Origin of the sequence: Streptomyces sp. NPDC004126, assembly GCF_050275515.1 — a bacterium.
Taxonomy (GTDB): Bacteria; Actinomycetota; Actinomycetes; order Streptomycetales; family Streptomycetaceae; genus Streptomyces.
Map to the genome: position 1 here is coordinate 1 of NZ_JBNNPF010000033.1, position 57,336 is coordinate 57,336.

General features: G+C 73.9%; 47 protein-coding genes and 1 pseudogene (1 of these 48 only partly in view). 24 read left to right on the plus strand and 24 right to left on the minus strand.

Translation table 11 applies throughout. The features are described 5' to 3' along the window. Window positions 1-217 precede the first annotated feature (217 nt). Together ACQKM2_RS27045 and ACQKM2_RS27050 are read left to right on the plus strand one after the other, a co-directional pair. Window positions 218-3,337 (plus strand): non-ribosomal peptide synthetase, encoded by a 3,120-nt coding sequence (locus ACQKM2_RS27045; protein ID WP_427714259.1) that lies wholly within the window; start codon window positions 218-220, stop codon window positions 3,335-3,337. A gap of 5 nt (window positions 3,338-3,342) precedes the next feature. Further along, window positions 3,343-4,299, plus strand: a complete 957-nt coding sequence (locus ACQKM2_RS27050; protein ID WP_427714261.1) for an ornithine carbamoyltransferase — start codon at window positions 3,343-3,345, stop codon at window positions 4,297-4,299. Between the two features lie 77 nt (window positions 4,300-4,376). On the opposite strand, the gene ACQKM2_RS27055 is transcribed toward ACQKM2_RS27050, so the two are convergent. Continuing rightward, complete coding sequence (locus ACQKM2_RS27055; RefSeq protein WP_427714264.1) at window positions 4,377-5,363, minus strand: TauD/TfdA family dioxygenase; 987 nt, start codon at window positions 5,361-5,363, stop codon at window positions 4,377-4,379. Between the two features lie 395 nt (window positions 5,364-5,758). Here ACQKM2_RS27055 and ACQKM2_RS27060 point away from each other — a divergent pair, with 395 nt between their 5' ends. From ACQKM2_RS27060 to ACQKM2_RS27110, 11 genes and pseudogenes are all read left to right on the plus strand, one after another. Beyond that, window positions 5,759-6,982, plus strand: coding sequence for a methyltransferase domain-containing protein (locus tag ACQKM2_RS27060; RefSeq protein WP_427714266.1), 1,224 nt, complete (start codon window positions 5,759-5,761; stop codon window positions 6,980-6,982). Window positions 6,983-7,028: 46 nt separating this feature from the next. Further along, on the plus strand, window positions 7,029-7,901 hold the full coding sequence (gene rfbA, locus ACQKM2_RS27065) for a glucose-1-phosphate thymidylyltransferase RfbA (protein WP_427714269.1): 873 nt from the start codon (window positions 7,029-7,031) through the stop codon (window positions 7,899-7,901). A gap of 76 nt (window positions 7,902-7,977) precedes the next feature. Next, on the plus strand, window positions 7,978-9,180 hold the full coding sequence (locus ACQKM2_RS27070; RefSeq protein WP_427714272.1) for an AMP-binding protein: 1,203 nt from the start codon (window positions 7,978-7,980) through the stop codon (window positions 9,178-9,180). Further along, window positions 9,177-10,694, plus strand: coding sequence for an HAL/PAL/TAL family ammonia-lyase (locus tag ACQKM2_RS27075; RefSeq protein ID WP_427714275.1), 1,518 nt, complete (start codon window positions 9,177-9,179; stop codon window positions 10,692-10,694). The genes ACQKM2_RS27070 and ACQKM2_RS27075 overlap by 4 nt, the downstream gene beginning before the upstream one ends. Before the next feature lie 151 nt (window positions 10,695-10,845). After that, complete coding sequence (locus tag ACQKM2_RS27080) at window positions 10,846-11,805, plus strand: LLM class F420-dependent oxidoreductase (protein ID WP_427714276.1); 960 nt, start codon at window positions 10,846-10,848, stop codon at window positions 11,803-11,805. A gap of 4 nt (window positions 11,806-11,809) precedes the next feature. Further along, entirely contained in the window at window positions 11,810-12,547 is a 738-nt protein-coding gene (locus ACQKM2_RS27085; protein ID WP_427714278.1) for a 4'-phosphopantetheinyl transferase family protein, read from the plus strand. A 74-nt stretch (window positions 12,548-12,621) separates the two neighbouring features. Next, window positions 12,622-13,608: a dTDP-glucose 4,6-dehydratase gene (rfbB, locus tag ACQKM2_RS27090; RefSeq protein ID WP_427714280.1), complete on the plus strand. Its 987-nt coding sequence runs from the start codon at window positions 12,622-12,624 to the stop codon at window positions 13,606-13,608. Beyond that, complete coding sequence (rfbD, locus tag ACQKM2_RS27095; protein WP_427714282.1) at window positions 13,605-14,576, plus strand: dTDP-4-dehydrorhamnose reductase; 972 nt, start codon at window positions 13,605-13,607, stop codon at window positions 14,574-14,576. Before rfbB ends, rfbD begins: the two co-directional genes overlap by 4 nt. Beyond that, a pseudogene (locus tag ACQKM2_RS27100) lies at window positions 14,558-15,025 on the plus strand (dTDP-4-dehydrorhamnose 3,5-epimerase family protein); the annotation flags it as partial. The gene rfbD and the pseudogene ACQKM2_RS27100, both read left to right, overlap by 19 nt. Before the next feature lie 132 nt (window positions 15,026-15,157). Further along, window positions 15,158-16,303: a macrolide family glycosyltransferase gene (locus ACQKM2_RS27105; RefSeq protein ID WP_427714442.1), complete on the plus strand. Its 1,146-nt coding sequence runs from the start codon at window positions 15,158-15,160 to the stop codon at window positions 16,301-16,303. A gap of 301 nt (window positions 16,304-16,604) precedes the next feature. Continuing rightward, the gene (locus ACQKM2_RS27110; RefSeq protein ID WP_427714285.1) at window positions 16,605-17,390 is read left to right on the plus strand and encodes an AfsR/SARP family transcriptional regulator; all 786 of its coding nucleotides are present in this window, start codon (window positions 16,605-16,607) and stop codon (window positions 17,388-17,390) included. A 27-nt stretch (window positions 17,391-17,417) separates the two neighbouring features. Here the strand turns inward: ACQKM2_RS27110 and ACQKM2_RS27115 are convergent, their stop codons facing one another. After that, a complete protein-coding gene (locus tag ACQKM2_RS27115) occupies window positions 17,418-19,205 on the minus strand; it encodes a phosphatidylglycerol lysyltransferase domain-containing protein (RefSeq protein ID WP_427714288.1) in 1,788 nt (595 codons plus the stop codon). A gap of 259 nt (window positions 19,206-19,464) precedes the next feature. Here ACQKM2_RS27115 and ACQKM2_RS27120 point away from each other — a divergent pair, with 259 nt between their 5' ends. The 4 genes from ACQKM2_RS27120 (at window position 19,465) to ACQKM2_RS27135 (ending at window position 26,069) form a co-directional block, all read left to right on the plus strand. Beyond that, complete coding sequence (locus ACQKM2_RS27120) at window positions 19,465-23,346, plus strand: amino acid adenylation domain-containing protein (protein ID WP_427714290.1); 3,882 nt, start codon at window positions 19,465-19,467, stop codon at window positions 23,344-23,346. A 1-nt stretch (window position 23,347) separates the two neighbouring features. Further along, on the plus strand, window positions 23,348-24,088 hold the full coding sequence (locus tag ACQKM2_RS27125; protein ID WP_427714292.1) for an SDR family NAD(P)-dependent oxidoreductase: 741 nt from the start codon (window positions 23,348-23,350) through the stop codon (window positions 24,086-24,088). Between the two features lie 62 nt (window positions 24,089-24,150). Then, on the plus strand, window positions 24,151-24,963 hold the full coding sequence (locus ACQKM2_RS27130; RefSeq protein ID WP_427714294.1) for a phytanoyl-CoA dioxygenase family protein: 813 nt from the start codon (window positions 24,151-24,153) through the stop codon (window positions 24,961-24,963). Beyond that, window positions 24,960-26,069 (plus strand): zinc-binding dehydrogenase, encoded by a 1,110-nt coding sequence (locus ACQKM2_RS27135; protein WP_427714297.1) that lies wholly within the window; start codon window positions 24,960-24,962, stop codon window positions 26,067-26,069. Before ACQKM2_RS27130 ends, ACQKM2_RS27135 begins: the two co-directional genes overlap by 4 nt. 78 nt (window positions 26,070-26,147) lie before the next feature. Here the strand turns inward: ACQKM2_RS27135 and ACQKM2_RS27140 are convergent, their stop codons facing one another. The 7 genes from ACQKM2_RS27140 to ACQKM2_RS27170 form a co-directional block, all read right to left on the minus strand. Continuing rightward, window positions 26,148-27,779, minus strand: coding sequence for a class I adenylate-forming enzyme family protein (locus ACQKM2_RS27140; RefSeq protein WP_427714299.1), 1,632 nt, complete (start codon window positions 27,777-27,779; stop codon window positions 26,148-26,150). 76 nt (window positions 27,780-27,855) lie between these two features. After that, window positions 27,856-29,637 carry a condensation domain-containing protein gene (locus ACQKM2_RS27145; RefSeq protein WP_427714302.1) on the minus strand — a complete coding sequence of 594 codons (1,782 nt, stop codon included), beginning with the start codon at window positions 29,635-29,637 and terminating at the stop codon, window positions 27,856-27,858. Further along, window positions 29,634-30,602, minus strand: coding sequence for an aromatase/cyclase (locus ACQKM2_RS27150; protein WP_427714303.1), 969 nt, complete (start codon window positions 30,600-30,602; stop codon window positions 29,634-29,636). Before ACQKM2_RS27150 ends, ACQKM2_RS27145 begins: the two co-directional genes overlap by 4 nt. A gap of 121 nt (window positions 30,603-30,723) precedes the next feature. Then, window positions 30,724-32,334 (minus strand): class I adenylate-forming enzyme family protein, encoded by a 1,611-nt coding sequence (locus ACQKM2_RS27155; RefSeq protein WP_427714305.1) that lies wholly within the window; start codon window positions 32,332-32,334, stop codon window positions 30,724-30,726. Window positions 32,335-32,525: 191 nt separating this feature from the next. Beyond that, window positions 32,526-33,785 carry a ketosynthase chain-length factor gene (locus tag ACQKM2_RS27160; protein WP_427714308.1) on the minus strand — a complete coding sequence of 420 codons (1,260 nt, stop codon included), beginning with the start codon at window positions 33,783-33,785 and terminating at the stop codon, window positions 32,526-32,528. Next, window positions 33,782-35,053, minus strand: coding sequence for a beta-ketoacyl-[acyl-carrier-protein] synthase family protein (locus tag ACQKM2_RS27165; protein ID WP_427714311.1), 1,272 nt, complete (start codon window positions 35,051-35,053; stop codon window positions 33,782-33,784). Before ACQKM2_RS27165 ends, ACQKM2_RS27160 begins: the two co-directional genes overlap by 4 nt. After that, window positions 35,050-36,243 (minus strand): DegT/DnrJ/EryC1/StrS family aminotransferase, encoded by a 1,194-nt coding sequence (locus tag ACQKM2_RS27170; protein WP_427714314.1) that lies wholly within the window; start codon window positions 36,241-36,243, stop codon window positions 35,050-35,052. Before ACQKM2_RS27170 ends, ACQKM2_RS27165 begins: the two co-directional genes overlap by 4 nt. Before the next feature lie 174 nt (window positions 36,244-36,417). Between ACQKM2_RS27170 and fabG the strand changes: the two genes are divergently transcribed. Continuing rightward, the gene (fabG, locus tag ACQKM2_RS27175) at window positions 36,418-37,215 is read left to right on the plus strand and encodes a 3-oxoacyl-ACP reductase FabG (protein ID WP_427714317.1); all 798 of its coding nucleotides are present in this window, start codon (window positions 36,418-36,420) and stop codon (window positions 37,213-37,215) included. A 27-nt stretch (window positions 37,216-37,242) separates the two neighbouring features. On the opposite strand, the gene ACQKM2_RS27180 is transcribed toward fabG, so the two are convergent. The 3 genes from ACQKM2_RS27180 to ACQKM2_RS27190 all read right to left on the minus strand — a co-directional run bounded on the left by ACQKM2_RS27180 (window position 37,243) and on the right by ACQKM2_RS27190 (window position 39,954). After that, window positions 37,243-38,028, minus strand: coding sequence for an AfsR/SARP family transcriptional regulator (locus ACQKM2_RS27180; RefSeq protein ID WP_427714320.1), 786 nt, complete (start codon window positions 38,026-38,028; stop codon window positions 37,243-37,245). 199 nt (window positions 38,029-38,227) lie between these two features. After that, window positions 38,228-39,172: an aromatase/cyclase gene (locus ACQKM2_RS27185; RefSeq protein ID WP_427714322.1), complete on the minus strand. Its 945-nt coding sequence runs from the start codon at window positions 39,170-39,172 to the stop codon at window positions 38,228-38,230. Between the two features lie 302 nt (window positions 39,173-39,474). Continuing rightward, the gene (locus ACQKM2_RS27190) at window positions 39,475-39,954 is read right to left on the minus strand and encodes a DegT/DnrJ/EryC1/StrS family aminotransferase (RefSeq protein WP_427714325.1); all 480 of its coding nucleotides are present in this window, start codon (window positions 39,952-39,954) and stop codon (window positions 39,475-39,477) included. Window positions 39,955-40,122: 168 nt separating this feature from the next. Between ACQKM2_RS27190 and ACQKM2_RS27195 the strand changes: the two genes are divergently transcribed. The 6 genes from ACQKM2_RS27195 (at window position 40,123) to ACQKM2_RS27220 (ending at window position 45,782) form a co-directional block, all read left to right on the plus strand. After that, window positions 40,123-41,037: an MBL fold metallo-hydrolase gene (locus ACQKM2_RS27195; protein ID WP_427714328.1), complete on the plus strand. Its 915-nt coding sequence runs from the start codon at window positions 40,123-40,125 to the stop codon at window positions 41,035-41,037. 86 nt (window positions 41,038-41,123) lie between these two features. Continuing rightward, entirely contained in the window at window positions 41,124-42,392 is a 1,269-nt protein-coding gene (locus ACQKM2_RS27200) for a beta-ketoacyl-[acyl-carrier-protein] synthase family protein (RefSeq protein ID WP_427714331.1), read from the plus strand. Continuing rightward, window positions 42,389-43,609: a ketosynthase chain-length factor gene (locus tag ACQKM2_RS27205; protein WP_427714333.1), complete on the plus strand. Its 1,221-nt coding sequence runs from the start codon at window positions 42,389-42,391 to the stop codon at window positions 43,607-43,609. The genes ACQKM2_RS27200 and ACQKM2_RS27205 overlap by 4 nt, the downstream gene beginning before the upstream one ends. A 37-nt stretch (window positions 43,610-43,646) precedes the next feature. Then, window positions 43,647-44,105, plus strand: a complete 459-nt coding sequence (locus ACQKM2_RS27210) for a nuclear transport factor 2 family protein (RefSeq protein ID WP_427714335.1) — start codon at window positions 43,647-43,649, stop codon at window positions 44,103-44,105. 108 nt (window positions 44,106-44,213) lie between these two features. Beyond that, on the plus strand, window positions 44,214-45,125 hold the full coding sequence (locus ACQKM2_RS27215) for an NADP-dependent oxidoreductase (protein WP_427714338.1): 912 nt from the start codon (window positions 44,214-44,216) through the stop codon (window positions 45,123-45,125). Window positions 45,126-45,191: 66 nt separating this feature from the next. Continuing rightward, complete coding sequence (locus ACQKM2_RS27220) at window positions 45,192-45,782, plus strand: NADPH-dependent FMN reductase (RefSeq protein ID WP_427714340.1); 591 nt, start codon at window positions 45,192-45,194, stop codon at window positions 45,780-45,782. Window positions 45,783-45,897: 115 nt separating this feature from the next. On the opposite strand, the gene ACQKM2_RS27225 is transcribed toward ACQKM2_RS27220, so the two are convergent. The 12 genes from ACQKM2_RS27225 to ACQKM2_RS27280 all read right to left on the minus strand — a co-directional run. Continuing rightward, a complete protein-coding gene (locus ACQKM2_RS27225) occupies window positions 45,898-49,749 on the minus strand; it encodes an amino acid adenylation domain-containing protein (protein WP_427714342.1) in 3,852 nt (1,283 codons plus the stop codon). A gap of 246 nt (window positions 49,750-49,995) precedes the next feature. After that, window positions 49,996-50,937: a ribose-phosphate diphosphokinase gene (locus ACQKM2_RS27230; protein ID WP_427714444.1), complete on the minus strand. Its 942-nt coding sequence runs from the start codon at window positions 50,935-50,937 to the stop codon at window positions 49,996-49,998. A 14-nt stretch (window positions 50,938-50,951) separates the two neighbouring features. Next, window positions 50,952-51,893: a pseudouridine-5'-phosphate glycosidase gene (locus ACQKM2_RS27235; protein ID WP_427714344.1), complete on the minus strand. Its 942-nt coding sequence runs from the start codon at window positions 51,891-51,893 to the stop codon at window positions 50,952-50,954. Window positions 51,894-51,904: 11 nt separating this feature from the next. Continuing rightward, entirely contained in the window at window positions 51,905-52,138 is a 234-nt protein-coding gene (locus tag ACQKM2_RS27240) for a tautomerase family protein (protein WP_427714345.1), read from the minus strand. A gap of 140 nt (window positions 52,139-52,278) precedes the next feature. Further along, on the minus strand, window positions 52,279-53,220 hold the full coding sequence (locus ACQKM2_RS27245) for an EamA family transporter (RefSeq protein WP_427714348.1): 942 nt from the start codon (window positions 53,218-53,220) through the stop codon (window positions 52,279-52,281). Beyond that, window positions 53,220-53,885 carry a uracil phosphoribosyltransferase gene (gene upp, locus ACQKM2_RS27250; RefSeq protein WP_427714350.1) on the minus strand — a complete coding sequence of 222 codons (666 nt, stop codon included), beginning with the start codon at window positions 53,883-53,885 and terminating at the stop codon, window positions 53,220-53,222. Before upp ends, ACQKM2_RS27245 begins: the two co-directional genes overlap by 1 nt. Window positions 53,886-54,198: 313 nt before the next feature. After that, window positions 54,199-55,146, minus strand: coding sequence for an alpha/beta hydrolase (locus ACQKM2_RS27255; protein WP_427714352.1), 948 nt, complete (start codon window positions 55,144-55,146; stop codon window positions 54,199-54,201). Window positions 55,147-55,157: 11 nt separating this feature from the next. After that, on the minus strand, window positions 55,158-55,334 hold the full coding sequence (locus tag ACQKM2_RS27260) for a hypothetical protein (protein WP_427714354.1): 177 nt from the start codon (window positions 55,332-55,334) through the stop codon (window positions 55,158-55,160). Between the two features lie 7 nt (window positions 55,335-55,341). Further along, the gene (locus ACQKM2_RS27265) at window positions 55,342-55,842 is read right to left on the minus strand and encodes a nuclear transport factor 2 family protein (RefSeq protein ID WP_427714357.1); all 501 of its coding nucleotides are present in this window, start codon (window positions 55,840-55,842) and stop codon (window positions 55,342-55,344) included. 121 nt (window positions 55,843-55,963) lie between these two features. After that, entirely contained in the window at window positions 55,964-56,191 is a 228-nt protein-coding gene (locus ACQKM2_RS27270; protein ID WP_427714359.1) for an acyl-CoA carboxylase subunit epsilon, read from the minus strand. 156 nt (window positions 56,192-56,347) lie between these two features. Beyond that, window positions 56,348-57,295, minus strand: coding sequence for an ACP S-malonyltransferase (locus ACQKM2_RS27275; RefSeq protein ID WP_427714362.1), 948 nt, complete (start codon window positions 57,293-57,295; stop codon window positions 56,348-56,350). Window positions 57,296-57,318: 23 nt separating this feature from the next. Next, window positions 57,319-57,336, minus strand: the end of a protein-coding gene (locus ACQKM2_RS27280) for a 4'-phosphopantetheinyl transferase family protein (protein WP_427714364.1). 807 nt of this gene lie beyond the right edge of the window; 18 of the gene's 825 nt are visible here — the last part of the coding sequence; its start codon lies beyond the right edge, outside the window; it ends in the stop codon at window positions 57,319-57,321.

Sequence of the window (57,336 nt, forward strand, 5' to 3'; positions counted from 1 at the left end):
TTACCCCCCCCCCCCCCACCTACCTCACCAAAATCACGCTTACCCTCTTCCCCTACCTCCCGACCACGCGCCCCCCGGGCGGGGGGGGGGGGGGGGGGCGGGGGGGGGGGCCCCCCCCCCCCCCGGGGAGGGGGCCTTCGAGCCGGTCGCCCCGTTCGCGCTGCTGTCGGATGCCGAGCGGGCCGCGCTGCCCGCCGACGCCGTGGACGCCTATCCGGTGTCGCTCACCCAGGCCGGGATGTTCGTCGAGCTGTTCCGGGACCCGGAGGTCAACCGGTACCACAACGTCACCTCCTTCCGGATCCGCGACGACCGGCCCTTCGACCCCGCGGCCTTCGGCGCCGCCGCCGACCTGGTCGTCGCCCGGCACGAGGTGATGCGGACCTCGTTCGTGCTCGGCCTGCCCGAGCGGCCGCTGCAGATCGTGCACGCCCGCGGGACGATGCCGTACGTCCACGACGACCTGCGGCGGCTGCCGCGGGAGGAGCGGTGGGCGGCGCTGATGGAGTTCGCCCGGGCCGACCGGGCGCGGCTCCTCGAACCCGCGCGGGCACCGCTGATGCGGATGGCGACGCACGTGCTGGACGACGGGGGCTGGTGGCTGTCCATCACCGAGTGCCATCCGGTCATCGAGGGGTGGAGCTACCACTCACAGCTGATGGAGATGCTGGGCGCCTACCGGCGGCTGCGCGACGGTCTGGAGCCCGAGCCGGCCCCGGCCGCGCCGGCGGTCCGCTACGCCGACTTCATCGCGGCCGAACGGCGCTCCCTCACGGGGACGGAGGACCGGGCCTACTGGCACGGGCTGCTCGACGCGCACGAGAAGTTCGAGGTACCGGCCGGGTGGGCGGGAGGCCCGGACGAGCCGGCCGAGCGGTACCGCATCGACCTGCCGCTGCACGGCCTGCGGGCGGGGCTGCAGGCACTCGCCTCGGAGACCGGCGTGCCGTACAAGAGCGTGCTGCACGCCGCGCACGCGAAGGTGCTGGGCCTGCTGACCCGGCAGGACTCCTTCCGCGGGGGCATGGTCGCGGACGCCCGGCCCGAGGTCAGCGGGGCGGACCGGGTGTCCGGCATGTACCTCAACTCGGTGCCGTTCCCGTACCGGCGGGGCGCCCGGACCTGGGGCGAGCTGGCCCGGCGCACCTTCGCCGCCGAGATCGAGCTCTGGCCGCACCGCCGGTTCCCGATGCCTGCCATGCGCCGTCCCGGCGACCCGCACCTGGTCGACGTGCTCTTCCACTACCTGGACTTCCACCAGGTGGACACCGATCTCGTCGACACGGCGGCCACGGTCGACGACAGCCCGAACGAGTTCCCGGTGGTGGTCGGCACGCCGCTGCGCGACCACCTCACCATCGCCTCGGACACCCGGACCCTGCGCCGCGACCGGGCCGACCGGCTCGCCCGGCTCTACCTCGCGGTCCTCTCCGACATGGCGGCCGGGGGCGCGGACGGTGACGCCCGGCGGGGATATCCGCAGGCCACGGAGCCGCTTCCGGCGCCGGCCGGGTCCGAGGTGGCGGGCGCCGCCCCGGAGTTCGGGCACACCCTCGCCGCGTTCGAGGCGCAGGCGGCCCGTACCCCGGGGGCGACGGCCGTCGTCACCACCGGCGCCCGTCTGACCTATGCCGAACTCGACGCGCGGGCCGGGCTGCTGGCCGGCCGGCTGCGCGCGCTGGGCGTCGGGCCGGAGGACCGCGTCGGGGTGCTCCTGGACCGGGGTGCGGACCTGGTGGTGGCGCTGCTCGCCGTCTGGAAGGCCGGGGCGGCCTACGTGCCGGCCGACCCCTGCACTCCGGACGCCCGGCTGCGGTCCCTGTTCGCCGGGGCCGGCTGCCGGCTGGTCGTGACCGAGCCCGCGCACGCCGCCCGCACCGCCCCGTGCACCCCGGTGCTCGCGGCCGGGGGCGCGGGGGACGCCGGGCCGGCCGGGGAGGGCGCCGCGCGGCCCGTTCCGTCGCGGCTCCCCGATCCGGGCGCCCTGGCGTACGTACTGCACACCTCCGGCTCCACCGGGGAGCCCAAGGGCGTCGCGGTCGACCACCGGGCCCTGGCCCACTACCTGCGCTGGGCCGTCGCCGCGTACGCGGGACCGGGTACGGGGCCGGGCGCGCCCTTCTTCACCTCCGTCGGCGCCGACCTCGGCGTCCCGGCCCTGTTCGTCCCCCTGCTGACGGGCCGGACCGTGTACGTGCTGCCGCAGCGGTTCGAGCCGGACGAGTTCCCGAAGCTGCTCGCGCAGTGGGCCCCGTACGCCTTCGCCGGCATGACGCCCGGCCACCTCGCGCTCCTGGAGGCCGGTCTGGACGACGCCCGGCTGGGCTCCCTCGCCGGGCTGCTGGTCTGCGCGGGCGACGCCTACCCGGCCCGGCAGGCCGAGCGGGTCGCGGCCCGCGTCGCGGCGGGCGGCGGGGCGATGCGGCTGGCCGCGGAGTACGGGCCGACCGAGGCGACCGTGGCCGCGGCCGCGCACCGCCCGGCCGGACCCGTCGGCCGGAGCCTGGTGCCGCTGGGCCGCGCCCTGCCGGGGACGACCCTGCGGCTGCTGGACGGGGACATGAACGCGGTGCCCGACGGCATCGTCGGCGAGGTGCACATCGGGGGCCCGGGCCTGGCCCGGGGGTACGAGGGCCGGCCGGGCGCGACGGCCGGGCGCTTCGTGCCCGACCCGTACGGACCGCCCGGCAGCCGGCTGTACCGCACCGGTGACCTGGCCCGGCTGCTGCCCGGCGGGCAGCTGGAGTTCGCCGGGCGTGCCGACCGGCAGCTCAAGCTCGGCGGCCACCGCGTGGAGCCCGCGGAGGTGGAGGCCGTCCTGGGCGCCGACCCGGGGGTGCGCGAGGTCCTCGTGGACGCCGTGCCCGGGCCCGCGGGCGGGCGGCGGCTGACGGCCTGGGTGGTGCCGGCCGAGGAGGCCGAACCGGTGGCGGCGGAGCTGCGCGCCCGGGTGGAGGCGGCACTGCCCGCCCCGTTCGTGCCGTCCTCCTACCGGATCGTGGACGCCCTGCCGCTGACGGCGAACGGCAAGTACGACCGGGCCGCCGCCGCGGCGGCCGGGACCCTGCGCGAGACGACCGTCGTACGGGCCCCGTACGCGGCGCCCGCCACCGCCACCGAGCGGCTGCTGGCCCGGGCGTGGGAGCGGGTGCTCGGGCTCGACCGGGTCGGCGTCCACGACCGCTTCCGCGACCTCGGCGGCGACTCGCTCGCCCTGATCCGGGTGCTGGCCGTCGCCGGGACGGCCGGACTCGTCGTCGATCCGGGCACCGCGCTGCGCCATCCGACCATCGCCGAGCTGGCCCGTGCCCTCGGCCCCACCACGGAAGAGGACTGATGTCCATGGAACGGCGACCCGTCCGCCACCTGATCTCCCTCGACGACCTCACCGACGCCGACCTGCGCCACCTGGTCGAGCGGGGGGCCCGGTTCTCCGCCGGCGGGGCCGGGTCCGAACGGCCGCTCGACGGGGCCGTGACCGGGATCTACTTCGCGAAGACGTCCACCCGCACCCGCACCGCCTTCTCCGCGGGGGCGCTGCGGCTCGGCTCCTCCCTGGTGACCTACGGTCCGGGCGACCTCCAGATCAACACCGGGGAGACCAGCGAGGACACCGGCCGGGTGCTCTCCCGGATGCTGGACGTGCTGGTCGCCCGGACGGCCGGGGACCCGGCGGAGATGCGCGCCTGGGCCGCGCAGTCGCGCATGGCCGTCGTCAACGCCATGAGCGCCGAAGAGCACCCCACGCAGGCGCTGACCGACCTGACGACGATGCTGCGGCACTTCGGGCGGGTGGAGGGCCTGCGGGTGCTCTACCTCGGCGAGGGCAACAACACGGCGGCGGCGCTGGCGCTGGCGCTGACCCGTTACCCGGGCGTGGAGTTCGAGCTGCGCACTCCCCCGGGGTACGGGCTGGCCGCCCCGATCGCGCGGAAGGCCGCCCGGCAGGCCGGGGCGGCGGGCGCGCGCTTCCGTGAGCTGCACACCATGGAGGACCCGGCCGCGGACTTCGACGTCGTGTACACCGCGCGCTGGCAGACGACCGGCACGACGAAGGCGGACCCGGACTGGCGCCGGGTGTTCGCGCCCTTCCAGGTGCGGGAGGAGCTGTGGGAGACCAGCCCGAAGGCGGTGTTCATGCACGACCTGCCGGCGCACCGGGGGGACGAGGTGACGGCGCAGGTCCTCGACGGGCCGCGGAGCATCGCCTTCGACCAGGCCGAGAACAAGATGCACAGTGCGATGGCGGTGCTGGAGTGGTGCCGCGGGGCGGGACCGGCGGACGGGGGCCCGGCCTGATCCGAGGAACGGCCCGGGACCCGGGGGTCACCCCCGGGTCCCGCCGTCCCCGGTCCGGTCCCGGGCCGACCCGCGGCTCAGTCCAGCACGCTCCCGCCGTCCCTGCGGTCGGCGCGGGAGCGGCGGTGGTCCACGACGGCGTAGACGCGGTGCAGCCAGCGGTCCGTGCCGTCGTAGCGGGGCGTGAAGGCCGTACGGCCGTGCACGGCCAGGCGGTTGTCGACGACGGCCAGGTCGCCGGCGGTCAGGGCGAAGCCGCGCGCGGTCGCCTCGAAGGCGGTGCGCAGCTCCTCCAGGGCGCGCTCGGCGGTGTCGTCGAGGGGGTGGGTGCTGTTGAAGTCGACCACCACGTCGTGGTCTTCGGACGCGCCGCGCAGGACCGGGTACGGGGACGGCGGCAGGTCCTGCGGACCGCCGAAGGACGGCGGCGCCTCGGTGACGAAGCGCTCCTGGGACAGCACCTCCAGCGCCTCCCGCGACAGCAGCGGCAGGGCGCGGCGGACGGAGGCGGTGCGCAGCCGGGCGTCGCCGGTCGGGTCGGTGCGCACGCAGAGCAGGCCCACGTAGTCGGGGCGGCTGCGGTGGAAGGCGTTCTCGGTGTGCATCTGGAGGAGGACCGAGCCGGCGTTGCTCTGCTGGCGTTCCCGGCCGGGCACCGGTACGACGTCCTGGACGAGGGCGCCGGACTTCTCGTTGCGGTAGGCGACGATCTCCCCGAGCTGGAGCATGACCATGGCCATCGCGCCGGTGGCGGTGGTCGCGGTGCGCTGTACGGAGCCGGGCAGGGTGGGTGTGGCGGGCAGCCGGTCGGGGACCGGGAGGTTGCGCACGAGGAGCACCGCGTCGGGTCCGGCGTCGTGCCGGAACTCGCGTACGGCGGCCTGGAGCCGCCGGGGGAGCCGGGCGGAGGCGGCTCGGGCGGCGGCGAGCCATTCCCTGCCGTCCACCACTCCGGAGGCGGCCAGGGCGAGTTCTCCGGCCGCGCGCGCGATTTCCTCGCGTTCGCCGTCGGTGATCACCACCGCCGATTCGGCCGGGGCGGGCAGATAACGTATGTCAGTCATTTTCGCTTGCCTTCTCACTGAAGCCGCGTGCGCGGACCTCCAGCGGCCGGCGCGGACTCCTTCGGGATTCGGTCCCGGTCCCGCGATTTCTGCGGATCTCCCCTTGCGGACCGCACGCACGGACGGGGGACCCAGCGAGGATATGCATCAAGGACGCCGGCATGACAGGACGTCCGGCGATTTCATGTACAGGCGGAGCCGGTCCCGGGGAATGCCCGGGGCCGGCTCCTTTTTTGTCCCGCCAGCGAGACACCGGACAACGCCCGCGCTTCCGGCGCGGACTGTTTTTGGGGCAGACTCACCGGGACCTGCTTCGGACGGTGTGCAGAGGCACGCTCCGAAGCTTCTGCATTCCCGTCGTGGCCGGCCGCCGGGTCGGACTTCCAGGAGCGACTATGTCGAGCAACTTCCAATGCCGTATCTGTGCCGCTCCGGTACAGAGTTTCTTCGACTTCGGGCGCCAGCCCCTGTCGGACGCGTTCCTCCCCGTGGACGCGGACCTCGACCAGGAGTTCTTCTTCCGGCTCGACGTCGGCATCTGCGAGTCCTGCACCATGGTGCAGCTGACGGAGGAGGTCCCCCGGGACCGGATGTTCCACGAGGCCTACCCGTACTACTCCTCGGGCTCCTCCTACATGCGGACCCACTTCGAGGACCTCGCCAAGCGCCTGCTGTCCACCGAGCTGACGGCCGAGGACCCGTTCGTCGTCGAGCTGGGCTGCAACGACGGCGTGATGCTCAAGGTGATCGCGGACGCCGGCGTCCGCCACCTGGGCGTGGAGCCGTCGGGCGGCGTCGCGGACGTGGCCGCGGGCAAGGGCGTCCGCGTCCGCAAGTCCTTCTTCGAGGAGTCCGCCGCTCAGGAGATCCTCGCCGAGGACGGCCAGGCGGACGTCATCTATGCCGCGAACACCCTGTGCCACATCCCGTACTCGGTCCTGCCGGGCGTGCGCGCGCTGCTCAAGCCCACCGGCGTCTTCGTCTTCGAGGACCCGTACCTCGGCGACATCGTCGAGCGGACCTCCTTCGACCAGATCTACGACGAGCACTTCTACTTCTTCACCGCGCGGTCGGTGCAGGAGATGGCCCGGCGCAGCGACCTGGAGCTGGTGGACGTCGAGCGCCTCTCGGTGCACGGCGGCGAGGTGCGCTACTTCCTGGCACCGGCCGGCCGGCGCACGCCGTCCGAGGCCGTGGCCGCGCTCATCGCCGAGGAGGAGCAGCGCCGGCTGTCCGACCCGGCGACGCTGCGCGCGTTCGGCGAGAAGGTCCTGAAGATCCGCGAGGACCTGCGCGCGCTGCTGGAGAAGCTGCGCGACGAGGGCAAGTCGGTCGTCGGCTACGGCGCGACCGCCAAGAGCGCCACGGTGACCAACCTCTGCGGCATCGGGCCCGACCTGGTCCCGTTCGTCGTCGACACCACCCCGGCCAAGCAGGGGCGGCTCAGTCCGGGGACGCACATTCCGGTGAAGCCGCCGACCGCCTTCTCCGAGTCCTATCCGGACTACGCGCTCCTCTTCGCGTGGAACCACGCCGAAGAGATCATGGCGAAGGAGCAGGAATTCCGGGACGCCGGCGGCAAGTGGATCCTCTATGTGCCCGACGTGCACATCGTGTGATCCGGGCTTTCCGATCGCCCTCCGACCCTGACGAAAGGGAGGATTCATGAAGGGAATTCTTCTCGCGGGCGGGAGCGGGACGCGTATGTACCCCTCGACGCTCGCGACTTCCAAACAGCTTCTGTCGGTCTACGACAAGCCCATGATCTACCACCCCCTTTCGGTGCTGATGCTGGCCGGAATCAGGGAGATCTTGGTGATCTCACAGCCGACCAGCATTCCCGCACTGCAATCCCTGCTGGGTGACGGTGCACACCTCGGACTCAGCATCACGTACGCGGAGCAGCCGGAACCGCGCGGTATCGCGGAGGCGCTCGTCATCGGTGCGGACCATATCGGCGACGAGTCGTTCGCCCTGATCCTCGGTGACAACATCTTCCACGGCGCCGGATTCCCGCGGCTGCTGCGCGAGGCCCAGGAGAATCTCGACGGGTGCACCGTGTTCGGATATCCGGTGTCGGATCCCGAGCGGTACGGCATCGCCGAGACGGATTCCGACGGGATCCTCGTGTCGCTGGAGGAGAAGCCGCTCAAGCCGCTGTCCGACAACGCGGTGACCGGACTGTACTTCTACTCCCCCGAGGCGGTGGAGATCGCCCGCGGGCTGAAGCCCTCGGCCCGCGGCGAGCTGGAGATCACGGACGTCAACCGGGCGTTCCTGAAGGACGGCCGGGCCCGCCTCATCCGGCTGGGGCGCGGGTTCACCTGGCTGGACGCGGGCACCCACGACTCGCTGCTGGCGGCCAGTCAGTACGTGCAGGTCATCGAGGCCCGGCAGGGCGTCAGGGTGGCGTGCATCGAGGAGATCGCCCTGCGCATGGGCTACATCGACGCGGAGGAGTGCCACCGCCTCGGCGTGCGGATGAAGAGCTCGCAGTACGGCCAGTACCTCATGCAGATAGCCGCGGTGGCCGCCTGACCGCGGCCCGGTTCACTGCCCCGCGTCCCGCCGGTGCGGCGGGACGCGGGCAGGACCTCAGTACAGGGGAGTTCGTGTGGAGTACCGGAAGCTGACCCCGGCGGGCCTGCTGTCCCCCGGAACGGGCGCGCCGGAGGTCGCCGAAGCCGCCTGGCAGGTGTGCTGGAACGAGGTGGCGGACGCCGCCGGCACGGTCCTCGGCGCGCTTCCGGACGCGCTGGAGTTCCACACCTCCGGGAGCACCGGCCCCAGCCGCTGCTGGCGGCGCACCCGCGAGGACGCCTGGCGGGAGGCCGGCATGCTCGCGGAGTTCGTCCGGCGGGACGCTCCGGAGGCGGTGGTCTCCTTCGCGCCGCCGGTCCACGTGTACGGCGCGCTGGCCACGCTGCTGCTGCCGGCCCGGCTGGGCGTGCCGGTCTGGTACCGGCCCGGCTACATCGGCGGGCTGCCGGAGACGGGCGTGCGCCGGGCCGTGGTCGTGGCGACGCCCTGGATCTTCTCCCTGCTGCTGCGGCACATGGACTGGGTCCGGTCCCTGGACCACGTCACCGTCCTGTACAGCAGCGCGATGCTGCCCTCCGACGCCGCGGTGTTCCTGCGCGAGGCCGGGCCCGGGCGGGCGGCGGTCGTGGAGCTGCTGGGCTCCACGGAGACCGGCGGCGTGGCCGTGCGCCGCTGGAGCGGGGGCGAGCCGCCGGCCTGGACCCTCTTCCCCGACGTCGAGTTCGCCGGGGAGACCGGGAGCGGAGACACCGGGAGCGGAGACACCGGGAGCGGGGACACCGGCAGCGGGGACACCGGCAGCGGGGACACCGGCAGCGGCGGCGACGCGGCCGGTACCGCGGTCCCGCTGGTGATCCGCAGTCCCCGCCTGGCCCACCTGCCCGGTGAGCCCGCGCCGCGGGAGTGGTCGACGGGCGACCTCGTCGAACCGGTGGACGCGCGCACCTTCCGGCTGCTGGGCCGCACCGGCCGGCTGGTCAAGATCAACGGGCAGCGGATCAACCTGGACGAGGCCGAGCACACCCTGCGGGCCCGCCTCGACTGCGCCGACCTGGCGCTCGTACCGGTCAACGACCCCATGATCGGCGAGCACGTCGACCTGTACCTGGTGCCCCGGGCCGGGGAACGCCCGGCCGGCGCCGAGCTCGCCGCGGTGCGCGCCGTCCTCGGCGCCCGCCCGCGCAAGACGCATGTGGTGCCCGCCCTCAGCCGGTCCGCGATGGGCAAGTTGCAGCACCTCACGACCTCACACTCACCGACAGGGATACCAACGTGACTCAGACCCCCATCGCGACCGACAGCGGCGACCTCGGCATGCCCGGTCTGGACGCCATCGTCGAGGCCGCCTCCTGGACCGCGAAGCTCGGCCCGCTCACCGACGCGGACGTGGCCCGGATGCACGAGAGCGGAGCCGTGGTCGACGGGTACCTCGCCGAGGGCAAGCCCGTGTACGGGCTGACGCAGGGCTTCGGTCCGCTGGTGACGCACTCGGCCAAGTCCGAGATGGAGCAGGGCAACTCGCTCATCTCGCACCTGGGCACGGCGCAGGGCCGGCCCGTCGACCCCGAAGCCTCGCGGCTGGTCTTCTGGCTGCGGCTGAACAGCATGCGCAAGGGCTTCTCCGCCGTCTCGCCCGAGTTCTGGCAGCAGCTGGCCGACCTGTGGAACGCGGGCTTCACCCCGGTGATCCCCCGCGACGGCACGGTCAGCGCGAGCGGTGACCTCCAGCCGCTGGCCCACGTCGCGCTGGCCTGTGCCGGCCACGGCGAGGCGTGGGTGCGCGACGAGCGGGGCGCCTGGACGGTGCGGCCGGCCGCCGAGGCGCTCGCCGGGCTGAACGCCCAGCCGCTGGTGTGGCCCGTCCGCGAGGCGCTCGCCTTCGTCAACGGGACCGGTGTCGGTCTGGCCGTGTCCATCCTCAACCAGCGTTCCGCGCTGCGGCTCGTGCGGGCCGTCGCGACCCTGACCGCGCGGCTGACGGTCCTCCTCGGGGGCAACTCCGAGCACTACGAGGAGGGCGTCGGCCTGGCGCGCGGCCAGGTCGGGCAGCTGGAGACGGCCCGCTGGATCCGTGCGGACCTGCCGCGGGAGCACCGGCGCGACGAGCGCCGGCCGCTCCAGGAGCCGTACAGCCTGCGCTGCGCGCCGCAGGTGCTCGGCGCCTCGCTGGACCAGCTGCGCGCGGCCGGAGAGTTCCTGCTCCGCGAGGCCAACGGCGTCACCGACAACCCGATCACCTTCGAGGGCCGGGTGCTGCACGCCGGCAACTTCCACGCCATGCCGGTGGGCTTCGCCTCGGAGCAGACCGGGCTGGCGATGCACATGGCCGCCTACCTGGCGGAGCGCCAGCTGGCCCTGGTGGTCAGCCCCACCACCAACGGCGACCTGCCCATCATGCTCACGCCCCGCGCCGGCCGCGGCGCCGGACTGGCCGGTGTGCAGATCAGCGCCACCTCCTTCATCTCCCGGATCCGGCAGCTGGTCACCCCGGCCTCGCTGACGACGCTGCCCACCAACGGCTGGAACCAGGACCACGTGCCCATGGCGCTGAACAGCGCGAACGGCGTCGGCGAGGCCCTGGAGCTGGGCTGGCTCGCCGTCGGCTCGCTCGCCCTGGGCGCCGCCCAGCTGGCGGTGATGACCGGACGTGAGGACACCACCGGGGTGTGGGCCGAACTGGCCGCGATCTCCCCGGCCCTGGAGGCCGACCGTCCGATGGCCGGCGAGGTCCGCGCGGCTGCCGCCCTGCTGCGCGACCACGCGGAGACCCTCCTGCGCGACGCCGCCTGAGGACGCCGGGGGGCGCGCCCCCGCCCCGCCCCCGCACCGGCCCCGCACCGGCCCCGTCCCCCGGCGGGGCCGGTGCGGCCGGGCGCGCCCCCACGGCAGTACCCGGCTCCGTTCCGCCGCACATCCCGCACCTGAGACTGGAGACCACCCGATGACCCGCTGGGGGATCACCCTCCCACTGACCGGCGTGCCCCTGCCGGCGCACCGCGAGCTCGTCGAGCGCCTCCCCGACCTCGGCTACACCGACGTGTGGACGGCCGAGACCTCCGGCAGCGACGCCTTCACCCCGCTGGTGCTGGCCTCGCAGTGGTCCTCGCGGCTGCGCCTGGGCACCGCCGTGGCCCCGGTGTTCACCCGGGGTCCCGCCCTGCTCGCCATGACCGCCTCCGCCCTCGCCGACTGCGCGCCCGGGCGGTTCGCCCTCGGCATCGGGGCGTCCTCGCCGGGCGTGGTGCGGGACTGGAACGGGCTGGAGCACACCCAGCCCTACGGCCGGACCCGCGACACCCTGCGGTTCCTGCGCTCGGCGTTCACGGGGCGGCAGGTCACCGCGCGGTACCCGACCTTCTCGGTGCGCGGGTTCCGGCTGGACCGGCCCCCGGCCACTCCCCCGCCGGTGCTGCTGGCCGCGCTGCGCCCCGGCATGCTGCGGCTCGCCGCCGCCGAGGCGGACGGGGCGATCACCAACTGGCTGGCACCGCACGACGTCCCGAAGGTCCGGGCCGAGGTCGGCGAGGGGACCGAGCTCGTCGCCCCGGTGTTCGTGTGCGTCACGGAGGACGCCCGCGAGGCCCGCCGGCTGGGCCGGATGATGATCAGCAGCTATCTCACCGTCCCCGCCTACCGGGCGTTCCAGGACTGGCTCGGGCGGACGGAGCCGCTCGCCGCGATGCACCGGGCCTGGGACGCCGGCGAGCGGTGGCGCGCCGTGATGGCCGTACCGGACGAGGCCGTGGACGAGCTGATCGTGCACGGCAGCGCCGAGGAGTGCCGGGCCCGGATCCGCGCGTACGCGGAGCACGGGCTGGACACCCCCGTCATCGCGCTGCTGCCTTCGGAGGGGGGCGATCCCGTCGCGCAGGTCGAGGCGCTCGCCCCCGGGCTGGACTGACGGCGTGCTCCCCCTGATCGTTCCGTCCTACGTCCAGGCGGCCGAGTCCTACGGTGACGGGCCGTCGGAGCTGCTGTTCCCCGAGGAGCTGGCGCTGGCGGCCGGGATGGGCGCCCACCGGCGCCGCGAGTTCGCGACCGTGCGGCACTGTGCCCGGCGCGCGGGCCTGCGGATCGGCGTCCCGCCCGGTCCGCTGCTCACCGGTCCGATGGGCGCGCCCCGGTGGCCGCACGGTGTCGTCGGCAGCATGACGCACTGCCACGGGTACCGGGCCGCGGCGCTGGCCCGCACCGGTGACGCGCGTGCCATCGGCATCGACGCCGAACCGCACCGGGCGCTGCCCGACGGGATGCTGGACCGGATCGCGCTGCCGGAGGAGCGCGCGCAGCAGCAGGGGCTGCGCGACCTGGACGGCGGGGTGTGCTGGGACCGGCTGCTGTTCTGCGCCAAGGAAGCCGTGTACAAGGTGTGGTCCCCGCTGACCATGGTCTGGCTGGGCTTCCACGAGGCTTCGGTGAGCATCGCGGAGGCGACCGCCGCACCGGCTCCCGGGACGACGGCCGGCCGGTTCCGCGTACGCCTCCTGAAGACCCCGCCGGACAGTGCGGCAGGCCGGGTGCCGCCGGTCCTGGACGGGCGGTGGATCGCCTCCGGGCGGCTGGTGGTCACCGCGATCGTGGTGCCGGCCGTCGTCCCCGCCCTCGCCGCCGGTGGCGTGCACGGGGACCGCCGCCGCATCTGAATCCTTCGCCGACCCTTCCCACCCTTCACCCCCATCGGCCCGTGCCGGTGCTGACGACAAGGTGCGCATCCTCCATGACGACCCGGATTCTGGTGACCGGGGGAGCCGGATTCATCGGCTCCCACTACGTCCGCACGCTGCTCGGCCCGCAGGGGCCCGGCGACGTGACGGTGACCGTCCTCGACAAGCTCACCTACGCCGGCTGTCCCGCCAACCTCGACGCCGTGCGCGCGCATCCGCGCTTCGAGTTCGTGCACGGCGACGTCTGTGACAAGAAGCTCGTGCGGGACCTCATGGCGGAGCACGACCAGGTGGTGCACTTCGCCGCGGAGTCCCACGTCGACCGTTCCATCGACGGCGGGGACGAGTTCTTCCGCACGAACGTCCTGGGCACCCACACCCTGCTGTCGGCCGCGCACCTGACGGGCGTCGAGCACTTCGTGCAGATCTCCACCGACGAGGTGTACGGCTCCATCGAGGAGGGCTCCTGGCCCGAGTCCCATCCGCTGCGGCCCAGTTCGCCGTACTCGGCGAGCAAGGCGGGCGGGGACCTGGTGGCGCTCTCGTACCACCGCACCCACGGCCTGGACGTGCGGCTCACCCGCTGCTCGAACAACTACGGGCACCACCACTTCCCCGAAAAGGTCATCCCGCTGTTCATCACACAGCTCCTCGACGGCGGCACCGTCCCGCTGTACGGGGACGGCGGCAACGTCCGGGACTGGCTGCACATCGACGACCACGTCCAGGGCATCGAGCTCGTCCGGACCCGGGGACGCGCCGGGGAGACGTACAACATCGGCGGCGGCACCGAGCTGTCGAACCGGGAGCTCACCGAGATGCTGCTGGAGGCCACCGGCAGGTCGTGGGACGAGGCCGTGGAGCACGTCACGGACCGCAAGGGGCACGACCGGCGCTACTCCGTGGACTGCACCAAGATCCGCGAGGAGCTGGGCTACGCCCCCCGCGTGCCGTTCGCCCGGGGTCTCGCCGACACCGTGCAGTGGTACCGCGACAACCGCGACTGGTGGGAGCCGTTGAAGGAACGGGCGGTCCTGTGACGGCACCCGACGCACGGCCCTGGCTGGTGACCGGAGCGGGCGGCATGCTCGCCCGGGACCTCCTCGGCCGGCTGGCGGACGCCGGGATCGGGGCCGTCGCCGCCGACCGGTCCGCGCTGGACGTCGCCGGTGCGGACTCGGTGCGCGCGGCGTTCGACGCGCACCGTCCCGCCCTGGTGATGAACTGTGCGGCCCGGACCGCGGTGGACGCCGCCGAGGAGGACGAGGCGGGGGCGTTCGCGGTCAACGGGACCGGGCCGCGCCTGCTGGCCGGGGCCTGCCGGGCCGCGGGGATCCCGCTCCTGCACGTCTCGACGGACTACGTCTTCGACGGCGCGGGCCGCGACCCGTACCCGGAGGACGCGGCGACCGCACCGCTCAACGCGTACGGGCGCTCCAAGCTGGCCGGCGAGCGGGCGGTCCTGGAACTGCTGCCGGACAGCGGCTACGTGGTACGGACCGCCTGGCTGTACGGCGCGGGCGGGAGCAGCTTCGTCCGCACGGTGATCGGGCTGGAGCGGGAGCGTCCGACGCTGGAGGTGGTCGAGGACCAGTGGGGCCAGCCGACCTGGACGGGCGACCTGGCCCGGCAGCTGGTGGAGCTGGGCCTGCGGGCGCTGGCCGGCACCGCCCCGGCGGGCGTGTACCACGGCAGCAGCGGCGGCCGGACGACGTGGTTCGGCTTCTGCCGGGAGATCTTCCGGCAGATCGGCGCCGATCCGGACCGGGTCCGTCCCACCACCGGCGACCGGTACGCGCGCCCGGCGCCCCGGCCGGCCTGGAGCGTGCTCGGCCACCGGCGCTGGCGGGCGGCGGGCATGGCGCCGATCCGGCACTGGCGGACGGCGCTGGCCGAGGCGCTGCCCGCGATGGGCCACGGCCCGGCAGTACCCCCCGTGACGACGGGCGCGCCGGCCGAACGCGGCGCGCCCGAGAAAGCCGAGATCGCATGCGACCCCTGCGCATAGAAGGTGCCTGGATCCACGAGCCCGAGGTGTTCTCCGACGACCGCGGCAGCTTCCACGAGTGGTTCAGGGGCGACGAGTTCCGCGCGGCCACCGGGCAGGGACTTCCGCTCGCCCAGGCCAACGTGTCCGTGTCCCGGCGCGGCGCCCTGCGCGGCATCCACTTCGCGGAGGTCCCCCCGGGGCAGGCGAAGTACATCACCTGCGTTCGCGGGGCCGTCCTGGACGTGGTCGTCGACGTGCGCAGGGGTTCGCCGACGTTCGGGCAGTGGGAGATGGCCCGGCTGGACGACACCAGCCGCCGGGCGCTGTACCTCTCGGCGGGGCTGGGGCACGGATTCCTCTCGCTCACCGACGACGCGACCGTGGTCTACCTGTGTTCCGAGGGCTACGCGCCGCACCGCGAGCACGGCATCCACCCGCTGGACCCCGGCCTGGCCATCGACTGGCCCGCCGACGTGGTGCCGGTGCTGTCGCCGAAGGACGCGGCGGCGCCCTCGCTGGCCGAGGCGGGCCGGCGCGGTCTGCTGCCCGTGCACCGACCGCGGTCCCGCCCGGCGGGACGGCGGCCCGCGCACGTGGCCATGTTCAGCGTGGCCGCCCACGGGCACGTCAACCCGAGCCTGGAGGTGATCCGCGAACTCGTCGCGCGCGGCCACCGCGTGACCTACGCCGTCCCGGAGTCCTTCGCCGACGTGGTCGCCGCCACGGGTGCCGAGCCGCGCACCTTCACCACCACCCTGCCCGCGCCCGACGCCCGGCAGGCGTGGGAGGGCGGACTCGTCGACCACCTGCGGCTGTTCATGACGGACGCCGGCCGGGCCCTGCCCCAGCTGCGCCGGCTGTACGAGGACGACCGGCCCGACCTGGTCCTGTACGACCCGATGGCGTACGCGGCGCCCGTGCTGGCGGGCCGCTGGGGGGTACCGGCCGTCCAGCTGTCCCCGCACGCCGTCGCCTGGGAGGGCTACGAGGAGGACCTGGCGGCGGGCCGGGTGGGTCCGGCCCACACCTGGCTCGCCAACGACGGGGTGTCCATCGGTCCGGGACGCGTCGCCCGCCGCCCCGAACGCTGCATCGCGCTGGTCTCGGAGCTCCTCCAGCCGCACGCGGACCGGGTCGACCGTTCCGTGTACGCGTTCACCGGCCCCAGCCGGGGCGGCGGCGGCCGGCCGGAGGGCTGGACGCGCCCGGAGCACGCCGAGAAGGTCGCCCTGGTCTCCCTCGGCACCCTGTTCACCCGGGCCGGGGACTTCTACCGGGTGTGCGCCGAGGCCTTCGCGGACATGCCGGGATGGCACGTCGTCCTGCAGATCGGCGCCGGCACCGACCCGGCCGTGCTCGGTGAGCTGCCACCCCACGTCGAAGTGCGGAGCTGGGTCCCGCAGGCGGCGGTGCTGGCCCGGGCGGACGTCTTCGTCACGCACGCGGGCGCGGGCAGCGCGCACGAGGGGCTCCTCCACGAGGTGCCGATGGTGGCGGTGCCGCGGGCCGTGGACCAGTTCGGCAACGCCGAGATGCTGGAGTCGCTGGGCGTCGCCCGGCGGCTGTCCGCGGACGGGCTCACCCCGGAGGTGCTGCGCGAGACGGTCCTCGGTCTCCTCGCCGACCCGGCGCTGCCGGGCCGGTTCGCCGGGATCCGCCGCCGGCTCGCTTCGGAGGGCGGTGCCCCCCGCGCCGCCGACCTGGTCGAGGCCGCGCTCGGCGACGCCCGCACCGCCGCGGGCTGATCCCGCGGGCACCGCCGGCCCCGGCCCGGACAGCCGTCCGGGCCGGGGCCGGCGTTCCTCGTTCCCCAGGGCCTTTTCCGGGCTTTTCCGGGCGTCCCGGGCGGCATCGGAGGGGGGCCGTGGATATAGTCGACCTTGAGTTCGAGGAGGCCGGCCGGGAGACCACCGGCGGCCCGCCCGACCCGCACCGGTGCTCCGGCACCGGTCCGCACCGCCGCCCGGGAGCCGCGCGCCCGCGTCGCACCGCGCAGTCCGCCGATTCGGCACCCGGGCCCTTCGAGCATGGGGGATGAGAAGGACCGTGTTTTTCCGTGTATTAGGAACGTTTACCGTCGAGACGTCCGCGGGGACACCGCGGACCCCGCAGGCGCTGAAGCTCCGGACGCTCCTGGCGCTGCTGTGCCTGAACGACGGGCACCCGCTGTCCGCACCGCAGCTCATCGAGGCCCTCTGGTCGGGGGCTCCGCCGCGCACCGCGTCCACCGCGCTCCAGGTGTACGTGTCCCGGCTCCGCAAGCACCTGGCGGAATCCGGCCTCGACGCGTCCGCGCTGGTGACCCGCCCGCCCGGGTACCTGCTGAAGACCGCCCCGCACTCCCTGGACCTGCACGGCTTCGAGGCCCTGCACCGGGAGGCCGCCGACCTGCGCGGCGCCGGCCGGCTGGAGGAGGCCTCCCTGGCGCTGTCCCGGGCGCTGGACCTGTGGGCCGGTCCCGCCCTGGCGGACCTGCGCACGGTTCCGGCCCTGCACGGTCTGGGCCGCCGGCTGGACGAGAAGCGGTCGGCCGCCCTGGAGGAACGGGCCGAGACGGAACTGCTCCTGGGCCGGCACAAGCAGCTGACCGGCGAGCTGTACGGGCTGATCGACGAGCAGCCGATGCGGGAGACCCTCCACGAGCTGCTGATGCTCGCGCTCTACCGCAGCGGCCGGCCCGCCGAGGCCCTCATGATCTACAACCGGATCCGGCGCGTCCTGGTCGACGAGCTCGGCATCGAACCGGGTCCCCGGCTGCGGCGGTTGCAGGAGTCGGTCCTGTCGCGGGACATCAGCCTCGAAGCACGGGTCCCGGCCCACCTGGCCTGCTGAACGGAGCTCCGTTCCGGCCGGGGCGGCTCACCGGCGCTTCGGCCGGCCGAGGGTGACGAAGGCCTCCGCCTGCATCACCGCGAGACCGATCCGGGGCAGGTCGCGGTGGTGCGGGAAGACCAGGAACCGCGGTACCCACTCCGGCTGGAACTTGGCGTTGAACTTGTACAGCGACTCGATCTGGAACCACCGCGAGAGCCATACGAGCAGCCACCGCCAGGCCCGCAGCACCGGACCCGCGCCGAGCCGCTCGCCCCGGGCGAGGGCCGCCCGGAACATCGCGAAGTTGAGCGAGACCCGGCGTATGCCGAGTGCGGGCGCCGCCTGCAGGACGGCCACGATCAGCAGCTCGTTGAGGCCCGGATCCGCGGCCCGGTCCCGGCGCATCAGCTCCAGCGATATCCCCTCGGGGCCCCACGGCACGAAGTGCAGCACGGCCCTGAGGTCGTCGGCGTCCCCGGCCCCGCCGGCCGCGGGGTCCGGCGCCTGGTGCGCCGTGACCACCACGCAGCCGGTGTCGTCCGGGTCGCCGAAGCGGCCGAGGGCGGTGGAGAAGCCCCGCTCGATGTCGGTGCCGCGCCAGCGGGCCGCGGCGTCCGCGATCCGCGCGCGCTCCGCCTCGTCGAGGTCGCTGACCCGGCGGACCTTGCAGGAGTAGCCGTTGCGCTCCACCCGCTTGACCATCTGCCGGACGTTGCGCATGGCCCGCCCGCCGAGCGAGAACCGGTCGGTGTGCACGACGGCCTCGTCTCCCAGTTCCAGGGCGTCCAGGCCCGCTTCGCGGATCCACACCTCGCCACCGGTCTCACCGCACCCGACCACGGCGGGCACCCAGGCGTGCTTCGCGGCCTCCTCCATGAACGCCTTGATCGCGCCGGGCCAGGCCTCGACGTCGCCGATGGGGTCGCCCGAGGCGAGCATCACCCCGGACTCGACGCGGTAGGCGATGGCGGCCTTGCCGGTCGGCGAGAACAGCACGCTCTTGTCGCGCCGCAGGGCGAAGTACCCGAGCGAGTCCCGCGCGCCGTGGCGCTCCAGCAGCTCGCGCACCCGCTCCTCGTCGCCCGGGTGGAGCTCGGCCCACGGCTTCTCGGGCCTCAGGAACAGGTACGAGGTGGTCAGCAGGGTGATCAGGCCGAGCGCGCCGAGCGAGTAGCCGACCAGGTCACCGACCCGCTCGGAGGTGTAGCGCACCGGCCCCTCGAAGCCGACGAGACCGTACACGGTGTGCCGCAGCCGCTCCTGCGGGGAGGGGGAGCCGGCCTCGGAGCCCGGGTGCACACTGGTGATCAGCAGCCCCAGGAGGAGGGAGACGCCCCCCACCCCGACGAGGTTCAGCAGCGCCCGCCAGCGGGTGCGCGGGTCGGATCGGGCGTAGAACTCCCCGCGGTAGCGCAGCATCACCAGGAACAGTGCGAAGGACAGCACCCCCGCGGCCGTGGTGTGCCAGCGCAGCAGGTGCAGCAGTCCGCCGACCGGGAGCAGCACCACCACCGCCCGCCAGGCGCGCCGCTTGCGGCGGCGCAGCGCGTGGGCCAGCAGGACGAGCAGGACCCCGACCATCAGCGAGCCGACCGCTGCCGCCGTGGTGGTGGCGCCGGGCAGGTGACCGGCCAGCAGGCGCATCCGGTTGTGGCGGAAGCCGGGGAAGACTGCCGCCGCGAGGTCGATCAGTCCGATCAGCAGGCAGGCGTACGCGGCGAGGGTGGGGACGCGCGGCCTGGGCGCGGGGGTCGTCGCACGGTCTCGGAGGGTGCGCGGAGCCGGACTGCGGCTCGTGGCCGGGTCCGGTCGCGGGGGTGCTGAAATGCTCATGGGGAGCAAATCTAAAGCCGGTCCGGGGCAATGCGGTCATGTTGCGGGAGGAAATCCGGATGGGTTAAGGGGCGGTTTAGCGGGATGAAATGTCAGCGCCGCGCATGCAGGCGTTTAGACCGTCCAACTACCTTATGCCACACGACATTTGGGCAGGTCGACGGGGCTTCGGAACAGCTCCGCCGTTTTCTGTCAGGCGCGCGATTCGAGGAGTGTGGAAGAAGTGTCAGGGTCCGGATCCGGCGGCATGGTCCTTCCCGTGTCGACGGCCCAGCGCGAGATGTGGCTGGCCGATCAGGTCGATCCGGCCGCACCGCAGCAGCGCATCGGCGAGTACCTCGAACTGCGGGGGGCCATCGACCGGGAGGCCTTCGAGGCGGCGGTGCGGCGGACCGCCGCGGAGGCCGTGGCGATGAACGCCCGCTTCGACGAGGAGGACGGCGAACCCCGGCAGCGGGTGGAGCCCTTCTCCGACTGGGAGTTCCCGGTCGTCGACGTCAGCGGCGAACCGGACCCGGAGGCCGCCGCGCTGGCGTGGATGCGGGCGGACCTGGCCCGCCGCATGGACCTCGCCCGGGGCCCGCTCTTCTCGTACGCGCTGCTCGTCCTCGGCCCCGACCTCTGCCACTGGTACGTGAGCACCCACCACGCCGTCGGGGACGGGCACACGGGCGGGCTGCTGGCCCAGCGGGTCTCCGAGCTCTACACGGCCATGACCGCGGGCCTCCCCCTGCCCGCCTGCGGGTTCGGGACCGTCGGGGACATGCTGGCGGACGACGCGGCGTACCGGAGCTCCGAGCGGGCCGCGGCCGACCGGGCGTACTGGACGGAGCGGTTCGCCGACCGGCCGGAGGTCGCCACCCTCTCCTCCGGACCGGTCTCCGGGCCTTCCGGCAGGCCGTCCGTCAGCCATACCGGCGGCCTCTCCGCGGCGGAGTCCGCGGAGCTCAAGGCCGCCGCCCGGGCCCTGCGCACCCACTGGTCCGTCCTGGTGATCGCGGCGGCGGCCGCCCAGGTCCACCGGCTCACCGGCGAGGAGGACGTCGTCCTCAGCCTGCCGATGGCCGCCCGCACCAGCGCCGCGGCGCGCACCACGCCGGGCATGTACTCCAACGTCCTGCCGCTGCGCGTGACGGTCCGCCCCGGGTCCACGGTGCGCGGGCTGGTCCGCGAGGTCGCCGGCGCGTTCCGGGAGATGATCCGCCACCAGCGGCACCGCGGCGAGCACATCGGGCGCGACCTCGGGCTGCCGGACCCGGGGCGCTACCGGACCGGCCCCATGGTCAACGTCATGTCGTTCGACTACGACGTGCGGTTCGCGGGGCGGCCCGCCGTCGCCCACCACCTGACGCAGGGAACCGTCGAGGACCTGTCCTTCACGGTCTTCGACCGCGCGGACGGCCGGGGCCTGCGCATCGACCTCGTCGCCGACCCCGGCCGCTACGGCCCGGCCGAACTGGCCGGGCACCACGCCCGGTTCCTGCGCCTGCTGCGCGCGTTCGCGGGCGGCCGGGACACGGAGGTCGGCTCCGTCGAGCTGCTCACCGACGGCGAGCGGGTACGGCTGCTCACCGAGCTCGGCGGCCCCGGGCTCAAGTACGCGGAGACCGACCTGCCCGAGCTGTTCGCCCGGCAGGCGGCCCTGACCCCGCACCTGCCGGCCGTCGTCTCCGGGGAGGCCACGCTCACCTACCGGGAGCTGGACACCGCCTCGAACCGACTGGCCCGGCTCCTCATCGCCCGGGGCGTGGGGCCCGAGCGGATCACCGCGCTCGCCCTGCCCCGCTCGGCCGGACTCGCCGTCGCGGTCCTCGCCGTCCTCAAGGCGGGCGGCTGCTACCTCCCCGTGGACCCGGAGTACCCGCCGGAGCGGCTGTCGTTCATGCTGGCCGACACCGCGCCCGCCGTCGTGCTCACCACCCGGGAGACCTCCCGCCTGCTGCCGCCCGTCGAGGCCCCGCTGCTGCTGCTCGACGGGGACGGCACCCCGGACGCACTGGCGGCGCTGCCCGGCACGGAGATCGGCGAGGGGGAGCGGGCGCACCGGCTCGACCCGGACCATCCCGTGTACGTCATCTACACCTCGGGCACCACCGGCCGGCCCAAGGGCGTGCTGATGCCGGCCCGGGCCGTGGTCAACCTCCTGCTGTGGCACGACGCGGCCTTCCCCTCCGCCGCCGGCACGAGGACCGCCCAGTTCACCGCGCTCAGCTTCGACGTGTCCGTGCAGGAGATCCTGTCCGCGCTGCTGTTCGGCAAGACTCTGGTCGTGCCCTCCGACGAGGTCCGGCGGGATCCCGGGCGGCTCGCGGCCTGGCTGGACGAGGAGCGGGTGAACGAGCTGTTCGCGCCCAACCTCGTCCTGGAGGCCCTGGCCGAGGCCGCCCTCGACCAGGGGCGGACCGTCCCGTCGCTGCGGGTCCTGGCCCAGGGCGGCGAGGCCCTCACCCCGAGCCGCACGGTGCGCCGGTTCGTCGGCGCCCGCCCCGGGCGCCGGCTGCACAACCACTACGGCCCGAGCGAGACCCATCTGGTCACCGCCCACACCCTGGCGGCGGACCCGGACGGCTGGCCGGCGGCGGCACCGATCGGCCGGCCGGTCCCCAACATCAGGGCGTACGTCCTGGACGCGGGGCTGCGGCTGGTCCCGGAAGGCGTGCGCGGGGAGCTGTACCTCGCCGGGGACGGGCTCGCCCGCGGCTACCTGAACCGCCCCGGGCTGACCGCCGGCCGGTTCCTGCCCGACCCGCACGGGGAGCCGGGGAGCCGCATGTACCGCACCGGGGACGTGGTCCGCTGGCTGCCCGACGGGAACCTGGAGTACCACGGCCGGTCCGACGACCAGGTCAAGGTCCGCGGCTTCCGGATCGAACCCGGCGAGATCAAGGCGGTGCTGACCGCCTGCCCGGGCGTCGTGCACGCCGAGGTGGTGGCCCGCGAGGTCCGGGACGGCGACCGGCAGCTCGTCGCGTACGTGGTCCCGCAGACCCCCGGGTGCGACACGGCCGCGGTGCGCGCGTTCGTGAGGGAGCGGCTGCCCGCCCACATGGTGCCCTCGGCCGTCGTCGAGCTCGCGGAGCTCCCGCTCACCCCGAACGGGAAGCTGGACCGCCGGGCGCTGCCCGAGCCCCGGCCGGCCGCCCCGGCGGCCCGCGAGCCGGCCTCCGGGCACGAGCAGGTCCTGTGCGCCCTCTTCGCCGAGGTGCTGGGGCTGCCCTCGGCCGGCGTCGACGACGGCTTCTTCGACCTCGGGGGGCACTCCCTGCTCGCCGCCCGGCTCGTCGCGCGGATCCGGCGGGCGCTGGACGTGCCGCTGGAGCTGCACGCCCTGTTCGCCCACCCCAGCCCGGCCGCGCTCGCCCGGCACCTCGCCGGCCCCTCCTCCGGTGCCGCGCCCGGGCCCTTGGTCCCGCTGCGCGCGGAGGGCTCCCGGCCCCCGCTGTTCTGCGTCCACCCGGCCGCGGGCACGGCCTGGCCGTACGCGGCGCTGCTCCCGCACCTCGGCGCCGACCAGCCCGTGTACGCGCTCCGGGCACGCGGGTCCGGGGAGGGGCCGGGCCTCCCGGCGACCGTCGAGGAGATGGCCGCCGACTACGCGGCGCAGATCCTCGCGGTCCGTCCCGAGGGCCCGTACCGGATCCTCGGCTGGTCCTTCGGCGGGCTGGTGGCCCACGCCGTGGCCGCCCTCCTGGAGCGCGGGGGCGCGGAGGTCGACCTGCTCGTGCTGGTGGACTCGTATCCCGTGGACGACCGGCTCCGGGCCGGGCTGCCGGCGTTCAGCGAGGAGGAGTTCGGGCGCGCCCTCGGCCAGTCCGCCGGGGACGGCCCCCCGCCGTGGGACGACCGCGACCGGGCGGCGCTGCGCGAGGCGTACCGCAACAACCTGGGCCTGATGGCCGGGTTCCGGCCCGCCCGGTTCGGCGGCGGCCTGCTGTTCTTCAGGGCGGCCCTGAGCGACCCCGGCGACCCGTACGAACCGGGCCGCACCACGGCGGCCGCCTGGGCGGACCACATCGGCGGCACGGTCGAGTCCCACGACGTGCCCGCCACCCACCACCGCATGATGCGGCCGGCCGCCCTGGCCGGGATCGGGCCGGTCCTCGCCGCCCGGCTGCGCTCCGCCGACGAGGGGCAGGCCTGACATGACCGGATCCCTCGCCGTCGTCAGCGGCGGCACCCGGGGCATCGGCCTCGCCCTCAGCCTGCGCCTGGCCCGGCTGGGCCACCGGGTGGCCGCCCTCTACCGCGGCGACGAACGGGCCGCGCGGGAGGCGGCCGCGCTCGGCGACGGCCGGATCGAGGTCCACCGGGTGGACCTGACCAGCCCGGACCGGGTGCGGGAGGCGTGCGCGCTGCTGCTCGCCGAGCACGGTGCTCCCGAGGTGCTCGTGAACAACGCCGGGGTCAACCGCGACCGGCCGTTCCTGGAACTCACCGACGAGGACTGGGACCGGGTCCTGGCGACCAACCTGTCCGGGCCCTTCCACCTGACCCGCGCCCTCGCCCCGGCCATGCTGGCGGCCGGCCGCGGCACCGTCGTCAACATCGGCGCGACCACCGGCATCCGGCCCCGGGCCAACGGGGTCAACTACTGCGCCAGCAAGGCGGGCCTGCTGCACTTCACCCGCTGCCTGGCCCTCGAACTCGCCCCGCACGTCCGGGTCCACTCGCTCGTCCCCGGTTTCACCGACACCCCGGAGGTGGTCGAGCGGTACGGCCTGGCGGACCCCGGCAGGCGGGCCGAGGTCCTCGGCCGGATCCCGCTGGGCTCCCTGGGCACCGCCGAAGACATCGCCGACGCGCTGGAGTTCCTCGTCGGCCGGTCCGGCCGCTACATCACCGGACAGCAACTCATCGTCGACGGCGGCAACTTCATGGGCTGACCGCCCGGCCCGCCGCCGTCCCCCGCACACGCTCCCCACTCGACGCCACACGAAAGAACACCATGCGCCTCACCGAAGAACAGATCACCCGTTACCACGAGGACGGCTTCCTGCTCGTGGAGTCCGCGCTGGACGAGCGGGAGGTCGAGCGGCTGCGGGCCGCGTTCCTGCGCGACTGCGAGGTCCCCGGCCCCCAGGTGATCCGGGAGGAGTCGGGCGACCGGGTCCGCGCGGTCTACGCCTCGCACCACCGGCAGCCCGAGTACGCCGGCCTGGTCCGGGACCCGCGGGTCCTCGGGCCGGTGCGCCGGCTCCTCACGGACGACGTGTACGTCTACCAGTTCAAGATCAACGCCAAGCCCGCCTTCGGCGGGGAGAAGTGGTCCTGGCACCAGGACTACGCCGCCTGGCGCATCGCGGACCGGCTGCCCGCCCCCTCGCAGGTCAACGTCGCCGTCTTCCTCGACACCGTCGACGAGTTCAACGGGCCCGTGATCTTCCTTCCCGGGTCCCACCGTTCCGGCCTGGTGCGCGACGGCCGCGCGGCCGAGGCCAGGTCCGCGCAGCACCTGGACCCCGACGACATCGCACTGGCCCCGGAGCAGCTCTCCGCCCTGGTCGCCGAGCGCGGGATGGTCAGCCCCAAGGGCCCGGCGGGCTCCCTCGTCTTCTTCTCCCCCGAGATCGTGCACGGCTCCGCGCCGAACATGTCGCCCTTCCCGCGCCGCCTGCTCATCACCACGTACAACGACACCTCGAACCTGCCCCGGTGGGCCGGGGAGCCGCGCCCCGACTACGTGGTGTGCCGGGACACCGAGCCCCTGCGGGTCCTCGACGTCCCCTTCCTCCAGGCCCTCGAAGGGGCGAACGCGTGACGCGCGGGAAGGCCGTCGTCCTGGAGGAGTTCGGCCGGCCGCTCGCGCTGCGGGAGTACGAGGTCCCGCCCGCCCCGGCCGGCGGGATGATCGTCGCCCCCAGCCACGGCGGCATCTGCGGCACCGACCTCCACCTCCGGCAGGGGCACCTGCCGATCCCCACCCCGCTCGTCCTCGGCCACGAGGGCCTGGGCACCGTCCACGAGCTCGGTCCGGGCGCCCCGGCCCACGACGCCACGGGGGCCCCGCTGCGCGTCGGCGACACCGTGATGTGGGCCTCCTCGATCGCCTGCGGCTCCTGCGTGCCGTGCCGGCTGCACCGCGAGCCGACCCTGTGCGAGGACCGCCGTACGTACGGGGTGAACCGCTCGACCGGCTCCGGCCCCGAGCTCTCGGGCGCCTGGGCCGAGTACATCGTGCTCCAGCCGGGCACGACCGTCGTCAGGATCGGCGAGGGCGTCGACCCGCTCGACGCCATGGCCCTCGCCTGTGCCGGCCCGACGGTGGTGCACGCCCTGCACGAGCGGCGGCCGGTGCGCCTCGGCGAGACGGTCGTGGTCCAGGGCAGCGGCCCGGTGGGTCTCGCGGCGGCGGCCTTCGCCCGGCTGTCCGGGGCCGCGAAGGTCGTCCTCGTGGGCGGTCCCGGGAACCGGCTGGCCCTCGCGGCCGCCGCCGGCATCGGCGACGTGCACCTGGACGTCACCGGGCGGGGCGGCCCGGAGGCCGTCCTGGAACGGGTCCTCGCGGAGACCGGGGGCCTCGGCGCCGACCTGGTCATCGAGTGCGCGGGCGTTCCCGCGGCCGTCGCACAGGGCCTCACCCTCGCCCGCAGGGGCGGCTCCTACCTGGTCATCGGCCAGTACACGGACGCGGGCGACACCCTGCTCAACCCGCACCAGATCGTGTACCGGCAGCTCGACGTGGTCGGCTCCTGGGCGTTCACGGGCGCGCACCTCGTCGAGTACGTCCGCCTGCTGCCCGCCCTCACGGCCCGCTTCGACCTGGGCAGCCTGGTGTCCTCCTACCCGCTGCACGAGCACGGGGCCGCGCTGGCGGCGGTGGCGGACGGTTCGGTGATGAAGGCCGTCTTCGTGAACACCCCGTAGCACCGCGCGCCGCGCCGGACGGGGCAGGGCCGGACACGGGGAGCCGCCGGGCCCGGTCCGGCGGCTCCTCCCGCCGGTTCAGGCCGCCGCCTCGGCCGCTGCGCGGGTGCGGACGGTGCGGCGCAGCTCGCCGCGTACGGGCTTGCCGACGGGGGTGCGCGGGACCGCGTCGATCGCCTCGACGCGGCGGATCCGCTCGTAGGGTGCCAGGCGGGTGTTGGCGCGGGCGGCGATCTCCTCCAGGACGGCGGGACCGGCGGCGGCGCCGTCGCGGAGCACGATGCCGGCCCAGGTGACGGAGCCGTGCACGGCGTCGGGCCAGCCGACGACCGCGCACTCGGCGACCCGCGGGTCGGAGCCGAGGATCCGCTCGACCGCGCTGGGCGAGACGAGTTCGCCGTCGTGCAGGAACACGTCGCCGAGCCGGTCGATGAGGAACAGCTCCCCGCCGGGGCCGATCCGGCCGACGTCCCCGGTGGAGAACCAGCCGTCCGGGTCGGCGGGCGGTCCGCTCTCGTCGAGGTAGCCGGCCATCAGCTGGGGTCCGCGCACCTGCACCTCGCCGGTCTCGCCGGGGCCCAGCGGCACCCCGGTCCCGGGGTGCACGATGCGGCATCCGGTACCGGGCACGGGCGTGCCCACGGAGCCGGGCACCGGCCGGTCCGGGCTCTGCGAGTGGGTGAGCGGGGAGAGTTCGGCGAGGCCGTAGCCCTGGAGGACGGGTACGCCGAGCCGCTCGCCCAGGATCCGGGCGGCGTCCGGGGACAGGGCGCTGCCGCCGGACAGCACGGCGCGCAGCCGGGGGCCGGCGGGGACGCCGGGTAGGGCGTCGGGCCCGCACAGGCGCTCGTCGGCGGCGAGCCGGTGCAGGCGGGCGGGCAGCCCGTAGTAGTGGGTGGCTCCGGTGCTCTCGGCGAGCGCGAGGGAGGCCAGCGGCTCCGGATCGGGGCACAGCACCTGGCAGGCGCCCGCGTACACGGCCGAGTTGAGGTGCATCGGCAGGTAGAGCGGCAGGTGGTTGAGGGTGACGGAGCCGGCGTCGAGCCGGTGCGCGGCGGCGGTCTGCGCGGCGTTGGCGACGAGGTTGCGGTGGGTCAGCCGGACCCCTTTGGGGCGGGCGGTGGTGCCGGTCGTGAACTGCACGCAGACCTCCGCGCCGGGGTCGAAGGCGGCGGGCTCGCCGGGGGCGGCGCGGCGGGTGGCGGCGGCGACGGCGTCGAGGACGAGGTCCAGGGGGACGGTGTCGCCGGGGACCGCTTCGTTGCCGTCGCCGGCTCCGGCGCCGGTGACGAGGACCAGCGACAGGCAGGGCGGCCGGCCGTCGGCGTCGGCGAGCAGTCCGGCGGTGGCGCGGGGCACGAAGGCGAGTTCGGCTCCGGCCGATGCCAGCACCTTGGCGAGGCGGGTCGGGGAGACGAGGGGGTTGAGCAGGACGACGGTGTTGCCGCTGCGGACGGTGCCGTAGTAGGCGGCGGCGAAGTCGGCGTCGAGGGTGCCCGCGACACCGACGCGGGCTCCGCGCCGGCCGACGGAGCACTCCAGGAAGGCGGCGATGCGGTCGGCCCGGGCGTCGAGCTCGCCGAAGGTCAGCGTCCGTGCGCCCACCCGGATGGCGGGGGCGTCGGGGGCGCGTTCGGCGGCCCGGCGAAGCAGTCCGTCGAGGGACAGGTGCGGGAGGTGCGGCGGATCCGGTTGGGCGAGGGCCGGCACGGCTCTGCTCCCCTCTGCGCTGGGCGCTCCCGGTGACAGGGCCCTACCAAGGTCCGTGCCGGCGCTGGAAGGTCCTTCAAGAACCGCTCGAACCCCGCTGGGAAGCGCCGGCGAGGGCCCTCGCGAGGGCCCGGTCGGACCCTGCGACCAGCACCGGCGGGGGGCTCCAGCCGTACGCGGCCACCCGCCGGGCGGCCTCGTGCGCGAGGGTCCGCGCGCCCGGGTAGCCGCCGACGGCGACGGGTTCCCCGGCGGCCAGGGCGGGGGCCAGCGCGGCCAGGACGGCGTCCGGGTCGGGGGCGCAGGTCAGCAGGGCCCGCGTCCCCCGGTGGCGTTCCGCGAGCCGGTCGTAGCAGTCCTCGGCGGCGCCGGGCGGCCGGATCAGGCAGACCGGCCCGGCTCCGGCCGCGGCGGCCGGGCGCAGCTCCCGGACGGCCGGGGCCGGGTCCGGTGCGACCCGGGGCGACGGCGCCCCGTGGAGCGGCACGAGCGCCTCGGCGACGGTGGTGTCGGGCCCGGCCTCCAGCGGCAGCCGCCGCAGCAGGAGGGCGGTCTGCCAGAGCAGTTCGGCGGCGTCCCCGTCCGTGATCCGGGTCCGGTCGTGCACGGCGGTCAGGGTGAGCCCGCCGTCGTGGTCGTGCCGGGCCGTGACGGCGACCGGCATGCCGGTGAGGGCGCCGGCGACCTCGGCCGGATCGGCCCCCGGCGGCGGCGCGTTGCGCCCCGCGCCCTCCGGCGGGAGGAACGCCAGCACCGATTCCGTGCGCGGGCTGCCGGGGGCCCAGCCGCGGATCTGGCCCGGGGAGACCCATTCGTACGCGGCGAGGTCGACGGCCCGGCCGGCCAGTTCGCCCAGCAGCACGGCCACCGTCGCCCCGGGGTGCACGTCCACCGCCACCGGCAGGGCGTTCCCGAGGGGTCCGGGCAGCTGTCCGGCACCCTCCAGCGGGATCATCCGCCCGGAGACGGCCGCCGAGAACGCCACCGGCACGGCGCCGGGTGCGCCGTCGGAGCCGGCGCGGTAGAGCAGCAGTGCCCACGCGGCGTGCAGGGCGGTGCTCTCGGCCGCGCCGAGCAGCGCGGCCCAGGCGCGCAGCCGGCCGGCTTCCGCGGGGGTGAGGCGCTGGCTGGTGCGGCCGTGCCCGCTCTGGTGGGTGGGGCCCCGGTCCAGGGCGGGCAGGGTGGTGCTGCCGGCGGGCGGGGCGGCCCAGGTCCAGAACTCGCGGGCCGGGGCGGGGTCCTGGGCGCCGACCCAGCGCAGGTGGTCGCGCAGGTCGGGCCGGCGTTCGCCGCCGCGGGGCGGGCCGTCGGCGGCGTAGGCGCGGTGGAAGGAGCCCAGCAGCCGGCGGACGCCGACCGGGTCCAGCAGCGCGCGGTGGTAGGTGAGCAGCACCCGTGTGCCGTCGTCCGGGCCGCCGAGCAGGGCGATGCGCAGCGGGCCGGGCCGGGTCAGGTCGAACTCGCGCATCCGTTCGGTGGCGAGCAGCGCCTCCCAGGCCCGCGGAGCGGTGCCGCCGGGGCCGTGGTGGGTGATCAGCGGGGCGGCGTACGCGTGGACGGCGAAGCGGGGTGGGGCTCCCGCGGCCGGCTCGGCGAGGCCGGTGCGCAGGACGGCCTCCTGGCCGGTGACGGTCTGCCAGGCGCGGGCGAACCGCTCGGTGTCGAGGGGGCCGTGCCAGTGCCAGTGCAGCTGCTCGGTGTGGAGGCCTCGGCCGGGGTGGGCGAGGCCGTCGAGGAGGACGTCGACCTGGAGGGGTGTGGCGGGGTGGATCCACGGCCGGGGGACGGCTGTGGCGCGTGTGGCGCGTATGGCGCGTGCTGTGGAGGGCGGCGGACGGTCGCCGGGGGTGGCGTTCACCGCTGCGGGATCAGGGTGCGTACGGCCGTCTCCGCGTGCCGCCGGGCCAGGTGCAGGACGCGGCTGCTCGCGCCGCCGAGGGTGCGGCGTACGTGGTCGCGGGCCTGGGCGAGGTCGGCGCCGGGGCCGAGCACGGGCTCGATGTCCTCTTCGCGGAGCAGGACCTGGTGGGTGGCGACGGCGGTGACCCCGGTCTCGTCGGGGTTGACGGCCCATTCGCCGGTGTGCGCGGCCAGGAGGCGGGGGGTGCGGGTCTCCTTGAAGACGATCCGGCCGGCGTGCGGGAAGCAGACGCGGACGGATGCGCTGGTCTCGGTGACGCCGTCGGCGCCGAGGGTGTCCGTGTCGAGCAGCTGGACGCCCTGCCGGTCCTCCGCCACGTCGGCCCGGGTGATCTCGGGCAGGTGGGCGGGCCAGTCGCCGGCCCGGTACAGGAAGTCGTAGACGAGCTCGGACGGGCCGTGGACGCGTACCGATTCCTCGACGGTCAGCAGGAGGCCGTCGAGCTTCGCCCAGAGTTCGGCGGTCCGCTTCAGCTCGTCGAGTTCGGCCCGGCTGTTGGTGTCGGTGGCCCGGGTGAGCCATTCGGTGTCGGCCGGGTCGTCGTCGCGGACCTGGAACCGGTGCAGGAGGTTCAGCCTGGAGCGGGCGGGGCCCAGTTCCTCGACGGTCCAGCGGCCGCCCATGGAGGTCGCCGGGGGTGCCGGGACCTCCTGGTGGAAGTCGATGGTCCGCCGCCGGGGGTCCAGGGAGCGCCGGGAGACCCAGGAGGTGACCGTCCCGTTGGCGGTGGCCCACATGCCGAAGCGGTCCCGGGTCCCGTCGAAGTCCAGCCGCTCGACGTGGACGCTGGGCGGGACGAACAGCGGCCACTGGGTGGTGTCCGCGATCAGCGCGTAGACCACGCCCGCGGGCGCGGCGACGTCCACCGAATACGACGTGTGCTGCACACGCTCAACTGACATCGGATCACACCTCTCTCAACCTCGCTTCCGACCTTGGCGGGCGTCGGCGGAGGAGCGCTCGAAGGGTCCTGGACCCCGGCTGCACCGGCCGTCCACGGCCCCTCGTGCGGGGCGGCCCGGCTCAGACGGCGGCTTCGGCCGCCGCCCGCAGGCGCAGGACGCGGCGCAGCGAGCGGCGCTCCGGCTTGCCGGCGGGGGTGCGCGGGACGGTGTCCAGGACCTCCACGCGGCGGATCCGCTCGTGCGGGGCGAGCTGTTCGTTGGCCGTCTCGACGATCGAGTCGAGCACGTCGAGGAGTCCGGGCGCGGCCGGGTCGGCGAGGACGATGCCGAGCCAGGTGAGGGCGCCGTGGACGGGGTCCGGCCAGCCGACGACGACGCAGTCCTCGACGCGGGTGTCGGCGGCGAGGACGGCTTCGACGGCGGTGGGCGAGACGAGTTCGCTGTCGTAGGAGAAGACGTCGTCGAGGCGGTCGGCGAGGAACAGCTGCCCGTCGGGGCCGGTGCGGCCGGCGTCACCGGTGGAGAACCAGCCGTCGGCGTCGGCCGGGGGGCCGTTCTCGCCGAGGTAGCCGGCCATCAGCTGGGGTCCGCGGATCTGTACCTGGCCGGTCTCGCCGGGGCCGAGCGGCACCCCGGTCTCCGGGTGCACGACGCGGCATTCGGTGCCGGGGACGGGTGCGCCGACGGTGCCGATGCCGGTGCGGCCGTCGGGCCGCTGGGAGTGGGTGAGGGGGGAGAGCTCGACCAGTCCGTAGCCCTGGAGCACGGGTACGCCGAGCCGTTCGGCCAGCAGCCGGGCGTCGGCGGGGGCGAGGGCGCTGCCGCCGGAGAGGACCACGGTGAGCCGGCCGGGCCGGCCGGGGACGGGGTGCGGCAGGCCCTCGCCGCGGGGGCCTTCGGCGAAGCGGACGTCGGCGGCGAGCTGGTGCAGGCGGGCCGGGAGCGTGTAGAGGTGGGTGGCTCCGGTGCGGTCGGCCAGTTCGAGGGCGGCGGTGGGGCGGGGGCAGGGGCACAGCACCTGGCAGGCGCCGGCGTACACGGCCGAGTTGAGGTGCATCGGGTAGTAGACCGGCAGGTTGTTCAGGGTCACCGCGCCGGCGTCGAGGTGGTGGGCGGCGGCGGTCTGCGCGGCGTTGGCGACGAGGTTGCGGTGGGTCAGCCGGACGCCCTTGGGGCGGCCCGTGGTGCCGGTGGTGAACTGGACGCAGGCTTCCGTGTCCGGGTCGAAGGCCTCGGCGGCGCGGGGTGCGGGCCGCGGGGCGGAGTCCAGGGCGACGCACAGCGGGACGGCGTCGGCGGGCACGATCCCGTCGGGGGCGTCGGTGACGACGACGGCGCGCAGCAGGGGCAGCCGGTCGGCGGCCTTGACGAGGGGTTCGGCGGTGCCGGTGGGGACGAAGGCGATCTCGACGCGGGCGTCCTCGCACATGTGGCGCAGTCCGGCGGCCCGGACCAGCGGGTTGAGGAGGACGGCGGTGTTGCCGCTGCGCAGGATGCCGTACCAGGCGGCGGGGAACTCCTCGTCGAGGGTGTTGGTGATGCCGACGCGGGCTCCGCGCCGGCCGAGGGTGTGCTCCAGGTACGCGGCGTAGCGGTCGGCGCGGGCGTCGAGTTCGGCGAAGGTGCGCATGCCGTGGGGGGTGCGGACGGCGCAGGCGGCGGGGTCGCGCAGCGCGGCCCGGCGCAGCAGTCCGTCGAGGGGCCCTTCCGGGTATCTGAAGTTCGGCACGGCGCTGTCCTCCTGATCGCGGGCTGATCCCGGCGTACCACGGTCCTCATGCCCGGTTGAGGCCGCTTGGAAGGTCGCTGGAACCGGGCGCGCCGACGGCCGCCGCCGGGCGGGCGCGCGCGTACGCGTGCCCGTGCCGGCGGCGGCCGTCGGTGTGGCGGGAGGGGGTGCGGGGTCCGTGCCGGGGCGGGTCAGCGGCCCCGGAGCACCATGGCCGCGTTGAAGCCGCCGCGGCCGCGGGCCAGGACGAGGGCGGTGCGCAGCCGTTCGGGCCTGCGGACCTCGGTGACCAGGTCGATCGGGCAGTCCTCGGCGGGCGGGCCGGCGTGGACGGTCGGCGGGATCACCCCGTCCCGGAGGGAGAGCAGGGCGGCGGCCAGGTCGAGGGAGGAGCCGCCGGAGGCGAGCCGGCCGGTCATGGTCTTGGGGGCGGTGACGGGGACGGCGTGCTCCCCGAAGAGGTCTGCGATGGCGCGGGCCTCGTCGCGGTCGGCGTCGCGGCGTCCGGCGGCGTCGGCGAAGACCACGTCGACGTCGGCGGGGGTGAGTCCGGCGTCGCGCAGGGCGAGCGCGGCGGCGGCGCCGAGGCGGGGGGCGCCGCCGGAGCCGGGCGGCGGGTCGAAGGTGGCGGCGTACCCGGCGACGGTGCCGTAGGGGTCGGCGCCGCGTTCCCGGGCGGCGTCGGCGTCCTCCAGGACGAGCAGGGCGCCGCCCTCGCCGACCACGTGTCCGTCGGCGTCGGCGGAGAAGGGCCGGTAGGCGCGGGCGGGGTCCTGCGCGGTGCTCAGCTCGCCGGTGGCCAGGTGGGCGGCCCAGCCCCAGGGGCAGAGCGAGGAGTCCATGCCGCCGGTGACGACCAGCCGGATGCCCTTGCGGATCTGGCGGCGTGCCTGGGCGACGGCGTCGAGTCCGCCGGCCTGCTCGCTGACGATGACGCTGTTGGGGCCGCGCATGCCGTTCTTGATGGAGATCTGGCCGCTGTTGACGGCGTAGAACCAGGCGAAGGACTGGTAGGCGCTGACGTACTGGCCGCCCTTGCTCCACAGGGCCTCCAGTTCGCGCTGGCCGAACTCGTAGCCTCCGGCGGAGTTGGCGGTGATCACTCCGGCGGCGAAGTCCGGCAGCCGTGCCGGGTCCACGTCGGCGTCGGCGAGGGCCTCGTCGGCGGCGGTGAGGGCGAGCCGGGTGACCTGGTCGGTCTGCGGGAGGAGCCGGCCGGGCAGGTGCTCGGCGGGGTCGAAGCCGGGGACCTCGCCGGCGAGCTTGGCCGGGTACTGCGCGGCGTCGAAGCGGGTGAGGGGGCGGATGCCGGTCTCGCCGCGCAGGACGGCGGCCCACCAGGCCTCGGTGCCCAGGCCGTTCGGGGCGGCGACGCCGATGCCGGTGACGACGGGTGCGGCGGGGGCGGGGGCGGGGGCGGGGGCGGGGGTCGTTGCGGTGGCGGCGCTCATGCGGCATCTCCCGGACGCGGGCGGGTCAGGATCATGGCGCTCTGGAAGCCGCCGAAGCCGCTGCCGACGCTGAGCACGGTGTCGGTGCGGTGCTCGCGGGCGGTCAGCGGGATGTAGTCCAGGTCGCAGGTCGGGTCGGGGGTGTGCAGGTTCGCGGTCGGCGGGACCGTGTTGTGCTCGATGGCGAGGGCGCTGGCGGCGACCTCCAGGGAGCCGATGGCGCCGAGGGAGTGTCCGATCATCGACTTGATGGAGCTGACGGGGACCTCGTAGGCGTGCTGTCCGAGGCTGCGCTTGAAGGCGGCCGTCTCGTGCCGGTCGTTCTGCTTGGTGCCGGAGCCGTGGGCGTTGACGTAGTCGACGGCGGTGGCGGGCAGGCGGGCCTCGTCGAGGGCGACGGTGATGGCCTCGGCCATCTCGCGGCCCTCGGCCTTCAGGCCGGTCATGTGGTAGGCGTTGCCGCGGCTGGCGAAGCCGGCGATCTCGGCGTAGACGTGGGCGCCGCGCCGGCGGGCGCTCTCCAGCTCCTCCAGGACGAGGACGGCGGAGCCCTCGCCGAGGACGAAGCCGTTGCGGGAGGCGTCGAAGGGCCGGGAGGCGGTCCCGGGGTCGTCGTTGCGCGGCGAGGTGGCCTTGATGGCGTCGAAGCAGGCCACGGTGATGGGGGAGATGGGGGCCTCGGTGGCGCCGGTGACCATCACGTCGGCGCTGCCCTCGCGGATCAGCTCGACGGCGTGGCCGATGGAGTCGAGTCCGGAGGTGCAGCCGGTGGACACCAGGGAGACGGGTCCCTGGGCACCGACCCGCCAGGCCACTTCGGCCGCCAGCGAGCTGGGGACGAAGTAGTCGAACAGGTGGGGGACGGCGAGGGTGTGGTCGACCTCCCAGGTGGAGCCGCCCCGGCTGACCGCGTCGTACTCGACGTCCAGGCCGGTGGTGCAGCCCACCGCGCTGCCGAGGGTGACGCCCGTGCGCGTCGGGTCGAGGGCCGCCGGGTCGAGGCCGCTGTCGCGGACCGCTTCGTCGGTGCTGACCAGCGCGAACTGGGCGGCCCGGTCGAGGCGTGCGACGTCCTCGGGGGTGAATCCGTGGGCGAGCGGGTCGAAGTCCACCTCGGCGGCGATCCGGGAGCGGAAGCCCGAGGCGTCGAAGAGGCTGATGGCGCGGGTCGCCGTGCGGCCGGAGGTGAGCCGGGCCCAGTACGCCTTGGTGCCCACTCCCCCGGGTGCGACCACGCCGATCCCGGTGATGACGACGCGTCGGTTCATGGGGTGTCCTTCACGGTGAGTCCTTCTTCTGAGCCGGCTTCGGCGAGCCGTGTCCGCACGGCCCTGCGCAGGGAGCCGATGACGGCGGCCACGTCCTCGTCGCTGAGGCCGGGGTGCAGGGGCAGGCGTACGGTGCGGTCGACGGCCCAGTCGCAGGCGGGCAGCCGGGGCGGCGGCTGCTCCCCGCTGGTGTCCTGGGGCCCGAACCGGTGCAGGGGGGCGTAGTGGGAGGTGGTGTCGATCTCCTCGGCGAGGAGGTCGCCGACGACCTTGTCCTTGATGGCGGGGTCTAGCTGCACCCAGTAGAGGCAGTGGGTGGTCTCCTGGCCCTCGGGCAGCGGCGGGGGCGTCAGCAGTCCCTCGGTGCCGGCCAGCTCCCGGTCGTAGCGTTCGGCGATGCGGGTGCGCCGTTCCACCATCTCGGGGAGGCGGCGCAGCTGTACCTGGCCGATGGCGGCGGTCAGGTCGTTGCCGACGATGCCGCGGCCGTACTCGGGCGGGGGCGTCCGGCCGGCCGCGGAGTCCACGGCGGCGCGGCCGAAGCTGGTGGCCCGGACCAGGCCGCGCTGGGCGAGGAGCCGGGTGCGCGCGGCCCGCTGGGGGTCCTTGGCGTACACCATGCCGCCGTCGCCGGTGACGATGACCCGGCCCGGGTCGAAGCTCCAGACGGCCAGGTCGCCGAAGGTGCCGGCGGGTACGCCGCCGACGCTGGAGGCGACGGAGCAGGCGCCGTCCTCGATCAGGAGGACGCCCAGTTCGCGGCAGCGGGCGGCGATGCGGACGACGTCTCCGGTGCGGCCGCCGTAGTGGAGGAGGAGGACCGCCCGGGTGCGCGCGGTGAGGACGGCCTCGATGTCCTCCAGGGACGGGTTGAGCGAGCGGCGGTCGACGTCGCAGAAGACCGGGCGGCCGCCGCGTCCGGCCACGGCCTCGGCGGTGGCGGGCAGGACGATGGAGGGCAGGACGACCTCGTCGCCCTCCCGGAGGTCGAGGGTCTCGACGGCCAGGTGGAGGGCGGTGGTGCCGGAGCTGGTGAAGACGACGTGGTCGGCGGGGATCCCCAGGTGTGCGGCGAAGGCCTCCTCGAAGGCCCTGGTGCGCCGCCCGTTGCCGAGCCGGCGGTCGTGGAACACCCCGGCGACCGCGTCGAGTTCCTCCGCCCCGACCTGGGGTTGAAACAGGTTGATCATGGTCGCCTCTCGCGTACGGGTGTCCGTCCGAGCTTGTGAAGAGCCGCTCGACGGCCTCTGGAGCCCCGGTGGTCCCTTCCGCCGGGGTGCGGCCCAGGGCGTTTCGAGCCCCGCTCCATCGGGGTGCCGGATGCTCCGCCTGCGTCGACATCCGAGATTCACCGAGGAGTTCACATGCCGGAGCAGGACCAGGGCCAGGCCAAGCGCGTTGCCGTCGTCACGGGCGCGACCAGCGGCATCGGCCTGGAGGTGGCCCGTACGCTGGCCGCTTCGGGGCACCGGGTGTTCATCGGTGCCCGGGACGCGGACAACGTGGCCCGGACCGTGAAGGAGCTGACCGCCGAGGGCCTGGAGGTCGACGGCGCGAGCGTGGACGTCCGCAGCGGTGAGGGCGTACGGGCCTGGATCGAGGCGGCCGTGGAGCGGTTCGGCACCATCGACGTGGTGGTCAACAACGCCGGCCGGTCGGGCGGCGGGATCACCGCGGACATCACCGACGAGCTGTGGAACGACGTCATCGAGACCAACCTCAACAGCGTCTTCCGCGTCACCCGCGAGGCCCTGAACGCGGGCGGTCTGCGGGCCAAGAACCGCGGCCGGATCATCAACATCGCCTCCACCGCCGGGAAGCAGGGCGTGGTCCTGGGCGCCCCGTACTCGGCGTCCAAGCACGGCGTGGTGGGCTTCACGAAGGCGCTGGGCAACGAGCTGGCGCCGACGGGGATCACGGTCAACGCCGTCTGCCCCGGCTACGTCGAGACGCCGATGGCCGAGCGCGTGCGCCAGGGCTACGCCGCCGCCTACGAGACCACCGAGGAGGCCGTCCTGGAGAAGTTCCAGGCCAAGATCCCCCTCGGCCGGTACTCCACGCCGCAGGAGGTCGCCGGTCTGGTGGGCTACCTGGCCTCCGACACGGCCGCCTCGATCACCTCGCAGGCCCTCAACGTCTGCGGCGGCCTCGGCAACTTCTAGCCGGTGTCCGGCGCCGGCCGCACCGTCTCAGGTGCGGGCCGGCGCCGGCTCCCCGCGGCGGGCCGTGCCGAGCAGGCCCGCCTGGAGCTGCTTGAGCTCGGCGGAGGGCTCCAGGCCCAGCTCGTCGGCGAGCAGCCCGCGCACCTTCTGGTAGGCCTGGAGGGCTTCCGCGCGGCGGCCGGCGGCTCCGAGGGCGGCGATGAGCCGGCTGTGGAACCACTCGTGGAGCGGGTAGTCGTTGATGAGCTTGCGCAGTTCGGGGATGGACTCGCGGTGCCGGCCGAGGCGCTCCTGGGCCTCGATGCGGGTCTCGAAGGCCCGGACGCGCAGCTCCTCCAGGTGGACGACGTGGCCGGCGAGGACGTCGCCGGCGGGGAAGTTCGACAGGGCGGGCCCGCGCCAGAGGTCGAGTGCCTGGCGGACGGTGCGCAGCGCCCTGGCCGGTTCGTCCTCGGCGAGTTCGTGGCGGGCCCGGGTGACGAGGCGTTCGAAGATCCGGACGTCGACGTCGGAGTCGTCGACCTGGATGGCGTAGCCGGCCGGGCTGGTGACGATCAGGCAGCGGTCGGCGGGGACCAGCCGCTCCTGGGTGAGCATCCGGCGGGCGTGGTAGACGTACGTCTGGAGCGTGGTGACGGCGCTGCGCGGCGGGTTCTCGCCCCACAGCTCCCGGATGAGGGCCTCGGCCGTGACGATCTCGCCGGGGCGGGTGAGGAGCAGCGCGAGGGTCTGGCAGACCTTGGGGGTTCCGGGCTGGTAGGTCCTGCCGTCGTCGGTGACGATCTCGAAGGGGCCGATGAGATTGAAGCGCATGGAAGAGGACTCCTCATCAGCGGGGCGGCTGGTGTCCGAAACTACGAAAAGTCTCTTGTGCGCTGAATATGCCCGTCAACGGGAGACATGTCAGAACACGGTCAAGCCGCGTCAGGTTTGAGCCACCCGGGACCGGATCCGCTCCCGGCCGCCGGATGGAGTCCAGCGGCTCCACCCGGCTCGGGGGCGGCCGTCGGCGTCAGGCCCTGTTCTCGGCGTAGGCCTTGGCGTGGCCGAGGGTGGCGCGGCTGTTGTTGCTCACCGCGGTGCGCACGTACTCCCTGGCGTCCTCGACGGTCGCCTGCTCGCCGAGGATCCCGGCGATGTTCGCCGTGTTGAGGGTGATGGTGTGCTGCGAGGACGCGGCCACGCCCTCTTCGTTCTCCGTGAAGGTCCAGTAGCCGGTGTGCAGGGTCATCAGCCCGGGCAGGGTGGTCTGCTTGTAGGCGATCTTCCGGTGGGGGAAGGTGACCCGGTAGGACTTGGTGGTGTGCAGCGAGCCGTCCTTGGCCCGGGTGTCCATCTCCAGCTCCTGCAGCCCCGGCGTGTCCTCCGCCAGCCGGACCGCCGCCACGTGCGGAAGGCGCTCCTCCCAGCGGTCGGCCTCGTTGACGAAGTCGTAGACGTCCTTCGCGGACCCGTTGATCTGCACGGTGTCCTCGAAGGAGAACGTCAGGTCCTCCGCCGCGTGCGCCAGCTCGACGTTCGTCTTCAGCGCGGCCAGCTCGGACTTCGAGTTGCGGTCCACGGCCTCGTCGATCCACGCCAGGCTGTCGGCGTCGTCGTCCACGGCCCGGTAGTCGTGCAGCAGGCGCACGCGGGACCCGCCCCCGCCGAGGGGCTCGATGATCCAGGTTCCGCCCATGGCGGCGACCGGCGGTGCCGGGACCTCCTGGCGGAAGGTGATCCGCAGGGCCCCGGGGTCCAGGGTGCGGCGGGAGGTCCAGTTCTTGGCCTCGCCGTTGGCCGTCGCCCAGATGCGGATGCGCTCCTCGTCGGGCCCGGTCGGGGTGTGGTCGACGTAGATCGTCGGGGGGAAGATCCGCGGCCAGTTCGTGACCTCGGCGATCAGGCGGTAGACGGCGGCGGCCGGAGCAGAGATCGTGATCTCGTGCTCGACCTCGCGCAGGCCGGGCTGCGACATGCTCGTGGCTCCTTGGGAGTGGGAACGGTTCGGTCGCCGGAGAACCGGCCTCCGGGGACAGCACACCGGATCTTGATGACAAGGTTCTTCGGCCGCGGGCGGCCGTTCAATGCCGCCGGCTTCAGAAGTGGGTCAGGTTCCACAAGCCCCGGTCCGGCGCCTCGCGAGGCCGCCAAGAAGAGGTCAAACGCCGGTGAACGGGCCTCGTCGGGGCCGGAGGACACCGACGGCCTCAACCACGTCATCACCGTTAACGGCGTTAACGCCGTTAACGGTGATGGACCGTTGACGGACCGCTCGGTTCAACGGACGGCCCCCACCGGCACGCCCCGGCGGGCCTCGGCGCCGCGCCATTCGACGGACCTGCGAGGTGGGGCGGCGGAGCGGGCGGCGTCCTCGATCAGGACGATGCCGAGCGCGCGGCAGCGTTCGGCGATGCGCTCCATGTCGCCCGGGTAGCCCCCGTACTGGAGGGCCACGACGGCCCTGGTCCGCTCGGTTACGGCGGGCTCGATGCCCTCCCAGGTGGAGCTGAGCGTGCCCGGGTCCACGTCGCAGAAGACCGGCCGGCCGCCGTGCGCCCGGACGGGATCGGCCGCGGCGAGGAAGCTCGGGGCCGGCAGGACGACCTCGTCGCCCTCCTGCAGGCCGAGCGCTCCGGCGGCGAGGAACATGCCCGAGGCGGCCGGGTCGGCGAAGACGGCGCGCTCGGGGGCGGCTCCGCGGTGTCCCACGAAGGCCGCCCCGAAGGATTTCGCCCGGGGCTGGAACAGGTTGATCATGTGCTGCCTCTCGCGTCGGGGTGTCATCGAGAGCTTGCTGACTTCCGCTCGACGTCCGGTCAAGTCCTGCTGGCGCCGACGTCAACTCGGCTTGTGCCCAGGGCGGACGTGGGTTCCGATGTCGATATTCGGGTTGAGAACGGCCAGGACCACGGGGGGGGGGATCTCGTGACGGAACAGGGAGTCGCGCCGCCCCGCCTGGACGAGATCGCGGACGGCGTGTTCGCGTACGTCCAGCCCGACGGGGGCTGGTGCCTGAACAACGCCGGGTACATCGCCTCGGCCGACCGGCCCGTGCTGATCGACACCGCCGCGACGCACGACCGCGCCCTGGCCCTGAAGCGGGCCGTCGCCGAGGTCGGCCCGGCGCCCCGGTTCGTCGTCAACACCCACTCGCACGGCGACCACACCTTCGGCAACTCCCTGTTCACGGACCGGGCCGTCGTCGTCGCCCACGAGGCCACGGGCGTCGAGATGGAGACCGTGGGACTGCACCTGACGACGCTCTGGCCCGAGGTGTGCTGGGGCGACCTGTCGGTGGAGCTCCCCGGGCTGACCTTCCGCGACGGGCTGCGCCTGCAGACCGGCGCGGCACAGGTCGACCTGATCGCGCTCGGCCCCGCCCACACGGCCGTCGACACGGTCGTCTGGCTGCCCGGGCAGCGCGTGCTGTTCGCCGGAGACCTGCTGATGTCGGGGGCCACCCCGTTCTGCCTGATGGGGTCGATCTCCGGCTCCCTCGAAGCGGTCGCGGCGATGCGGGCCCTCGGGCCGCGGACCATCGTGGCCGGGCACGGCCCGGTCGCGGGGCCGGAACTGCTCGACACCGCCGAGCGCTACTTCCGGTGGCTCCAGGACCTGGCCCGTGACACCGCGGCCGCCGGGCTGTCGCCGCTGGAGGCCGCGCGCGAGACCGACCTCGGCGAATGGGCGGCGCTGCTCGACTCCGAGCGACTGGTGCCCAACCTCCACCGGGCGTACGCCGAGCTCCGCGGCGCGCGGCCCGGAGCGGCCCTGGACATCGGGGAGATGTTCTCCGACATGGTCGCCTTCCACGGCCGGGTCCCGGCCTGCCACGCCTGAGCGGCGCCCCGCGCACGGCGCCCCGCGCACGGCGGTCCGGGCAGCCGCTGATCCGCCGCCGAACGCAAGACGAAGGAGAGCCGGCGATGAGCAGGCGCGTAGTGATCACCGGCATCGGCGTGCGGGCGCCGGGCGGCAACGGCCGGAAGGAGTTCTGGGGCCTGCTCACCGCGGGGCGGACCGCCACCAGGAAGATCTCGTTCTTCGACGCCTCGGGGTTCCGGTCCCGGGTCGCCGGCGAGGCCGACTTCGACGCCGAGGCCGAGGGGCTGACCCCCCGCGAGATCCGCCGCATGGACCGCTCCACCCAGTTCGCGGTGGCCGCCACCCGCGAAGCCGTCGCCGACAGCGGCCTCGACTTCGGCGGCGTCGACCCCCACCGCGTCGGCGTCAGCCTCGGCAGCGCCGTGGCCGCCGCCACCAGCCTTGAGAACGAGTACCTCGTCATGTCGGACGGCGGCCGCCGGTGGACCGCAGACCCCGGATACCTGTCCCCCCACATGTTCGACTACCTCACCCCCGGCGCCATGCCGGCCGAGGTCGCCTGGGCGGCGGGCGCCGAGGGCCCCGTGACGATGGTCTCCGACGGCTGCACCTCCGGACTCGACTCCGTCGGCCACGCCACCCGGCTGATCCGCGAGGGCAGCGCCGACGTCATGATCACCGGCGCGTCCGACACCCCGATCACCCCGATCGTCCTCGCCTGCTTCGACGCCATCAAGGCCACCACCTCACGCAACGACGACCCCGCGCACGCCTCCCGCCCCTTCGACGCCACCCGCGACGGCTTCGTCCTCGCCGAAGGCAGCGCGATGTTCGTCCTGGAGGAGTACGAGGCGGCGAGGGCCCGCGGCGCCGACGTCTACGCCGAGGTCACCGGCTACGCCACCCGCTGCAACGCGTACCACATGACCGGCCTGGAGAAGGAAGGCCGCGAAATGGCCGAAGCCATCCGCGCCGCACTCCGCGAGTCCCGCATCGACCCCACCCGGGTCGACTACGTCAACGCGCACGGCTCGGGCACCAGGCAGAACGACCGCCACGAGACCGCCGCCTTCAAACGGGCCCTCGGCAGCCACGCCCACGACGTCCCGGTCAGCAGCATCAAGTCCATGATCGGCCACTCCCTCGGCGCCGTCGGCTCCATCGAGATCGCCGCCTGCGCCCTCGCGATCAAGCACGACATCGTGCCCCCCACCGCGAACCTCACCACCCCCGACCCGGAATGCGACCTCGACTACGTCCCCCTGACCGCCCGGGGGCACCGCACCGACACCGTCCTCACCGTCGGCAGCGGCTTCGGCGGGTTCCAGAGCGCGATGGTCCTCCGCGCCCCCGCAGGAGCGGTCCGATGACCCGTACGGTGATCACCGGGCTGGGCGTCGCCGCCCCCGACGGCCTGGGGCACGAGAACCACTGGAAGTCCGTCCTGGCCGGCAGCTCCGGCATCGCCCCGGTCACCGGCTTCGACACCTCCGGCTACCCGGCCGTGCTGGCCGGGCAGATCGACGACTTCGTGGACGCCGAGCACATCCCTGGCCGGCTGCTCCCGCAGACCGACCGCTCCACCCGGCTGGGCCTCGCGGCCGCCGACTGGGCCCTGGCCGACGCGGGCGTCGGGACCGGCGACCTGGCCGACCACCGGATGGGCGTGGTCACCTCCAGCGCCCTCGGCGGCTTCGAGTTCACCCACCGCGAGTTCCGCAGCCTCTGGAACCAGGGCCCGGCGTACGTCTCCGCCTACGAGTCCTTCGCCTGGTTCTACGCGGTCAACACCGGCCAGATCTCCATCCGCCACAAGATGCGCGGCCCCGGCGCCGCCCTGGTCGGCGAGCAGGCCGCGGGCCTGGACGCGCTCGGCCACGCCCGGCGCACCGTCCGGGCCGGCACCGCGCTGGTCGTCGCGGGCGGTGTCGACTCGGCGTTCGACCCGTGGGGGTACCTCTCCCAGCTGGCCGGCGGCCTGGTCACGCCCTGCGCCGACCCCGAGCGCGGCTACCTGCCCTTCGACGCCGCGGCCTCGGGGTACGTGCCCGGCGAGGGCGGCGCGATGCTCGTCGTCGAGGACGCGGACAACGCCCGCGCCCGCGGCGCCCGGCAGATCTACGGCGAACTGTCCGGGTACGCCGCCGGCTTCGACCCGGCCCCCGGCTCGGACCGCGGCCCCGCCCTGGGCCGGACCGCGCGGGCGGCCGTCGCGGACGCCGGGCTCACCCCGGCCGACATCGACGTCGTGTTCGCCGACGGGGCGGGCGTACCGCACCTGGACGCCGCCGAGGCCGAGGCCCTCACCGCGCTGTTCGGGCCGCGCGGAGTCCCGGTCACCGTGCCCAAGGCGCTCACCGGGCGCCTGTACGGGGGCGGCGGGCCGCTGGACGTCGCCACGGCCCTGCTCGCGCTGCGCGACGGGGTCGTCCCGCCCACCTACGGCCTGTCCGGGCCGCCCGAGGCGTACGGCATCGACCTGGTGCGCGGCGAGGCACGGGAGCTGCCCCTGCGCCACGCGCTGGTCCTCGCCCGCGGCCGGCACGGCTTCAACTCCGCGGTCGTCCTGACGGCCTTCGACAACTGAGCACCTCCGCCCCCCTCTGACGCCAGGAGACTCGACCATGACCACCACCACGGCCGGCCGCTCCGCCGTATCGAGCGACCTCTACCTGCGGGTCCAGCACTTCTACGCGCACCAGATGCAGCACCTCGACTCCGGCAGGTTCGAGGAGTACGCCGCCACCTTCACCGAGGACGGCGAGTTCCAGCACTCCCCGGGCGCCGGGCCGGCCCGTACCCGGGCCGGGATCGTCCGCGAGCTCGTCGAGTTCCACAAGCGGTTCGAAGACGACCCGGTGCAGCGCCGCCACTGGTTCAACCACATCGCGCTGGAGCTCCAGGAGGACGGCACGGTCTCCTCGACCGCCTACGCGCTCGTGGTGAGCGTCCGCCCCGGCGGCAAGCCCGACATCGCCCCCAGCTGCGTCGTCCACGACACCATCGTCGACGGCCCGGAGGGCATCCGGCTGAAGTCCCGCCGCGTCACCCACGACCAGCACTTCCAGCCCCCGTTTTCTTGATCCTTCTTACCGGTCCGGGGTTGACCTCAACTCCGCTTGAGGTCCTACGTTCGTCACCAGGGCCTCGACGGGCCGGCTGAACAGCACTTTTACTGAGGAGCGTTGACAATGAAGGCTGCGGCATTCCACGCGTTCGGCGGACCGGAGGTCCTGGAACTGCTCGACGTGCCCACCCCCGTGGCGGGGCCCGGCGAGGTCCGGATCCGGGTGAAGGCGGCGGGTACCCAGCCGACCGACTGCGCGGTGCGCACCGGATGGAGCCCGCCCGGTGTCACGATCACGTTCCCGCACGTCACGGGCGGTGACTTCGCCGGTGTCGTGGACCAGGTCGGCGAGGGCGTCACGGGCCTCGCGGTGGGCGACGAGGTGCTCGGGTACCGCCTCCAGGGCACGTACGCCGAATACCTGACGGTGCCGGCGGAGCAGGTCGTCGCCAAGCCGGCCGGTGTCCCGTGGGAGGTCGCCGGGTCCCTGTCCGCCTCCGGCCAGACGGCGCACACCGTCCTGGAGGACCTGAAGGTGTCCGCGGGCGAGACCGTGCTGATCAACGGGGCTTCGGGCGGCGTCGGCACCATCGCGGTGCAGCTGGCCGTACTGCGGGGCGCCAAGGTCATCGCCACCGGCCGGGAGGACAACCACGCGTACCTGCGCGAGCTCGGCGCGGTACCGGTGGCGTACGGCGAGGGACTCGCCGACCGCGTCCGGGCCCTCGCCCCGGAGGGCGTCGACGCCGCCCTGGACACGGCCAGCGCCGAGGGCCTGCGGGTGGCTGCGGAGCTGGTGGCGGACAAGGACCGGGTCGGCACCATCTTCGCCTTCGGGGTCCACGAGGAGCTCGGCGTGCGCTGGCTGAACAGCCGGCGCAACGCCCAGCGGCTCGGCGAGCTGGCCGCCCTGGTGGACAGCGGGAAGCTGCGCGTCCACGTCCGCCGGACCCTCCCCCTGGCCCAGGCCGCCGAGGCGCACCGCGAGCTGGAGACCGGCCACGGCCGCGGCAAGATCGTCCTGCTCACCGACTGAGCCGTCCCGCCCCTCCCCCACCCGAAGCCGTCACAGGAACAGAGACTGAACAGAAAGAGGTACCCCGTGTCCGACAACCCGCTCAAGGTCGGTGTCCTGGTCGGCAGCGTCCGCACCGGCCGCTTCGCCGACAAGGTCTCCCGCTGGTTCGTGGCCGAGGCCGCCCGGCGCGACGACATGGAGGTCCACGTCATCGACCTGTCGGAGCCCGCGCTCGTGGAGGAGCTCAAGCTCAGCCTCGACCCGCTCGGCACCCCCGCCGCGACTCCCCGCCTGGCGGCCCGGATCGACGCCCTCGACGCGTTCGTCGTGATCACCCCGGAGTACAACCACGGCTACCCGGCCTCGCTGAAGCTGGCCATCGACTACGTCTACGCCGAGTGGCGCGCCAAGCCGGTGGCCTTCGTCTCCTACGGCGGCGTCGCGGGCGGCCTGCGCGCCGTCGAGCAGCTGCGGCAGGTCTTCGCCGAGGTGCACGCCGTGACGGTCCGCGACACCGTCAGCTTCCACAATCCCTGGCAGCGCTTCGACGACGAGGGCCGGCTGCTCGACGACGACGGCGGCAGCTCGAAGGCGGCCTCGGTCCTCCTCGACCAGCTCGCCTGGTGGGGCGTCACGCTGCGCGAGGGACGCGCGGCGCGCCCGTACGGGGCCTGAACCACGACCGGCCGGCCGGCCGCGGTGCCGGAACGGAACGGGACGGAACGGAAAAAGCGGCCACCCCGCCGGATTCCTCCGACGGGGTGGCCGCTTCGGCGTCACCTGTCCGCGATCACTCGCCGAGCAGGTAGCGGATGTGCTTGACCAGCTCGCCGATGTCCTCGCGCAGCAGGCTGTAGTGGTCGGCTTCGAGCTCGATGACCGTCGGCGGCTCGGCCGAGTAGCCGCTGCTGTTCTCCAGGAACGAGTAGTCGTCGCCCACGGCCTTGAAGATGCTGATCGGCGCCTGGAGGGTGCGCTCGGCCAGCTCGTGGAAGGAGTACTCGAACTCGTAGGTCTGGCCCACGACCGAGATGATCCGCCGGGCGAGGTCGACGTCGATGCCCTTGAGCTCGCTGATGAACTCGGCGAAGGACGCCTCGTCCGTCACGGTCTCCAGGCACCGGTCGAGGTCCGGGCCGGAGATGGTGCCGGTGAACACCGAGAAGAGGATCGTGGTGTAGCCGCGGTTGGCGAAGGACGCCTCGCGGCCCCACACCTTGCCGTTCTCGGCGCGCACCTTCGGCGAGCCCGGGGCGACCAGGAAGAGGTTGTCCACCTTCTCGCCGGCCTGCTCCAGCTGGTAGGCGGTCTCGAAGGCCACGCGGGCGCCGAAGGAGTAGCCCCACAGGGTGTAGGGGCCGGTCGGCTGGATCTCCTTGAGGGCCTCGATGTCCTTCCTGGCCATCTCGGTGATGGTCTCGTACGGGGTCTCGCCCTCGTTGATGCCGAAGGACTGGACGCCGTAGAACGAGCGGCCGAGGCCGATCTCGCCGGCCAGGCTGCGCAGGTTCATCGGGTAGCCGCCCAGACCCGGCCAGCAGATCACGGGCCGGGCCTTGCCGGTCTCCGCGTGCAGGCGGACGAAGCGCGAGGACTCCTGGGCGACCTCGCGCTCCAGGCGGCGGGCCAGCTTCTCGATGGTCGGGGACTCCAGGACGCTCTGCAGCGGCAGGGAGACGCCCAGGCGCGAGTTGAGCTCGCGGACGAGGCTGACGGCGATGAGCGAGTTGCCGCCCGACTCGAAGAAGTCGTCCTGGACGGAGGCGTTCTCGCGGCGCAGGGCCTTCTCCCAGACGCCGGCGATCTCCTTCTCGGTCTCCGTGCGCGGGGCGACGAAGGGGCGCTCCACGAGCTCGGCGTTGACCTGGTCGGAGACGGCGAGCGCCTTGACGTCGATCTTGCCGTTGGCGGACAGCGGCAGCCGGTCGAAGACCACGACCCGGTTGGGGATCATGTAGTCCGGGAGGAAGCTGACGAGGTCGTCGCGGATGAGCTCGGCGGGACCGCGCATGTGGACGCTGTCCTCGCGCATGCCCTCGTGGCCGAGCTGCTCGTCGCTGACGCGGCCGCCGACGAAGAAGTACATCGGACCGCCCTCGACGCCGTTCTCGGCGAGGACCGCGTCCATGCGGCGCGAGGCGGGCAGCGGGTTGCCGGTCTTGGAGCTGTAGCCGGAGGACATGAAGCCCAGGTTCAGCCCGTTCATCATCAGGTGCTGGAGCTTCTTGCCGAGGGTGATGTACTTCAGCCACTCCTCCTCGGCGCGGCTGAAGACGCTGATGCCGAAGCTGGCGGCCTGGTAGACCGACTGGTTGATCGCGATGACGTGCTTCTTGAGGACGATGTCGTCCGAGAAGCGGGTCAGCGCGCCGTTCTCGTAGCGGTACTGGCCCTCGGGCAGGCCGGCGACCTTGCCGCCGTGCGTCTGGACGTAGACCTCGGCGTGGTCCTCGCGCGGGCCCTCGTTCGGGACCAGCTCGAAGGTGCCCAGGTAGTAGTCCTCGTCGGCGACGTCGAGCAGCTCGCGGACGGCCGGGTCGTAGGCGCTGTCCTGCACGTCGAGGCCGTAGGCCGGCAGGATCTGCTCGAAGAGGCCGAGGATGTGGCCGGTCTCGATCTCCAGGACTTCCTGGATGTTGTTCTTGTAGACCGGCTCGATGCCGCTCTTCTTGCCGATGAAGTGGATCTGCGCCGTGGGCCTGCCGGTGGCGGCCCGCTCGCTGATCAGGACGAGCTGGTGGCGGACCGGCTGGTAGTAGTAGTAACCGGGCTTCAGCCCGCCGACGCCCTCCAGCTCGAAGTACATCTGCGTCGCGTACAGCGCGCCCGGGGAGGCGTAGCCGTACTTCGGGAGCAGGCGCTCCTCGCTGATGTACTGGCCGAACCAGCGCAGGATCTGGCCCAGTTCGGAGGGGGCCAGGTCGGCCGCCTTGCGCGAGTAGGCCGCGGTGACCTTGGAGCCGAGGAGCTTCAGCAGGTCGTCCTGGGTGACCGCGCCGCCCTCGTAGAAGCGGTAGGTCTTGCGGGCGAAGACCCGGGCGCGCTGCTCGGGGGTGGGCTCGGAGCCCTCCAGGTCGAAGGCCGGGCGGGCGGCGAGCTCGGTGTCGTCGCGCAGGCCCGGGTTGGACAGCTGCGCCTTGACCTGGAGCTTGCTCTTCTTCGAGGCGTGGTGGGAGCCGTGGTTGCCCTGGTCCATCAGGGCGGCTTCCTTCTCGCTCAGCTCGATGCAGGCGATCAGGTTCTGGAAGCCGGTGCGGCCGTCGTTCTTGACGATGACGGCGGCGTTGCGGACCCAGTCGTGGTTCTCGATGGCGAGGGATATCTCGTCCAGCTCGACGCGGTAGCCGCGCAGCTTGACCTGGTTGTCGGCGCGGCCGGCGAACTGCACGGTGCCGTCGGCGTTCCACTGGCCGAGGTCGCCCGTCTTGTACAGGCGGACGGGCGCGGCGCCCTCCTCCAGCTCGATGTTCAGGAAGCGCTCGGCGGTCAGGTCGTCGCGGTGCAGGTAGCCGCGGGCCAGCTGGATGCCGCCGATGTACAGCTCGCCGATCTCGCCGACGCCGACCGGCTTGAGGGTGTCCTTGTCGAGGATGTGGTACGTGGTGCCGTGGACCGGGGCGCCGATGGAGATGGACTGCGGGCCCTCGTCCAGCTCGGCGGGGTCGACCACGAACGAGGACGAGTTGATGGTGGTCTCGGTCGGGCCGTAGACGTTGATGAGGGCCCGGCCCGGCATCTCCTGCGTGGCCTGGATCGCCAGCAGGCGGGAGAGGGCCTCGCCGCCGCTGAAGATCTGCTGCAGGGAGGTGCACTCGGGGAACTTCTCGGTGTCGATCAGGCCCTGGAGCAGCGTCGGGACGCACTGGAGGGTGGTCACGCCGTGCTTGACGATGGTCTCGATGAGGCCCTCGGGGTCGGCGTAGACGCCGGGGGCGCCCATGACGACGGTGGCGCCGTTGGCCGGGGAGAGGATCTCCCACTGGGCGGCGTCGAAGCTCATCGGGGTCTTCTGCAGGATGACCTTGCTGCGGTCGATGGCGTAGGTCTCGCGCAGCCAGCCGAGCTGGTTGACGACGCTGCGGTGCTCGATCATCACACCCTTCGGCTTGCCCGTGCTGCCGGAGGTGTAGATGACGTACGCGAGGGTGTCCGGGCGGGCGTCGCCGCCGGCGGCGGGGGCCTCCTGGCCCTCGGGGCGGACGAAGGCCTCGGACTCGCGCAGGGTCACGATGGCGACGTCCTGGGGGGCGAGTTCGCGCAGGCGGGACACCAGGCGCTGCTGCGCCAGGATGATCTTCGTCTCGCTGTTCTCGATCATGTAGCGGAGCCGGTCCTCGGGGTACTCCGGGGAGAGCGGCAGGTAGGCGGCGCCGGCGCCCAGGATGCCCCACGCGCCGACCATGAGGTCGATGGACGGCTCGACGAAGAGGCCGACGCAGTGGTCCGCCGAGACGCCGAGGTGCCCCAGGTAGTCGGCCAGGGCCGAGCTTCTGGACGCCAGCTCGCGGAAGGTGAGCTTCTCATCCCGGTAGGCGACGGCGACCGCCTCGGGGTGCTCGGCGACGCGCTCGGCGAGCAGGGCGGGCAAGGTGGTGGTGCCGCGCAGGGTGGGCTCGAGCACGCTGGTCTCCTGAAGAGTCATTTCCCGCTTCCTTAAGTTCCGTTGTGGAGCAGCGGGCGCCGTCGAACGCCCCCGCGAACCGGGCTGCGCGCAGCGGCGGCCCGGTGTCAGTGGCCGGGTTGACTGCCCGGCCGGATGAAACCGAAGAACTGAGGGGCGCAAGGCAGAGCCTCACCACCCGGAAGAACCGGAACGGCGCGGTGCGTGCTGCGGCCGCCTCCCCCAACGGACGGACCGGGCCCCCATCGACCCCGCCCGTCCGGGCGATCACCGGCTCCGCAGGAGCCGGGTTACAGATCCGTTCTCGAACACCTCTCGCGAGGCGCCCGCGATGAGCGGGGCGATCGACAGGACTGTCACCTTGTCGAGGCCCAGTGATCCGGGCACCGGAAGGGTGTCCGTGAAGACGAACTCGCTGACGCGCGAGTTCTTCAGGCGGTCCGCGGCGGGGCCGGAGAGCACCCCGTGCGTGGCCGCCACGATGACGTCCCGCGCGCCCTGGGCGAACAGGGCGTCGGCGGCGGCGCAGATCGTGCCGCCGGTGTCGATCATGTCGTCGACCAGGACGCAGACCCGGTCGCGGACCTCGCCGACCACCTCGTGGGCCGTGACCTGGTGGGCCACGTCCTTGTCGCGCCGCTTGTGCACGATGGCCAGCGGAGCGCCGAGGCGGTCGCACCAGCCGTCGGCCACGCGTACGCGGCCGGCGTCGGGCGACACGACGGTGAGGTCCGCCGGGTCCACCTTGGAGGCGATGTGGTCCGCGAGCACCGGCATGGCGAACAGGTGGTCCACCGGCCCGTCGAAGAACCCCTGGATCTGGTCGGCGTGCAGGTCGACCGTCAGGATCCGGTCCGCACCCGCGGTCTTGAGCAGGTCCGCCACCAGGCGGGCCGAGATGGGTTCCCGGCCGCTGTGCTTGCGGTCCTGTCGCGCGTACCCGTAGAAGGGAAGGATCACGGTGATGCTGCGGGCCGAGGCCCGCTTCAACGCGTCGACCATGATGAGGTGTTCCATGATCGACTTGTTGACCGGTGCCGTGTGGCTCTGGATCACGAAGCAGTCCGCGCCGCGCACGGAGGCGTGGTAGCGGATGTAGATCTCGCCGTTGGCGAAGTCGATCGCCTTCGTCGGGACCAGTTCCGTGCCCAGTTCGGCCGCGATGGCCCGGGCCAGCGCGGGGTGTGCGCGTCCCGAGAAGAGCAGCATCTGTCCGGAGTCGCTCACGCGGCGAGCTCCGCGAGGTGTGCGCGGTGCGCGACGGCCAGGCGGCCGGCGGCCTCGGCGCAGGAGGCGAGGACGGCCATGTTGGCCTTGGCGGAACGGCCGTCCGTGGCCGCGTCGACGGCCCGCATCAGGTACTTGGTGATGGCCTGGCCGGACACCCCGTCCCGGGCCGCTTCGGCGACGGCGGCGCGGATGGCCGTGTCCACCTCGGCGGAGTCGATGGCGTCCTCCTCCCTGACCGGGGTGGTGATCAGGAAGGAGCTGTTGTTGCCGAGGGCCCAGTGGGCCTCGACCGCGCGGGCGATGACCCGTTCGTCGTCCAGGCGGTGGGGCGCCTTGTGGCCGCTCGTACGGCAGTAGAACGCGGGGAAGTCGTCCGAGCGGTAGGCGACGACGGGGACGCACTGCGTCTCCAGGTACTCCAGGGTCAGACCGAGGTCGAGGATCATCTTCGCGCCCGCGCAGACGACGGCGACCTTGGAGCGGGTGAACTGGATCAGGTCCGAGGACACGTCCCAGGTCTCCTGTGCGCCGCGGTGCACGCCGCCGATGCCGGCGGAGGAGAAGAACGGGATCCCCGCGAGCTCCGCCGCCACGACCGAGGAGGCCACGGTGGTGGCGCCCGGGCCGCCCTGCGCCAGCACGACGGGCAGGTCCCGGCTGGACACCTTGGGGATGCCCGGCAGGGAGGCGAAGCGCTCGATGTCCGCCTCGGACATCCCGACGCGGATCGCGCCGGCCTCGATGCAGATCGTCGCGGGCACCGCGCCGCCGGAGCGTACCGCGTCCTCCACCTTGCGGGCGGTGGCGGCGTTGTCCGGGTAGGGCAGCCCGTGGGTGATGACGTTGCTCTCCAGGGCGACGACGGCCTTGCCCTCGTGGAGGGCCTCGCGGACCTCCTCCGTGTAGACGACGGGGACGCCGTTGCTTGCGCTCATCGGGATGTCTCTCAACTCTCGTTCATGTAACCGGGCCGCCTGACCTGCTGGTCCGGGCGGGCCGCTATCTCGGCGAGGACCTGGGCCTGCCAGTCCTCCGGTGTGACCGGCTCCAGGGAGATCGAGACGGCGTCCTCGCCGAGGGCGAAGGTCCGCGTCACGGCGGCCGTCACCGCCTCGTCGATCTCCCTGAGCTGCTCGGCCGTGAAGTCCCTCGGGTAGTGCCGGATGTGGATGTGGGGCACGGACTCGGTCCTTCCACGGTTCGGGGTCAGGAGGTGGGCGGCACACCGCGGACGGGGGAGGCCACGGTGTGCCACCACCGCTCCCCACCCTGCTCCAGGGGGCAGGCCGGGCGGGGAGTCGTGGGCGGGGATCCGTCGCGTTACGCCTTGACGGATTCCCGCGAGGCCGGCCGGACCGGATCCGGTCCGGGCTCGGGATCGGTCTCGGGATCGGGCTGCTGCTTGGCCTGCCTCGGCTGGGCCAGGACCACCGACGCGACCACCGTCAGCGCTCCGAGGATCTGGAGCGGCGACAGCGCCTGGTCGAGGACGAACCAGCCGAGCAGGGTGGCCGTCAGGGGCGAGCCGAAGCTCAGGAACGACACGGTGAGCGCGGGCAGCCTCTGCACCCCGCGGAACCAGATCGCATAGGCGACCAGGGCCCCGATGATGCCGAGGTAGGCGAAGCCCCAGAGGTTCTCCGCGGTGATCTCGCCGGGCAGTCCCTCGCCGATCAGCGCGATCGGCAGCAGGACCAGGCCGCCGACGGTGAGCTGCCAGCCAGTGAAGGGCAGCAGGCCCACCCCCTCGGGGCGTCCCCAGCGCTTGGTCAGCACGATGCCGGAGGCCATGCTGAGCGCGCCCAGCAGACCGGCGATGACACCGGTGACGTTGAGCCCGGCGTTCGGCTGGAGCACGAGCAGGGCCACGCCGGCCGTGCCGAGGGCACAGCCGATCACGTGGATCCGCTTGATCCGCTCCTTCAGCAGCACCGCGCCGAGCACCAGCACGATCATCGGCTGGATGGCCATCACCAGCGCCGCGACGCCGCCCGGGAGGTGGTAGGCGGCCACGAAGAGCAGGTAGAAGAAGGCGCCGATGTTCAGCACGCCGAGCACCAGGGCGCGCCACCACCAGATGCCCTTCGGCAGCACCCGCCCGACGAGCAGCAGGATCAGGCCGGCGGGCAGGGCGCGGAGCAGTGCGGAGAGCAGGGGTCTGCCCTCGGGCAGCAGCTCCGTGGTGACCAGGTACGTCGACCCCCAGACCACCGGCGCGAGCACGGTGAGCGCGGAGTCCCCGAGTGAACGGCTGCCCTTCATCAGGCCGCTGCCGAATCGGTCGTGCCGAAGTAGCGGTCGCCGAAGTCGCCGATCCCCGGGATCATGAACGCGTTCTCGTTGAGGCGCTCCTCGACCGACGAGGTGACGATCTTGACGTGCGGGTGCTCGGCATGGACGGCCGCGATGCCCTCGGGCGCCGCGAGCAGGTTGACGAAGACGATGTTCTCCTCACGCACGCCTGCCTCCAGGAGTACTTCGATGGCCATGTTGGCGCTGCCGCCGGTGGCCAGCATCGGCTCCAGGGCGAGCACGTGCCGGCGGGCGATGTCGTCGGGGAAGTTCTTGTAGTACAGGTGCGGAAGCTTGGTGACCTTGTGCCGCTGGATGAGGAGCTTCCCGACGGTGATGTCGGGGATGACCTGGCGCAGCTCGTCGAGCATGGAGTCACCGGCCCGGATCACGGGCACGGCGCACAGTTTGGTGCCGAACTTCAGTCCGTCGTACGTCTCACCGACCGGCGTGACGGCCGCGTGCTCGTCGAACGGCAGCTGGTCGAGCGCCGATTCGAGCAGGAGGCGGATGATGCGCCGGGAGTAGAACACGAAGTCCGAGCGGGAGGCCCCGCGGTCTCGGATGATCGTGTGCATGGCCCGCAGCTGCTTGGTCTGCGGCAGCGGGTGGACGTTGTGGTGGCCGGTCGCCATGAGAAACCTGCTTCTCGTCGGTCGTGGAGACGGGCTGCGGCCGGGCCCGGGCCCGGAGGGGCGCGGGGGCCGCAACCGTTTGGTCGGGTCCGAGGTCAGGCGTCGGTTCTCTCGGCGTCGATGACGGTGCCGGCCTGCGCCGGGTCCTTCACGTCGCTCATGCGCGTTCCTCTTCGGGAGGGTTCGGATGGATCGCAACGATCCGACGGGTACCGGGAGACCGAGTGGACGTGTCCCGGTGTGACGGTTCGCTGCACGTCTCGGGATGCTCACGAGAACCCTCGTCGGTACCCGTCCACGGGGTCAACGGGGTCTATGTCAGATCCGCGTCAACCTTCTTCAGGTCGCCGTCAGAGCCCGTCACGACCCGGCCGACGGCCACGTCGCGGGCGAGGAGGCACTCCTCCAGGAAGGACAGGACCCGCAGGTGGTAGGTGCGGGCCGCCCAGCCCAGGCTGATGTTGTGCCCGGCGTGCGGCTGCCGGGCCGCCTCCACGGGGGCCGCCGTCAGCGGAGCCAGCAGTTCCTCCAGCGCCTCCCCGTCGTGCTTCCACCACTGCTCCTGTTCGGCGAACGTGAAGCGCACCGGCACCCGCACCCCGGCCGCCACGGCGGGGTACATCTCCGGCCACCTCCGCGTCTCCCGCGCCTCGGCCGCAGGGACCGGCCGCAGCAGCCCCTGCCCGAGCCGGAAGGCGTCCGGCGGGTAGAACCGCAGGGCGCCCCAGTGCCGTCGCCACTCGCCCGGCAGGTCGGGGCCGGGCAGCCGGCCGGCCTCCACGGCGAAGCGCCGCCCGATGCCGGAGACGTCCACGCCGATCGGTACGAGGCCGCCCCGCGCGGCGCCCGCGGCCGCGAGCGCGACGCGGCCGCCGCCCGAATGGGCCACGAGGAAGACTCCGGCGCCCAGTTCGCGCCCCTCGGCGAAGCCCTCCAGGGCGGCGAGGACGGTGGCGGTCTGCCCCGCGAGGTCCTGCCCCTCGGGCAGCACCCCGGCCGAGGCCCCGTACCCGGGCCGGTCCAGGGCCAGTACGGCGTAGCCGAGGCCGGCGCCGAGCTCCAGCAGCGAGAGCCCGGGCCGCGCCCGGCTGTCGAAGTAGCCCGCGCTCATCCCCGAGCCGTGCAGGGCCACCACCAGCGCCCGGGGTACGGGCTGTGCGGGCAGGGCCAGCAGGCCGGACAGCGGGATCCCGGCGGCGTCGAGGGTGACGGGCCGGACCGGGGGCGCGCCGGCGGGCGGCACAGGGACCATGAGGGGCATCTCCAGAAGGGTCAGGACGACCGGGCGGACGGGCTGCGCCGGGCCTTGGCGACGGCCAGGCACCAGGCGGCCCGGCGGCGCAGCAGGGTGGTCAGGGGCGGTGCGGCGCACGGCCGCGGGAGGTGTGCGGCCTCCGGTGCGGGATCCCTGGCGGGGACCCGGTAGCCGACGGTCTGCACGGCGTTCATCCGGTTCTCACAGCCGGACTCCGGCGAGTTCGGGCAGGCGTGCGCCGGAGTCCCACACGACGTGGAACGCGACGTGGCTCAGCCGCCAGCCGGCCGGCGTGCGCACGGCCCGGGCCTCGGAGTACCCGCCGACCTCGAAGTGGGCCGCGGGCCCCCGGCCGGCGTGGTGGACGTGGGTGGTGAGCTGCTGGACCCGCAGGGTGGCCCGGTCACCGTCGAGGACGACGCGGTGGTTGGAGCTGGAGTGGTGGATGCGCGCCCACCGCTCCCGGGCCTCGCGCTGGAAGGCGGCGAAGGCCTCGATCCCCTCGCACTCCCCGATCGGGAAGGCGAAGGTGGCGTCCTCGGTGAAGAGCGGGGCGTAGTACCGGGGGTCCTGCGGCCCCGTCCCGTCGTGGGTGTCGAGGGCGGTCACGTAGCGGTCGAACAGCTCGCGCAGCTCGGCGTGGTCGCGCAGGGCCTGCACCTGCTCGCGCAGTGCCGCGATGTCGTCATGGGTCGATGGCATGGCCTCTCCAGTCGGCGGACTCGGGACACGGCCCGCGGTCAGGAGCGTCCGCCCGTGAACTCCTGGACCGGGGCACTGGGTTGAAGGGCGGGCGCGGTGTGCGGGCGGGGGCGGGGCCCGGTCAGGCCGACCGGAGCCCGCGCCAGGTGCGCGGGCCGAGGAAGCCGCGGACCCGCTCGGGCCGGCGCCGGCCGGCGAGGGCCGGCCCGCCGCCGGCCGTGCCGCCGTGCTCGCCCTCGTACGCCGCCGCCCGCGCGAGTACCACGGCGGTGAGCGCCGAGAGGTCCTCGGTGTCGGGGCTCCCCTTCACCACGCGGATGAGTTGGCCGGGCTCGACCGTCGTCTCCACAGACTGCTCCTCGTCTCGTGACGTCCCGCCGGCATGCTGCGGCGGGTCCGCGTGCTCGCGGGGCGGAACGCCGGCACCGCCGGCGCACCGCACCCCAGGGAACGGATCAGTACCGTGCGGGTCTCGCACGGATCTATGGCACCGCTCGGGGCCGGGTCAGGCCGCCGTCGCGGTGAGCTCGTCCACGGCCAGTGCCAGCCGGTCCGGCGTGTGCGTGCTGTGGACCCGGGCGCCCGGCAGGATCCGCCGGACCAGACCGCCGAGCACCCGGCCCGGCCCCACCTCCACGAACCGGTCGACGCCCGAGGCGGCGAGCGTGCCGACCGCCCCGGTCCACCGCACCGGGCTGGTGAGCTGGCCGCGCAGGGCGACGGCGGCCTCGGCGGCGCTCGTCACCCACCCGCCGGTGACGCCGGAGACCAGCGGCACGACCGGGTCGCGGAACTCCGTCGCGATCAGCGTCTCGGTGAACTCCGCCTCGGCCTCGCCCAGCAGGCTGGAGTGGAACGGGCCGCCGGTGCGCAGCCACTCCACCCGCGCCCCGGCCGCCCGGGCCGCGTCCACGGCCCGGGACACGGCCTCGGCCTGGCCGGACACCACGGTCTGGCGGGGTTCGTTGTCCCCCGCCACCTCGACCACCTGGCCGGTGGCCGCCCGGGCCTCGGCGCAGATCCGCGCCAGCTCGGCGCGGCTCGGGCCGATGACCGCCGCGGTGGCGCTGCCGACGCGGTCCCCGACGGTGGCGACGAGCTCGCCGCGGAGCCGGACCAGCCACAGCGCCTCGGTCCACTCCAGGACTCCGGCGGCGACCAGCGCCGCGTACTCGCCCAGGCTGTGCCCGGCCACGGCGTCCGGCCGCAGGCCCTCGCCGCGCAGCACCTCGAGGACGGCCATGCTGGTGAGGAAGATCGCCGGCTGCGCCACGGCCGGGTCGTCCAGGTCCCGCGGCGAACCGTCCAGGCAGACCCCGGCCAGCGGGATCCCGAGCAGGTCGTCGGCGGTGCGGTAGTAGGTGTCGGCGAGGTCGGGCCGCAGGGCGAGGAGCTCCTTGGCCATGCCGGCGTATGCGGAGCCCTGGCCGGGGAAGACGAAGGCGGTGGTCATCCGGTCACGTCCTTACTTGCGGTTCAACTGGCGAGGACCGT

Coding starts and splice junctions, on each gene's coding strand:
- ACQKM2_RS27255 (WP_427714352.1), bottom strand. CDS start 55,146: ATGCCCCTCATGGTCCCTGTGCCGCCCGCCGGCGCGCCCCCGGTCCGG.
- rfbB (WP_427714280.1), top strand. CDS start 12,622: ATGACGACCCGGATTCTGGTGACCGGGGGAGCCGGATTCATCGGCTCC.
- ACQKM2_RS27265 (WP_427714357.1), bottom strand. CDS start 55,842: ATGCCATCGACCCATGACGACATCGCGGCACTGCGCGAGCAGGTGCAG.
- ACQKM2_RS27105 (WP_427714442.1), top strand. CDS start 15,158: ATGTTCAGCGTGGCCGCCCACGGGCACGTCAACCCGAGCCTGGAGGTG.
- ACQKM2_RS27170 (WP_427714314.1), bottom strand. CDS start 36,243: ATGATCAACCTGTTTCAACCCCAGGTCGGGGCGGAGGAACTCGACGCG.
- ACQKM2_RS27260 (WP_427714354.1), bottom strand. CDS start 55,334: ATGAACGCCGTGCAGACCGTCGGCTACCGGGTCCCCGCCAGGGATCCC.
- ACQKM2_RS27115 (WP_427714288.1), bottom strand. CDS start 19,205: ATGAGCATTTCAGCACCCCCGCGACCGGACCCGGCCACGAGCCGCAGT.
- ACQKM2_RS27130 (WP_427714294.1), top strand. CDS start 24,151: ATGCGCCTCACCGAAGAACAGATCACCCGTTACCACGAGGACGGCTTC.
- ACQKM2_RS27165 (WP_427714311.1), bottom strand. CDS start 35,053: ATGAACCGACGCGTCGTCATCACCGGGATCGGCGTGGTCGCACCCGGG.
- ACQKM2_RS27205 (WP_427714333.1), top strand. CDS start 42,389: ATGACCCGTACGGTGATCACCGGGCTGGGCGTCGCCGCCCCCGACGGC.
- ACQKM2_RS27225 (WP_427714342.1), bottom strand. CDS start 49,749: ATGACTCTTCAGGAGACCAGCGTGCTCGAGCCCACCCTGCGCGGCACC.
- ACQKM2_RS27060 (WP_427714266.1), top strand. CDS start 5,759: ATGTCGAGCAACTTCCAATGCCGTATCTGTGCCGCTCCGGTACAGAGT.
- ACQKM2_RS27185 (WP_427714322.1), bottom strand. CDS start 39,172: ATGTCGCAGCCCGGCCTGCGCGAGGTCGAGCACGAGATCACGATCTCT.
- fabG (WP_427714317.1), top strand. CDS start 36,418: ATGCCGGAGCAGGACCAGGGCCAGGCCAAGCGCGTTGCCGTCGTCACG.
- ACQKM2_RS27150 (WP_427714303.1), bottom strand. CDS start 30,602: ATGTCAGTTGAGCGTGTGCAGCACACGTCGTATTCGGTGGACGTCGCC.
- ACQKM2_RS27275 (WP_427714362.1), bottom strand. CDS start 57,295: ATGACCACCGCCTTCGTCTTCCCCGGCCAGGGCTCCGCATACGCCGGC.
- ACQKM2_RS27235 (WP_427714344.1), bottom strand. CDS start 51,893: ATGAGCGCAAGCAACGGCGTCCCCGTCGTCTACACGGAGGAGGTCCGC.
- ACQKM2_RS27210 (WP_427714335.1), top strand. CDS start 43,647: ATGACCACCACCACGGCCGGCCGCTCCGCCGTATCGAGCGACCTCTAC.
- ACQKM2_RS27080 (WP_427714276.1), top strand. CDS start 10,846: ATGACCCGCTGGGGGATCACCCTCCCACTGACCGGCGTGCCCCTGCCG.
- ACQKM2_RS27215 (WP_427714338.1), top strand. CDS start 44,214: ATGAAGGCTGCGGCATTCCACGCGTTCGGCGGACCGGAGGTCCTGGAA.
- ACQKM2_RS27200 (WP_427714331.1), top strand. CDS start 41,124: ATGAGCAGGCGCGTAGTGATCACCGGCATCGGCGTGCGGGCGCCGGGC.
- ACQKM2_RS27180 (WP_427714320.1), bottom strand. CDS start 38,028: ATGCGCTTCAATCTCATCGGCCCCTTCGAGATCGTCACCGACGACGGC.
- ACQKM2_RS27190 (WP_427714325.1), bottom strand. CDS start 39,954: ATGATCAACCTGTTCCAGCCCCGGGCGAAATCCTTCGGGGCGGCCTTC.
- ACQKM2_RS27050 (WP_427714261.1), top strand. CDS start 3,343: ATGGAACGGCGACCCGTCCGCCACCTGATCTCCCTCGACGACCTCACC.
- ACQKM2_RS27160 (WP_427714308.1), bottom strand. CDS start 33,785: ATGAGCGCCGCCACCGCAACGACCCCCGCCCCCGCCCCCGCCCCCGCC.
- ACQKM2_RS27230 (WP_427714444.1), bottom strand. CDS start 50,937: ATGCTGCTCTTCTCGGGACGCGCACACCCCGCGCTGGCCCGGGCCATC.
- rfbA (WP_427714269.1), top strand. CDS start 7,029: ATGAAGGGAATTCTTCTCGCGGGCGGGAGCGGGACGCGTATGTACCCC.
- ACQKM2_RS27245 (WP_427714348.1), bottom strand. CDS start 53,220: ATGAAGGGCAGCCGTTCACTCGGGGACTCCGCGCTCACCGTGCTCGCG.
- ACQKM2_RS27055 (WP_427714264.1), bottom strand. CDS start 5,363: ATGACTGACATACGTTATCTGCCCGCCCCGGCCGAATCGGCGGTGGTG.
- ACQKM2_RS27125 (WP_427714292.1), top strand. CDS start 23,348: ATGACCGGATCCCTCGCCGTCGTCAGCGGCGGCACCCGGGGCATCGGC.
- upp (WP_427714350.1), bottom strand. CDS start 53,885: ATGGCGACCGGCCACCACAACGTCCACCCGCTGCCGCAGACCAAGCAG.